The organism is Clostridium sp. MCC353, assembly GCF_018785315.1.
Lineage (GTDB): Bacteria > Bacillota > Clostridia > Lachnospirales > Lachnospiraceae > CHH4-2.
Genome location: NZ_WQPN01000164.1, coordinates 300 through 57970 on the forward strand (window position 1 = coordinate 300; position 57671 = coordinate 57970).

45 protein-coding genes (1 of these 45 only partly in view) are annotated in these 57671 nt (G+C 47.5%); 40 read left to right on the forward strand and 5 right to left on the reverse strand.

Annotated features, from left to right (window positions below; genetic code table 11):
• Positions 1-147: 147 nt before the first annotated feature.
• Positions 148-348, reverse strand: a complete 201-nt coding sequence (locus GPL15_RS24725) for a hypothetical protein (RefSeq protein ID WP_215701345.1) — start codon at positions 346-348, stop codon at positions 148-150.
• Between the two features lie 153 nt (positions 349-501).
• Here GPL15_RS24725 and GPL15_RS24730 point away from each other — a divergent pair, with 153 nt between their 5' ends.
• From GPL15_RS24730 to GPL15_RS24770, 9 genes are all read left to right on the forward strand, one after another.
• Complete coding sequence (locus GPL15_RS24730) at positions 502-1761, forward strand: hypothetical protein (RefSeq protein ID WP_215701346.1); 1260 nt, start codon at positions 502-504, stop codon at positions 1759-1761.
• A gap of 82 nt (positions 1762-1843) precedes the next feature.
• Complete coding sequence (locus GPL15_RS24735; protein WP_215701347.1) at positions 1844-4825, forward strand: hypothetical protein; 2982 nt, start codon at positions 1844-1846, stop codon at positions 4823-4825.
• The gene (locus tag GPL15_RS24740; RefSeq protein WP_215701348.1) at positions 4822-6099 is read left to right on the forward strand and encodes a hypothetical protein; all 1278 of its coding nucleotides are present in this window, start codon (positions 4822-4824) and stop codon (positions 6097-6099) included. The genes GPL15_RS24735 and GPL15_RS24740 overlap by 4 nt, the downstream gene beginning before the upstream one ends.
• 249 nt (positions 6100-6348) lie before the next feature.
• The gene (locus tag GPL15_RS24745) at positions 6349-11526 is read left to right on the forward strand and encodes an InlB B-repeat-containing protein (RefSeq protein WP_215701349.1); all 5178 of its coding nucleotides are present in this window, start codon (positions 6349-6351) and stop codon (positions 11524-11526) included.
• A 323-nt stretch (positions 11527-11849) separates the two neighbouring features.
• Positions 11850-13913: a TRAP transporter fused permease subunit gene (locus GPL15_RS24750; RefSeq protein ID WP_215701350.1), complete on the forward strand. Its 2064-nt coding sequence runs from the start codon at positions 11850-11852 to the stop codon at positions 13911-13913.
• Positions 13914-13930: 17 nt separating this feature from the next.
• Positions 13931-14890: a TAXI family TRAP transporter solute-binding subunit gene (locus tag GPL15_RS24755; protein WP_215701351.1), complete on the forward strand. Its 960-nt coding sequence runs from the start codon at positions 13931-13933 to the stop codon at positions 14888-14890.
• Positions 14891-14917: 27 nt separating this feature from the next.
• Positions 14918-16108 carry a DUF362 domain-containing protein gene (locus GPL15_RS24760; protein ID WP_215701352.1) on the forward strand — a complete coding sequence of 397 codons (1191 nt, stop codon included), beginning with the start codon at positions 14918-14920 and terminating at the stop codon, positions 16106-16108.
• A 71-nt stretch (positions 16109-16179) separates the two neighbouring features.
• Positions 16180-16920, forward strand: coding sequence for an IclR family transcriptional regulator (locus GPL15_RS24765; RefSeq protein ID WP_215701353.1), 741 nt, complete (start codon positions 16180-16182; stop codon positions 16918-16920).
• Positions 16921-17167: 247 nt separating this feature from the next.
• A complete protein-coding gene (locus GPL15_RS24770) occupies positions 17168-18151 on the forward strand; it encodes a Gfo/Idh/MocA family oxidoreductase (protein ID WP_215701354.1) in 984 nt (327 codons plus the stop codon).
• Between the two features lie 261 nt (positions 18152-18412).
• On the opposite strand, the gene GPL15_RS24775 is transcribed toward GPL15_RS24770, so the two are convergent.
• Positions 18413-20374: a sigma-54-dependent transcriptional regulator gene (locus GPL15_RS24775; RefSeq protein WP_215701355.1), complete on the reverse strand. Its 1962-nt coding sequence runs from the start codon at positions 20372-20374 to the stop codon at positions 18413-18415.
• 140 nt (positions 20375-20514) lie between these two features.
• Between GPL15_RS24775 and GPL15_RS24780 the strand changes: the two genes are divergently transcribed.
• Both GPL15_RS24780 and GPL15_RS24785 read left to right on the forward strand, forming a co-directional pair.
• Entirely contained in the window at positions 20515-21687 is a 1173-nt protein-coding gene (locus GPL15_RS24780; protein WP_215701356.1) for an enolase C-terminal domain-like protein, read from the forward strand.
• Between the two features lie 115 nt (positions 21688-21802).
• Positions 21803-23275 carry a GntR family transcriptional regulator gene (locus GPL15_RS24785; RefSeq protein ID WP_215701357.1) on the forward strand — a complete coding sequence of 491 codons (1473 nt, stop codon included), beginning with the start codon at positions 21803-21805 and terminating at the stop codon, positions 23273-23275.
• An 82-nt stretch (positions 23276-23357) separates the two neighbouring features.
• On the opposite strand, the gene GPL15_RS24790 is transcribed toward GPL15_RS24785, so the two are convergent.
• Positions 23358-24380 carry a LacI family DNA-binding transcriptional regulator gene (locus GPL15_RS24790; RefSeq protein ID WP_215701358.1) on the reverse strand — a complete coding sequence of 341 codons (1023 nt, stop codon included), beginning with the start codon at positions 24378-24380 and terminating at the stop codon, positions 23358-23360.
• Between the two features lie 247 nt (positions 24381-24627).
• On the opposite strand from GPL15_RS24790, the gene GPL15_RS24795 reads away from it, so the two are divergent.
• The 7 genes from GPL15_RS24795 to GPL15_RS24825 are packed head-to-tail and all read left to right on the forward strand — an operon-like array spanning position 24628 to position 30839.
• Positions 24628-25812 (forward strand): ABC transporter substrate-binding protein, encoded by a 1185-nt coding sequence (locus GPL15_RS24795; RefSeq protein ID WP_215701359.1) that lies wholly within the window; start codon positions 24628-24630, stop codon positions 25810-25812.
• A gap of 36 nt (positions 25813-25848) precedes the next feature.
• Positions 25849-26655 carry an ABC transporter permease gene (locus GPL15_RS24800; protein WP_215701392.1) on the forward strand — a complete coding sequence of 269 codons (807 nt, stop codon included), beginning with the start codon at positions 25849-25851 and terminating at the stop codon, positions 26653-26655.
• Positions 26648-27433 carry an ABC transporter permease gene (locus GPL15_RS24805; RefSeq protein WP_215701360.1) on the forward strand — a complete coding sequence of 262 codons (786 nt, stop codon included), beginning with the start codon at positions 26648-26650 and terminating at the stop codon, positions 27431-27433. The genes GPL15_RS24800 and GPL15_RS24805 overlap by 8 nt, the downstream gene beginning before the upstream one ends.
• Positions 27415-28176 (forward strand): ABC transporter ATP-binding protein, encoded by a 762-nt coding sequence (locus tag GPL15_RS24810; protein WP_215701361.1) that lies wholly within the window; start codon positions 27415-27417, stop codon positions 28174-28176. Before GPL15_RS24805 ends, GPL15_RS24810 begins: the two co-directional genes overlap by 19 nt.
• 22 nt (positions 28177-28198) lie before the next feature.
• Positions 28199-28954, forward strand: coding sequence for an ABC transporter ATP-binding protein (locus tag GPL15_RS24815; RefSeq protein ID WP_252198615.1), 756 nt, complete (start codon positions 28199-28201; stop codon positions 28952-28954).
• Positions 28955-28981: 27 nt separating this feature from the next.
• Positions 28982-29662, forward strand: a complete 681-nt coding sequence (gene deoC, locus GPL15_RS24820) for a deoxyribose-phosphate aldolase (protein ID WP_215701362.1) — start codon at positions 28982-28984, stop codon at positions 29660-29662.
• A 1-nt stretch (position 29663) separates the two neighbouring features.
• Positions 29664-30839, forward strand: a complete 1176-nt coding sequence (locus GPL15_RS24825; protein WP_215701363.1) for an iron-containing alcohol dehydrogenase — start codon at positions 29664-29666, stop codon at positions 30837-30839.
• A gap of 50 nt (positions 30840-30889) precedes the next feature.
• Here the strand turns inward: GPL15_RS24825 and GPL15_RS24830 are convergent, their stop codons facing one another.
• The gene (locus GPL15_RS24830; RefSeq protein WP_215701364.1) at positions 30890-32386 is read right to left on the reverse strand and encodes a helix-turn-helix domain-containing protein; all 1497 of its coding nucleotides are present in this window, start codon (positions 32384-32386) and stop codon (positions 30890-30892) included.
• On the reverse strand, positions 32364-34139 hold the full coding sequence (locus tag GPL15_RS24835) for a histidine kinase (RefSeq protein ID WP_215701365.1): 1776 nt from the start codon (positions 34137-34139) through the stop codon (positions 32364-32366). Before GPL15_RS24835 ends, GPL15_RS24830 begins: the two co-directional genes overlap by 23 nt.
• A gap of 364 nt (positions 34140-34503) precedes the next feature.
• On the opposite strand from GPL15_RS24835, the gene GPL15_RS24840 reads away from it, so the two are divergent.
• The 22 genes from GPL15_RS24840 to GPL15_RS24945 form a co-directional block, all read left to right on the forward strand.
• Positions 34504-35652 carry an ABC transporter substrate-binding protein gene (locus GPL15_RS24840; RefSeq protein WP_215701366.1) on the forward strand — a complete coding sequence of 383 codons (1149 nt, stop codon included), beginning with the start codon at positions 34504-34506 and terminating at the stop codon, positions 35650-35652.
• 25 nt (positions 35653-35677) lie between these two features.
• Positions 35678-36469, forward strand: a complete 792-nt coding sequence (locus GPL15_RS24845; RefSeq protein ID WP_215701367.1) for an ABC transporter permease — start codon at positions 35678-35680, stop codon at positions 36467-36469.
• Entirely contained in the window at positions 36470-37255 is a 786-nt protein-coding gene (locus GPL15_RS24850) for an ABC transporter permease (RefSeq protein ID WP_215701368.1), read from the forward strand.
• Complete coding sequence (locus tag GPL15_RS24855) at positions 37234-38007, forward strand: ABC transporter ATP-binding protein (protein ID WP_215701369.1); 774 nt, start codon at positions 37234-37236, stop codon at positions 38005-38007. Before GPL15_RS24850 ends, GPL15_RS24855 begins: the two co-directional genes overlap by 22 nt.
• Before the next feature lie 19 nt (positions 38008-38026).
• The gene (locus GPL15_RS24860) at positions 38027-38770 is read left to right on the forward strand and encodes an ABC transporter ATP-binding protein (RefSeq protein ID WP_215701370.1); all 744 of its coding nucleotides are present in this window, start codon (positions 38027-38029) and stop codon (positions 38768-38770) included.
• Between the two features lie 36 nt (positions 38771-38806).
• A complete protein-coding gene (locus GPL15_RS24865) occupies positions 38807-40333 on the forward strand; it encodes a sulfatase-like hydrolase/transferase (protein ID WP_215701371.1) in 1527 nt (508 codons plus the stop codon).
• A 262-nt stretch (positions 40334-40595) separates the two neighbouring features.
• Positions 40596-41024: a hypothetical protein gene (locus GPL15_RS24870; protein ID WP_215701372.1), complete on the forward strand. Its 429-nt coding sequence runs from the start codon at positions 40596-40598 to the stop codon at positions 41022-41024.
• Positions 41021-41968 (forward strand): ABC transporter permease, encoded by a 948-nt coding sequence (locus GPL15_RS24875; RefSeq protein WP_215701373.1) that lies wholly within the window; start codon positions 41021-41023, stop codon positions 41966-41968. Before GPL15_RS24870 ends, GPL15_RS24875 begins: the two co-directional genes overlap by 4 nt.
• A 41-nt stretch (positions 41969-42009) precedes the next feature.
• Positions 42010-42882 (forward strand): diadenylate cyclase CdaA, encoded by an 873-nt coding sequence (cdaA, locus tag GPL15_RS24880; protein ID WP_215701374.1) that lies wholly within the window; start codon positions 42010-42012, stop codon positions 42880-42882.
• Entirely contained in the window at positions 42860-44179 is a 1320-nt protein-coding gene (locus GPL15_RS24885; RefSeq protein ID WP_215701375.1) for a CdaR family protein, read from the forward strand. The genes cdaA and GPL15_RS24885 overlap by 23 nt, the downstream gene beginning before the upstream one ends.
• Positions 44180-44216: 37 nt before the next feature.
• Entirely contained in the window at positions 44217-44480 is a 264-nt protein-coding gene (locus GPL15_RS24890) for an HPr family phosphocarrier protein (protein ID WP_215701376.1), read from the forward strand.
• Positions 44481-44517: 37 nt separating this feature from the next.
• On the forward strand, positions 44518-46230 hold the full coding sequence (ptsP, locus tag GPL15_RS24895; RefSeq protein WP_215701377.1) for a phosphoenolpyruvate--protein phosphotransferase: 1713 nt from the start codon (positions 44518-44520) through the stop codon (positions 46228-46230).
• Between the two features lie 19 nt (positions 46231-46249).
• Positions 46250-47533, forward strand: a complete 1284-nt coding sequence (locus tag GPL15_RS24900; protein ID WP_215701378.1) for an O-antigen polymerase — start codon at positions 46250-46252, stop codon at positions 47531-47533.
• An 80-nt stretch (positions 47534-47613) separates the two neighbouring features.
• A complete protein-coding gene (locus GPL15_RS24905) occupies positions 47614-48801 on the forward strand; it encodes a pyridoxal phosphate-dependent aminotransferase (protein WP_215701379.1) in 1188 nt (395 codons plus the stop codon).
• Positions 48802-48816: 15 nt separating this feature from the next.
• Positions 48817-49878, forward strand: a complete 1062-nt coding sequence (gene hisC, locus GPL15_RS24910; protein ID WP_215701380.1) for a histidinol-phosphate transaminase — start codon at positions 48817-48819, stop codon at positions 49876-49878.
• A gap of 260 nt (positions 49879-50138) precedes the next feature.
• The gene (gene ytvI, locus GPL15_RS24915) at positions 50139-51260 is read left to right on the forward strand and encodes a sporulation integral membrane protein YtvI (protein WP_215701381.1); all 1122 of its coding nucleotides are present in this window, start codon (positions 50139-50141) and stop codon (positions 51258-51260) included.
• Positions 51261-51346: 86 nt separating this feature from the next.
• The gene (locus tag GPL15_RS24920) at positions 51347-52714 is read left to right on the forward strand and encodes an MATE family efflux transporter (RefSeq protein ID WP_215701382.1); all 1368 of its coding nucleotides are present in this window, start codon (positions 51347-51349) and stop codon (positions 52712-52714) included.
• 306 nt (positions 52715-53020) lie between these two features.
• Entirely contained in the window at positions 53021-53401 is a 381-nt protein-coding gene (locus tag GPL15_RS24925) for a metalloregulator ArsR/SmtB family transcription factor (protein WP_215701383.1), read from the forward strand.
• A gap of 45 nt (positions 53402-53446) precedes the next feature.
• Complete coding sequence (locus GPL15_RS24930; RefSeq protein ID WP_215701384.1) at positions 53447-53671, forward strand: cation transporter; 225 nt, start codon at positions 53447-53449, stop codon at positions 53669-53671.
• A gap of 17 nt (positions 53672-53688) precedes the next feature.
• Positions 53689-55563 (forward strand): heavy metal translocating P-type ATPase, encoded by a 1875-nt coding sequence (locus tag GPL15_RS24935; protein WP_215701385.1) that lies wholly within the window; start codon positions 53689-53691, stop codon positions 55561-55563.
• A 234-nt stretch (positions 55564-55797) separates the two neighbouring features.
• Positions 55798-57135 carry a type I glutamate--ammonia ligase gene (gene glnA, locus GPL15_RS24940; RefSeq protein WP_215701386.1) on the forward strand — a complete coding sequence of 446 codons (1338 nt, stop codon included), beginning with the start codon at positions 55798-55800 and terminating at the stop codon, positions 57133-57135.
• Between the two features lie 43 nt (positions 57136-57178).
• Positions 57179-57671, forward strand: partial view of an ANTAR domain-containing protein gene (locus GPL15_RS24945; protein ID WP_215701387.1) — the 5' portion only. 56 nt of this gene lie beyond the right edge of the window; only the first 493 of its 549 coding nucleotides appear in the window; the start codon lies at positions 57179-57181; its stop codon lies beyond the right edge, outside the window.

Genomic DNA, 57671 nt, shown 5'->3' on the forward strand with positions numbered 1-57671 from the left:
CCCTTTATGTTAAATTTGCTTTTAATTACTTTAGCCAGAGAACACCAGCAGGAAAGCGGGAGGAGGGGACGGACTGGCTGTTTGGATGGGGGCGGGCCCAGGGGAATCCTTCGGGGATGAAAGCCATCTGGAAACCGTTAGTGAAACTTAGGTTCCAGGGATAGAAATAGACGGGCAGAAACTGAAAACCGAATCAGTTTCTGAGATGCCCACTGAACGGTAAAGTCCCATAAAGAGTTTACCGTGAATGGGCATCGGACCGTCTTTTTCTGTCCCTGGAGCCTTAGTTTCACTTACGGTTGGAAGCTGGTTTTCATCCCCGAAGGATTCCCCTGGGCCCGCCCCCATCCAAACAGCCAGTCCGTCCCCTCCTCCCGCTTTCCTGCGTAACTTTCTCCCATAAATCCCAATTTGATGATTTATGGTGAATATTTCGTGAATATCTGTTAAAATAGCAGAAGATGGATATCGGGACTATATTTAACGGATGAGGTGGCAGGTATGCAGTTGGAGAAAACATCAATATCAAAAAGCTTTTATGATAACGCGGCCGCCAGCCTTTTGACCATCCGGGACGCTGTGGAATATCTTGAGAAGGAAGTTAAAACCCGCACCCTGAGAGAAAAACTGGAGAAATTCGGAGGCGGGCGGGATCTGCAGAAAGTGCTGGTGGAGGGCCTGCTGGAGAATGATCCGGCCCGGAAAAAGGATTCTGTGGAGAGACGGGTGAGAGGCTGGCTGAGTAACGGCAACGACCGTTCTATCGATAAGCAGGCAGCGATAGAGGTATGTTTTATCCTGAAGCTTTCCATAGGAGAGGCAGACCAATTGGTGACCATGGTTTCAGAAGAAGCCCTGCATTATCGCAATCCCGATGAGATTGTGTACATATTTGCCCTTCAGCACGGCATAACATACCCGGAAGCGGTGAGGTTGAATGATCAGATGAAGGAAATCCTGTCAAAGATCAAAGACAGCAGCGAACTTTCTGAAAATAGTTTTACACCAATTATCCGCTCGGAAGTTTCCGCCCTTCAGACAAAAGAAGAACTGGCGGACTACCTGGAACATTCCGTGGGACGCCTTGGGCGGTATCACAATAACGCATACCAGGAGTTCATGAGCCGGTTGGAGATGTTAGAGAGCCCCCGGATGGATGAGGCTGAATTGAGGGGAGGCGGGTTTGATGATGAACATTTAACCATGCGTGACATCCTCAGAGAATATCTTTTCGAAAAAAATGTTATTTATGCCATGGAGCGGGCAGGCAAACGGACGGAAAAGAGAAAAAGCCGGGGCCGGGATCAGGTTCAGGAGCTATCGGAAGAAAAACTTGTATTTACAAAAGTCCAGGAAAATATCAGCAAGAGCTGGCCGGATGAAAGCACCCTTTCCAAGATGAAATCCAGGAAAATTGATGTAACCCGGAGGGTTCTGATCCTGTTGTTTATCGCAACCGACCAGGGGAAAGACTGGGGGAGGGAATCGGAGGAACTGGAAAAGGCATATAAAGACGAGGTGGGCCATGATTATTATGTCTATGATGACTGGGACGACGAGCTGACTGAGGATGAGGTGTTTGAGGATATTTATACCCGTCTCAATGACATGCTGTCCCTTTGCGGTTTTGCCATGCTGGACCCCCGGTCTCCATTTGACTGGCTGATTTTATACTGTATCTGTGTGGATGATATCTTTGATATCGACATACGGATGCGGGGAATTTTCAAAGAAATGTTCGGAGAGAGGCTGGAAGAATAAGGAAAATAATTTCAAGTCCATTTTCATGGATATGGTACAGTAAAACTGCGAATTGAGAAACCATGATTAAATGGAGAGAGATATGGACAGAAGAAGTGTATTAAAAAAAGGAACAATCCTGCCTTTTCCCGGAATGTTATGCACAATTGAGTCGCTGGCCGGAAAGGGATCAAATGCAGTCGTCTATCTCGGTTCTTACCCGGATCACCAGCAGCCGGACCTGCGCCACCGTGTACTGATTAAAGAACTGTTTCCCCATCATCCGAGAGGGGCGATTTACAGGAATGAAGAGAATGAGATTTGTTTTGACGTGGGTGCGGCGGAAACCATGCGGCTTCAACGGGCCGGATTTGTCAGGGCCAATGAAATACATATCCGGCTGCTTAGAGATCATCCGGGAGATATCGATTTTAATATCAATACATTTTCCCTCCATAATACGCTGTATTCTGTTTTGGGATTTTCCGGCGGCAGAAGCTTGGATAAGGAGTTAAATGCGCCCGGAGCGGAACGGATTTTGCTGTCTGTCCACATCAGAAGGATGCTTGGGGCGCTGGATGTTTTGGAAGTATTCCATGAATCCGGCTATCTGCATCTGGACATCAGCCCGGAAAATATACTGCTGATCGGAGAAGGGAAAAAGGAACGGGTCAGCCTGATTGATTATAACAGTGTCCATACATTGGAAGAAATCCGGAATGGGGATTCCGCCTGCAACAGCGCCAGGGAAGGTTATACGGCCCCGGAGATCCGCATGAAACGGGTTGATTCCATCGGTTATACTTCAGATCTCTATGCGCTGACCGCCGTATTTTACCGCTGCATTTCCGGGAGGGAGCTGTCGGCCATGCAGGTGGTTCGGGCAGTTGTCCCCGATCTGTCGGGAGCAAAATGTTTAGATGGGATGCCGGATACGGTTCTTAGCATGGTGAGACAGGTATTGAGGCAGGGATTGTCATCGGTCAGGAGCCGGAGATATAATACTGCGGCAGACATGCGGCAGGATCTGGAAGAGCTTCTGGACCGGATCAATGGAAAGGGGATTACCCATTGGGCCCTTTGGGAAACCGGGCGGATTAATGTGCTGCACACCATTAAAGCCAATCCGGCCCTGGAATATGTAAGGGAAGATGAAAAAATCTATCCTCTGGCCGGTGTGCGGGCGGACGGTACTGCGGTTACGCTCACGGAACTGTTTAGGCAGCTGGCCGCGTCAGGGGGACAATCCGTCATGATGCTGGGTGGGGCAGGCATGGGAAAAACCACCGCCCTGTTAAGAAATGCATACCGGCAGAGAACTGTGTATTCAGCCTGTGAACCGGCTTTCGCTTATATTTCCCTGTACGGATGGAACAACGGCGGCAGCGAGTTCATCAAGAATAAACTGCTGGAAAATCTCAGGTTTAAGCCGGAAACAGACTGCATTGAAACCGCCAGGCACGATTTGATCCGCCTGCTGTCTTCTCCGCTGTATACGAAATGGGGAGAACGCCCCAAACTTCTGATCCTTTTAGACGGGTTAAATGAAGCGTCAGGTGATCTCACCCTGCTCATGAAGGAAATCACAGAACTGTCAGCTATGGCAGGGGTGCGGATTCTATTGACCAGCCGCAGTGAGATCGCGGCCCTGCCTTTTCCTAAAATAACGCTGAGGCAGTTAGAAGAGGAGGAAGTGACCGCTGTTCTTTCAGAAAACGGCATTCTGCCTCCTGATAACCATGAACTGTTTCAGCTGCTCCGCACCCCGATGATGCTGTCCATTTTTGTTAAGACCGCATTAGAAGGGAAAAAACAGCTGTTTATAGATACCCAGGAACAGCTTCTTACCAGTTACCTTTCCTCCCTTCTGGATAAGGAGATGAAAAAATATCCGGAAGATTCCTCTGAGCGCTGGCGGGTGGACGCGGCATTGCACTATGTTCTTCCGGAGATGGCCAGCTTTCTGCATGCCAGGGAAGCGGCGGCTTCCAACCGGGAACTTCTTCCGGTAATTGAAAAATGTTTCCGGAGACTGTCAACTCAGGATATGACAGCCGTATTTCCCCAATGGATCGGGCATTTGTCAGACATTCAGGGAGAGACCCGGAATGCAGAAGCATGGTACGGACAGATGGTTCACAACATCCTTTGGAGACGGCTGGGGCTGATCATCAGGGATGAAGAAGGAAATTACAGGATTGTCCACCGGTTGATTGAAGAGTACCTGATCGGCATAAGGCAGGACTTCAATCATAAATTTTTACGGCGCAGAAGAATACGCGGCGGCATCGGAGCAGCCCTGTTTCTGGTTTTGATGACCGCTTTCTGCCAGGGCGTTTATTTACGGGACCGATCAATTTTGGTTACCGCAGATGTAAAGGCGTATTATGATATGGACCTTTCACAAAATGTATTCGATACGGCATTTGCCGCATATGTGGATGCCGCCGCCCAATATGATAATGTAGTGAATCTTTTGGACTGCCTTGAGCAGGAGCGTGTTGATGATATTGACTACAATACAAAGCTGCGCCGCTGCAAAAAGGATTTGAGAGAGGAACCGGCAGATCAGAAGGCGTTTGCGGCTTCGCTTTTAGATAAACTGCTGGTCAGCGGCCGGATTATGCCTTGGTCTGAACTGTCCTTGAATACGGAAATCTATAAGTCTCTGACCTCCCTCCCTGCGGACCGGGCGGATGATTATCTGAAATACGTTGAAATTCTGGAACGGCTGAAGCAGGATCAGGATTTATGGGATGAGTTTGGAGAAGACTATGTGGCCGATTTTAGAAAAGCTGTAGAGTGTGATGCCTATATAGCCGGAAAATACTATTGGTTACTGCTGGAACCGGAATTATCCGCTATGAAAAACAGTCCATCAGAAGCGGAAGCTGATAATTATCATTTTTATATGAAGAATATCGCCCTGTATCCGAGGCAGAATGAAATTACGGCTGCGTCGGAAGCTGATGATATTGAAAACAACTTAGAAGTTTACAGAGCAAACCAGTCGGCGGCGTGGCGTTTATTCCTGAAAAACGCCGCTGTCAATTTAGCCGGAAGTACAGGAGAAAACGGAATATGAAGAAAACTTTTACGGCAAAAATAATGCCGGCTTTATTGGCGTCGGTTTTGGTTTTGGGACTGAACGGATGTGTATCCGGAAACAGGACGGCTGAAAGCCTGAAACAGACGGAATCCATGGAAACCGCTCAAACAGCCCGAACTGCGGAAACTGAGACAACAGAGACGGAGATTCTCACCATTGATTCACCGGAAAAAAACGCGGCGGTTAAACATCTTCTGGACATGTGGTCAGACTACCTTCAGTTGCTTGATAAGATATATGCCAGCCAGTTATGGGCTTTTGATTACGTGGAACATTATGTGAACAGCGGGGACTGGAACGACCTTGCAAAAGCCAGAACCGCTTGTATCGCATCGGCACATTATCTTTCGGAACTGGCCATGACAGAAGAAGATTTAACGGAGGAAGAGTACCTTATATTGGCGGATGCCGGCATTGATATCGCTTATCAAACGGATAAAGCCAAGTCAATTCAGGAAAGCCAGGAAGAAGCTCACAGGCTGATTCGTGAATTCATACTGGAATATCTGGAAACGCATATATTCTATTCCAGGCGGGTGGATCTTCTGAACAAGCAGATTTCTATAAATAGAGAATATATACAGTGCATGAGTGAATATGAATGCGCAACGGTCAATTATATGCTTCTCTCATTGGAGGATGAAAGGCTGGCGCAGGATTACTGGACCGCCATGCCGGAGAAATATCCGGCGCTCTGCAGAGGGTATAGAGACTGGATCGGCAATGAGAAGGACCTGATGGATGCCGGAGATGCGTATTTAGACGGCCTTGACGCTGTCATTTTAAAGCAGTCCGATCTGACCTCCGGCTTAGAGGCGGAGTTGTATACCATGAATCAGATTATTGAGAATAAGGATGCGGAAAAACTGTTGTCCTCCGCATTTATTATGAAAAATACGCCTGAGCTTCTGCCGATGCCTGAATGGTATGATCCCCAGACTGCCGGATATTTGAGCTTTGTTTTAAACCCTGACGGCAGCATCCGGTATCCGGAATCGGGAGATGTTCTGGAGGACGAAGCCTATGGGATGTATATTCAGATAACAGAGCTTGCGGAAGAGGATATCGACTGGTATATCGGGGTGGTAAAGGATTTGGGACAGGATGCATGGAGGCTTGAAGGGGAAAATAAATGGTATATCAGAATGCCGGATTACAATGTTCAGATCAGCCTGGAAAACGGGACGGCCGCGCTGATTTTTAACGGGCAGGACGTGACATTCGCCCCGCCATGGTATTTGAAATTATAAAATATGAAGTGAGTGATAGAAGATGGCGCTGAACCTCAGAGTTTATGGTTTGGCTCCATTTTTTGTGTTTTAATGATATATTATGGATGGCTGAGAGGGAGGGGAGTGGGTCCGGTTACACCGGAAACGAGTTTCAAAAAAATTCCAGATCATTTGATATTCTATGCTTGTCGAGAGAAATAAACAGATCATTTTCATTGGCGTAAGGCATGAATACGCCAAATGGATTGATGGGACAGGAGGATCGGAATGCGAAGATTGAAACTTGTAAAGGGGACTACCAAAAAAGCGATTGCCATGGCATCCGCTTTCATGATGACGTTTGGTACAGCAGCAGGAAATGTGTCTGTAATATCCGCATATGCTGAAACAACAGAGATCAGGGATTTTACAGACAATTACGAGGGCGCTGAAGGTGCGGCGGCGGAAAACACAGAAGAGAATGGTGAATCCAAAGAAAACAGCGAAGCCGGAGAATCGGGGGAAAGCGGGAAAACCGATGAAACCGGAGGAAGCGGTGAAACTGATGAAAGCGGAGAAACCGGAGGAAGCGGTGAAACTGGAGGAAACGGTGAAAGCGGCGGAAACAGCGATGAAAGCGGAGAAACCGGAGGAAGCGGTGAAACTGGAGGAAACGGCGAAACTGGAGGAAGCGGTGAAACTGGAGGAAGCGGTGAAACTGGAGGAAGCGGAGAAACCGGAGGAAGCGGTGAAACTGGAGGAAGCGGTGAAACTGGAGGAAACGAGGAAACTGGAGGAAGCGGTGAAACTGGAGGAAGCGGCCAAACGGGAGAAACCGATGAAGCTGGCGAAAACGGGGGAACTGGTGAAACGGGAGAAACCGGTGGAACTGGCGAAAGCGAAGAAACCGGCGAAAGTGTAGAAGATGGAAAATCAGAAGAAACCGACGAATCAAAAGGGGATGGAGAAACCGATGGAAACGGTTCTGCTGATGATGCAGAAAAGTCTGATGAGAATAAGGCAAATGATAAGGACGTTTCTAATGCTGAAAAACAGCCGGAGATCATTGATGATAAACAGCAGAACGCAATCCAGCCGACTGAGCCTCAGCAGAGGGCGGCAACATTAGCGGAAATAATCGACAACGGTTATTGGTATATTTTATTTGGGGATATTATACAGGATGGTGGTTATTATTATCTGAAAAATGAATCAGGTGAAAAGGGAGAGAAAATCACCAATCAGTATATAGAGACACAGCAGGTTGAAAAAGGATCCATTATCCGCTATTTAGATGCAGATGGCAAGGTAGTGGCAAAGCAGTGGCTGGAAGAGGGAGATTCTTTCCGATATGCCAACGGTGACGGAGAAATACTTTTTAATGAAAAGAATGCTGTAACCGGCGGTTTTTTGGGAGATTTTGATGAATATGGTTACTGGGCACCTGCCGATCCCGGTTTTCATGAAACAAAGCTTACAAAAGGTGTTTTCATAATACAGTATGTGGGAAAAGGCGGAAGAATTGAAGGAATTGGCGGAGCAGATGGCAAAAGGCATACTCAGCAATACTGCTTTAAGGAAGAAGGGGGAGTAAAGACCTGTTATCTGCTTGATAAAGACAGAAAGACGGTTTTAGATGATAAACCCATAGCCAATACATGGATTGAAGACCTTCGCACAGATGATCTTGGACATGTGATAACCGGTTCAAATGAAGAGAAGATAGAGATTGAGGGCAAATACTACACTTTTAATGAAGTAGGCAATAGCACATTGATTACTAATACCTTTATCGGCGAGGGAGAAAATAAAATCTATGTAGGTGAAGACGGAGCTCAGGTTAAGGGTGAGTTTGTATCTTATGAGGGAGATACCATTTATATCGATACAGACGGTAAACAGGCATTCCGCAAATGGATAGAGATTAACGGTAAGTTCCGCTATGTAAATGGTAAGGGCCATATGGTCATCGATGAAGATAAAGAAGCAGGCGGATTTTATGGTCATTTTGATAAAGAGGGTTACTGGACAGCGATCGAACATGTATTCTTTGAAAGCACTGTAGGGGGAACCACGGTTAAAAAGTACAGCGGCGCTGAGGGAAGAGTATGCGGAACTGGCGGAGAAGGCACTAAGAGACATACTTCCTTATACTGTTTTACGCTTGAAAACTGGGATTGTTATTTAGTTCCGGGTGAAGCGGATAGTTTAAGCGATGAGCAGAAGGTAAGCAGTAGATGGATCGAAGATTTATATGTTAACGAAAAGGGTACTCTGACGATCAACAAAGATTGCCAGGAAATTGATGACAAATACTATGATTTTGATGCCAACGGTCACAGCAGTCTGATCGTCGATGAATTCGTTACCGGCTCTGACGGGAAAGAATACTATGTCGGATCTGATGGTGCAAAGGTATTCAATGAAATGATCATTTATCAAAGTAACAGATATTATATCGGTGAAAGCGGACAAAAGGTTACTGAAAAATTACTTCCGGTAAATGGACAGTACTACTATTTTGGCACAGACGGAATAATGGCAGCCAACCAGTTTGTTACATTTGAGGGCAGCCTATATTATGTCGACGCAGGGGGTAAAATGGTAACCAGTCAATTTGCAACAGTTGGAGGAGACACGTTCTACTTTGGCGCTGATGGGAAGCAAGTGGTGAACAGCCTTGTAACCGATGAAACCGGAACCTATTATGTAGGAACAGAAGGGAAAAAGCTGACCAGCCAGATCGTAACGGTTACTGGTGACGAAAATAAAAATGGCGACTATTATGTGGATGAGACCGGCAAAGTGGTGACCAGCCAGTTTGTCACTTCCGAAGCAGGTACATTTTACTTTGGAGCGGACGGAAAGAAGGCGCTGAATCAGTTTGTAACCGATGAAACCGGAACCTACTATGTGGGAGCGGATGGAACAAAACTGACCGGCCAGTTCATAACAGTTGGGACAGATACCTATTATGTTGATGCGGACGGCAGACAAGTGACCAGCCGGTTTGCCACCTATGACGGAAAGACTTACTATTTCGGCGACGATGGAAAGAAAGTGGTAAGCAGCTTTGTGACTGATGAAACCGGAACCTATTATGTAGGAACCGACGGTCTGAAGGTAATGAACCAGTTCGCGAAAGATGAAACCGGATCTTACTATATGGGAACAGACGGAAAGATGTTATACAGCCAGTTCATCACTGTCGGAACAGACACTTACTGCGTAGGAGACGACGGCAGGATGGCCACTAACCAGTTTGCCACTTATGAAGGAAAAACTTATTATTTTGGCGCTGAAGGAAAGAAAGTGCTGAATCAGTTTGTAACGGATTCCACGGGAACCTACTATGTAGGCGAAGACGGGGAAATCTTAGCGGATGAGCTGATTACGGTTGGAACCGATACCTACTATGTTGATGCGGACGGCAAAAAGGTGACCAGCCAGTTCGTAGAGGTTGGAGACGATACCTTCTATTTTGGCGCGGACGGAAAGCAGGCGTTCAACAGGCTTGTAACGGATTCCACCGGAACCTATTATATGGGTGCAGACGGAAGAAAGGTAACCAGCCAGTTTGTGACAGATGGAACGGATACCTACTGCGTGGATGAAGAAGGCCGGATCGTAACCAGCCAGTTTGCCACTTATGGAGAAGACACATTCTATTTTGGATCAGACGGAAAGAAAGCGGTCAGCCGTTTTGTAACCGAGGGTTCGGATACCTATTATGTGGGCGCGGACGGTAAAAAGGTGACAAAACAGTTCGCCACATACGGAAATGATACCTTCTATTTTGGGGATGACGGAAAGAAAGTAACGAATCAGTTTGTAGCAGATGAAACTGGAACTTACTATGTAGGAGCAGACGGCAGAAAACTGACCAGCCAATTTGTTTCAGATGGTGTCCACACCTTTTATATGGCAGAAGACGGTAAGATGGCAATCCGCCGTTGGATTAATGATGCCAGGGGCTTCCGGTATGTGAACGGAAAAGGCTACATGCAGGTCAATACTACAAAAGTGACAGGCGGATTTTACGGCCGGTTTGACGCAGAAGGTTACTGGACAGATATTTCAAATACATTCTTTAAGGATGAGCTGGTAGACGGCACGATTGTGACAAAATATTCCGGAGCAGACGGCAAGGTTGCGGGAATCGGTGAAAAAGTCGAAGGCAGGAAATATTTCTGCTTCGAGGAGCGGGCCAATGGAACCTACTGCTATCTGATCGGCAGTGATGAAACCCCGGATGACGCAGTTCAGGCCGCAAACGTCTGGATCAGCGATATGTGGGTAAATGCGGACGGTTATCTGGTTAAGAACAGTGATTTCCCGGTAGACGGAGTTTACTATCGTTTTGATAAAGATGGACATGGAGCATTGATTAACTACCGGATTTCTTATGTGCTGGGCGGAGGGACCAACAGCGGAAATCCGGCTGCCTACAACGGCGCTATGGACACCATCATTTTAGCTGATTCCTCAAGGCCCGGTTACCGGTTTAGCGGATGGTATACGGATGAAAACTTTACAAACAGAATTACCCAGATTCCGGCCAAGAGTTATGGAGACATCACCCTGTATGCCAAATGGGAAGCCCTGTATAGCGAAAGTGACAGCGACAGCGATGACGGCGACGATTACTACAGCGGATCTGGCAGCAGTACCGGCAACAGCAGCAGTACCGGAAGCAGTATCGGCGCTAATACGGGAGTGAACGCCGGCCCTGCCGCGAATGCAGATACCAATGCAGGAACTGCCGGAAACACGTCTCCTGTATCCATATCGGTAGGCGCGGATCAAAGCGTAACCGTACAACATGGCGAAGTCACCGTAGCGGCGGATTTGACCCTGACCGGCGCGGGAAGCTTAAACAACAATACCATTGTTTCCGTAAAAGAAACTGCGGCAGTTACCATGGCGGAAGGACAGAAAGCTGAAATCGCCACGATTGCGGTGGGCGCAGACGGCTCCACCAGATCACTTCTGGCATCCCAGGTGCAGGGAGCTACCGTACAGCAGACCACCATTACGGTGCAGGGAGTTACAGTAACGCAGAATGCCGTTGTATACGCGGATGGAACCAAGGTGGCGCAGAAATCAGGCGCTGTGGAACTGGAAGGATTTGCAGCCACTGTTATTTCAACAGAACAGGCAATCCAAAGCGGAGCCCAGACGATTGCCGCAGCATATAACGATAAGGTGGAGATAGATTTAAACCAGTACCAGCAGATTGGCGCGGCAGTGGCTTACGAAGTGACGCCGGGCGTGAACGGCACAGTTCCCCAGACACAGGTGGAACAGACCAGTTTTACACCAGGCCAGGAAGTGAAAGCGCTGATCACCGATGCGGCAGGAAATGTATCAGCAGTCACCGTTGTTGTGGGGGAAAATGGAGTCGTCCAGTACCCGATTCCGGGCGTCAACTGTATTGTCAGATTTATGGTGCCTAAAACAGCATAGGACTTTAGTTCATACAAAAGAGAGGTCCAGAGAATTTTTTTGGTTTGAAATATTAAAATTAATTTGATAAAGAGAAAGCAGACCGGGAGTTCGGCAAATATAAATGCAGAACTCCCGGTCTGTTCTTGTATTAAGATATAAAAGTAAAAATGCACAAATAAATACATAAAATATTGAGCTGATAAACAAAAATAAACAAAAATGTTGACACGCTATTACGTCTATGTTATAAAGAGAATATAGAAGTCCGAATTACGTAATTAAAGTCCGTATAGCGGACTTAAAAGGCACCCATCGTATCCATGAAGGAAAGGAGCAAGGCTGTGTTAAAAGAAAACAAAAGAGGGAACCCGGTTACACTGGATAACACTGGATCTGCGGCAGGGGAAAGAAACAGGGCAGAGAGTGTTGAGGATCTGGCAGCACAGGAGGAGGCGAGAGCTAAAACCCAGCAAATTATGGAGGAGGTTGACAATGAAAGCCGTTTATGTTCCTATCAGGGCATTGTAAAGGTCTTGATAACAGGCCTGTCCCTTATATGGGTGGTATTTCAGTTGTATTACAATACGATCGGAACCATGGAGGCCATAACTTTCCGGGCATGGCATGCTTTATTCCTTTTGACATTCTGTTTTCTGTTGTATCCGGGATATAAATCCCAGAACAGAAAACGGACGATGCCAACCATATTGGATCTTATACTGCTGGCGGCATCAGCATGTACCTTTTTATACTTCATATTTAATTATTCCAGGATTTCATTAAATGGTGGATTTGTAACAAAGACAGAAACAATCATCGGCCTCATAGCCATAATTCTGGTTTTTTTGGCAGCCAAGAGAGCTGCCGGAGGGCTTATGTGGCTGGCAATTATATTTCTGGCCTATACAATAGTGGGTAAATATATTGGCGGCAGCCTGGGGCATGCAGGATTTTCTTTAAAACGTCTTGTAGGCCATTTGTTCTGGGGAAGCCAGGGGCTTTTCGGAACCGGCATTGGCGTATCTGCAACATATATATTTGTATTTGTTTTATTTGGCGCATTTTTAAGCCAGAGCGGTTTTACCAACTTCATCAATAACATTTCCATGGCCTTAGTTGGGCGTTCTGTGGGTGGAGCGGCTAAGGTTGCCATTATTGGAAATGCTTTGATGGGGATGATTAATGGTTCCGCAACTGCTATAGTAGCGACAACTGGGAGTATCGCTATCCCCATGATGAAAAAAGCGGGATATACAAAGGAGTATTCAGGAGCGGTTGTGGCTGCGGCGGCAACAGGCGGGCAGTTTTGTCCCCCTGTTATGGGAGCGGTTGCGTTCCTCATGGCGGAATTTCTTGGTGTTTCTTATTCCGTTGTTTTGCTGGCAGCCATTATACCCGCAGCCCTGTATTACTTTGGAATGCTGATGGCAGTTCATTTTCAGGCCAAACGTTCCGGTCTTTCCGGTATTTCAAAAGATAATTTACCGGCGGCCATGGAGGTGCTGAAAAAAGACGGACATTTGGCGGCTCCTCTCATTTCTCTTTTGGGATTTATGATTGCAGGCTATACTCCGTTATTTGCCTGTGTGGTATCTATCTTTGTAACGATTGCTTTTTCCTGGCTGCGCAAAGAAACTAGAATGGGATGGTCAAAAATTGTGGCAGCTTGTGAGGAGGGCGTTCGGGGAGCGATCAGCGTTGGAGTTTGCTGCCTTATCATTGGAATCGTTGTGGGCGTGACCTCCTTAACGGGCCTGGGCCTGAAGTTTGGCTTCTTAATGCTAAAGGTGGTGGGGCCTGGCGAATTATTGAAGTGCGCGGTTATGGTTGCTATTATGAGCACCATTTTAGGTATGGGAGTTCCCGGCATCGCAGCTTATGTTATTGTAACCGCAGTAGCAGTTCCTGTTATGGTAAAAGTTGGCTGCCCGCTGCTTCCGGCTCATTTATTCTGTTTGTTTTATGCATCCCTCTCCAATATTACGCCTCCTGTTGCAATTTCTGCATATGTGGCATCAGGTATTGCGGGTTCTGATCAGAATAAGACCGGCTGGTTGGCCGTGCGTGTGGGTTTATCCGGTTTCCTTCTGCCATTTTTCTTCCTGATCAATCCGGTTCTGTTAATCGGGTGTGCGCCTAAAGGCACAGGAACATTGGCGGTGATAAGCGCAATTGGCGGCGCTGCCATTGGAATTCTGCTCTTGTCAGCCGGTACGGAAGGATGGCTGATCGGAAAGAGCCGCGGCATAGAAAGAGCCATGTGCATAGGTGCGGCGTTATGTCTCATCGACACACGCATTATCACGGATGTGGCAGGAATAGGACTGGCTGTTTTTGTAATAGCGGTTCAGATTATCCGCAGACGTAAGGGATCAGGAGATACGCCCGCAGTTTCGGGCAGTTGACCGGGGAGGGAAAAAATATGAAGAAGATAACAGCATTATTAATCGGCTGCATAATGATAATAAGTCTTTTCGGATGCAGTTCCAATAAAAATAAGTATTATGTCAACTTTCCGACTGCCGGAACTTCAGGTTCAGTGTATTCACTGGGGGCAACTCTTGCCAACCTCTGGAATGAAAACATTGATGGGATCCAGGTTTCGGCAGAAGCCTCCAACGGCGGCGTCCATAACCTGGTGCTGATGTCAGAAGGCGATGCAAAGATGGGAGTCGCCGTTACCAGTATTATTACCCAGCAGAAAGAGGGGACGGATGTATTTGAGGGCCATCAGTATGACGGCGCCAGGATCATCTGCTCCCTGTACAGCAATTATAACCAGGTAGTGGCTACGGAAAAATCGGGAATTAATACATTGGAGGATATCAAAGGCAAACGGTTTGCGCCGGGAGCGGCGGGCAGCACTCCTGAGGTGGAAACCAGAATCCATCTGGAAGCTCTGGGATTTGATTATCCGGCAGATATTTCAGGCCAGTATGTTGGATTTACGGAAGCTGTAGACCTGATGCGCAACCAACAGCTTGACGGAGCATGGATCCAGTCTGCGCTTCCTGTGTCGGCAGTCAGTGAGATGTGTTCCACAGCAGGAGGCCACCTTGTACCGATGACGGAGGAACTGGTTGAACAGTTGAGCCAGGAATATCCATGGTACAACAAATCCTATATCCCAGCAGGAACTTATGATGGACAGGATCAGGATATCCTTACAACCAGCCTTCCGATTACGCTGATTGTGGATGAAAGTGTGCCGGAGGAGATTGTATACCAGATGACAAAGCTGATGTGGGAAAATATAGACACCCTGAAAAAATCAATGGGTTCCTTGAAAAATGCCACTCTTGAAAAAGCAACGGAAGGCATCGGAGATATTCCTCTTCATCCGGGAGCTGAGAGATATTACAGGGAGATGGGTGTTTTGTAAAACTTGTCAGCAAGATAGGAGTATGATATGATAGAAAAAAAGTTGGTTTCGGTCAAACATGGATATGAGCCGTGGGAAATGGCCTACGATGCTTTAAAACGTGTTTTTGTCGATGACGTAAAAGGAAAGCGTGTGCTTTTAAAACCGAATGCAGGCCGAAAAGGCCCCGGTTTTACAGCCCTCTGCACCAGCCCTGAGGTAGTGCGTGGTGTAATCCGTTTCTTCAAGGAACAAAAAGCCGGTGAGATCCTCTGTGGTGATGGGGCGTTATGGGGGGTAAATGTCTGGGAGGCTATGGAAGAGGCAGGCATTTCAAAGGTGTGCGAAGAAGAGCAGGTAACTTGTGTCAATCTGGACGAAGCGCCTCCTGTCATTAAGGAGATACCAGGAGGGCTGATGGTAGACCGGCTGAAGTTCAGCTCACTGCCGTTTGAAGTGGATCTGGTAGTTTCCATACCAGTGATAAAAACCCATATGTACACAGGGGCTACACTCAGCATCAAGAACATGAAGGGTTGTCTGTATAAGATGGAAAAGACCATTTTACACAGGGTGAATAAACCCAGCCCGGACCCTGAGAAAGGGCGCTGCCTGGATTATGGCATTGCAGATATGACGGAAGTCCTGCTTCCTGATTATGCCGTTTTGGACGGCACGATCTGCATGGAAGGCTTCGGTCCCAGCGTGGGAACACCCATTAACCTGGATCTGGTTGCAGCCAGTAAGGATCCGACTGCGGCAGATTATGTGGGCGTTACCCTGATGGGTATGGAGTACGATGCCATTGCACATGTGAACCTGGTACATGAGCGCTGTGGTACGGCAGGCTTTGAAGACATTGAAGTGGAACCAACGGATTATATGAAATATGCGAAGAAATTCCTCACCGCAGATATGTCAACATTAGGTGATTATTATCCTAATATAGAAGTGATAGAAAAAGGAACCTGCAGCGCCTGCAGCGCATCCCTCATGAAGTTTGTACGGGACCATGGGCCTGGCCTGGAATCAGACAGAACATTTATTCTTGAGACAGGAAAGGATCTGACAGAAGAAGATATAAACCGGGAATGTGCGGTTTTGATCGGCAACTGTGCAGGACAATGTGCCAAAGGTTCCGGTAAAAGCTATTGTGCCGGATGTCCTCCGGTTGGATCCAGTATATTGGCTTTTATTCGCGGGGAGGAGACTAGGGAGGAAACGGAACGGACCTTCTGATGTCTGACGCGGAAAAGAGGTAAATGGGGTCCATGAACAATGAAAGCCAACACCAGGATGTAATAAACTCAGTGATTAAAACATTTAAGGTCCTGGAGATTATCAGTAAAGAAGGTAAGATCAGTGTGACGGAGCTGGTTAAAAAAAGCGGTATGACCAAAACCACGGTTCTGCGGATTCTGGCTACTTTAAAGCAGTGCAGGGCGGTGAAACAGGAAACGGATACCAAGCTTTACTGCCTGGATATCTTTCTTTACAGCCTGGGGATGAAGGTTCTCAATGTGTTCAGCCCGATTGATCAGATAAAGGTAATTGTTGAAGAGTTTACAAAAGAAGAAAGCCGGGACGGGCTTTTGGTACAGGTAGACGGTGACCATCTTGTTTATCTGGAAAGATTTAAACACAATGACCTGTATCGGGTGGTATCCACGCCCGGTACAAGGGCGCCCCTTATGTCGACTTCATCCGGAATGGCAATTTTGGCCTTTCTGCCGGATGAAAGGATACGGAGAGTATACGAAAGCAACCGGCTATTAATTGATAATGACACATATTTTGAAAATTTTGAGGAACTGGAAGCAGAAGTTGAAAAGATCAGGAGGAATGGTTATTATCTGGACTGGGAACGTCATAGAAAAGGGATCTGTTCTGTCTCCATACCGGTATACCACCCTAATGGGAGTGTATTTTATTCTCTTTCATTTCCCCAGCTGGTGTCCCAGACAGACCGGCATGAACTGATGATATTTGCCCAAAGGGCGAAAAAGCTTTCCGATATGCTTCGTGAACCGTTTGAGACGAGGGAAAATTAAAAATGTTTATGAATCAGCATACAAAGAGATGTGATTTCTCTTTGTATGCTTTTTTGTTCTTTAAAAGAATCCTGAACCGTCCGGTTTTGACAACGGATTGGCCAGAAAAATCATTTTATTTTATAAAAATAAACCGCAATATTTTTAAATACTAACGCCAGATAAATAAAAGGTTAACCGGTGACCTTTCCGTCAATTTGTGATATGATCGGAGTATAAACCAAGAATCAGCGATGGAGGAACAATTATGATACGTTTTGCAACAATCGGAACGAATTTTATTACAAAATGGTTTGTAGAAGCGGCAAAAGGATGCAGCGCCATGAAATATGCGGCTGCCTATTCCAGAACCGAAGACAGGGCAAAGTCATTTGCCGAAGAATTCGGGGCAGAAACGTATTATACGGATTTAGAGAAGCTGGCCCGTTCAGACGATATTGCCGGAGTTTATATCGCCAGCCCTAACAGCCTGCACTGTGAACAGGCAATGCTTATGATGGAGCATGGCAAACACGTTCTGTGCGAAAAAACGATTGCCAGCAACAGCAGGGAGTTAAAGGCCATGCTGGACTTGGCGGAGAAAAAGCAGGTTGTGCTCTTAGAAGCCATGAGATCCGTATTTGATCCGGGTTTTCTTGCCGTGTCCAGGAATCTGGGAAAGCTGGGGACAATCAGGCGGGCCAGTTTTCAATACTGCCAATATTCCTCCCGGTATGATAAGTTTAAGAGCGGAGTGATTGAAAATGCATTTAAACCGGAACTTTCTAACGGTGCGCTGATGGATATCGGAGTTTACTGTGTTCATCCCATGGTAAAATTATTCGGCCGCCCGGAATCTGTTTATGGGGAAGCCGTGCTGCTGGAAAACGGAATAGACGGTTTGGGAACCATTTTGGCCAGGTACGAAGGGATGCTGGCGGAACTGGCCTATTCTAAAATATCAAACAGCCAGATTCCCAGCCGGATTGAGGGAGAAGCCGGATGTATAGTCATAGATGCAATACAGAACCCATGCAATAGTTACATCGTTTATAATGATGGAGAAAAAGAAGAGATCAAGGTAGATAAAAATGAAAAAAATATGATATATGAAATAGAAGAATGGGCAAGGCTGATCGAAAATGGCTTAACAGCCGGAGAACATAACCGGTATTCGGTGATGGCGCTTGAAATCATGGATCAGGTGAGGGAACAGACGGGCCTGGTATTTCCGGCCGATCGGCCGTGTTAGAGGAGATGGATTTACTGAACAAACATTTAAAAAGCAGGCAGAAGGCGGATTCTCTGCCTGCTTTTTAATGCCTTTTTATGCTTTATCCGGAGTAATACGTCTGAAACGTAAAAATCTAAAACAAAAGAAACGTAAATAAAACGATTTTAATACAAAATAGACGATATAAATACATATAAGAGGTTTAAAAAAGAAAAAATTGACGGAATTAAAGCTCTTCCCTATAATAAAAATCAGCAATACAAAGGAGATGATAAATCCTCATCCAGCGCCGTTTTCAGCTGGAGTTTCAGGGATAGGCCTAATTTCGCTTTCATTTTCAGCCGGATTCTTGTGCAGTTCCATTTCTTTAAAATACCGCCATAACGTGGAGCGGCTGACATTCAGTTTTTGAGCGATCAGAGACTTCCGGCCATGGTAGTAACGATCCATCGCTTTCAGTTCATCAAAGGTGATTTTCCGCCCATGAACAATGAAGCCGGGTTCCGGAGGATCCGTGAGCGGTTTCAAAGTCTTTTGGAGGCCAGGAGTTCCCGGTAAATGGGAAAAATAAGGGGTGTCAGACAACTGCATCTGAAGCTGGGAACGGCTCAGCGTATCTCCATCGTTTATCAGAAGAACCAGCCTCCTGCATAAACTGTCCATTTGATCCAGATTTCCAGGCCAGGAGTATTCTTCTATAACTGCTGTGCAATCGGAATCATAAGCACATTCTTTTTGAAATAATGAGCAGTATTTTTTCCAAAAACGGTCAAACAGCACTGGCAGATCTTCGGGCCTGTCCGAAAGGCATAAAACAGGAACCAGGAATGCGTTGAAACTGTAGTACAAAGCGGAAGAAAAGTCCCCCTGCGCGGCCAGCCGGCATAAATCCGTGGATGTCCCGGCCAGGATGCGGATGCAAAGCGACTGACGCAGGCGGCTGCTTCTGGTAAAACTTCCATATTGAATAATATTGCACAGAATCTGCTGGTTTCCAGGGCTGAGGAATTCCGGGTTTCTTATGTAGAGGCTTCCTCCGTGAGCGGATAACATATCCTCTTCCGTCAGCAATGCCGCATCCCGGGCGATCCATAATCCTTCTTTGTAAGGGCTGTTATCATGCATGAAACGGGCCAAGGTTTCCCGGCCAGTTCCCTGTTCTCCGATAAAAAGTACCGGATAAGAGAGTGGGGCATATTTTTTTACCAGAGAAAGGCATGAGTGATAAGCGGGAGACCGGCTGGAAAGAAGGTGCAGTTCCCGGTCTTTACAGGAAGCGGAGGGGGCTGGATCGGAAGTATCAGGAACCTGCAGAGACATGGCTGTGCTGCTGGTATCAGGCCTGATTGTTAAGATCACTCCCTCAGTTTTTTTGCTTGCTGTAATTGGATGGATATCCAGATGATAGGCGCCCTGTCCAATGGAAAATTCATGTCCGGCAGCCGTTTCTCCGGAAACCAGAATTCTGTGGATCAGTTCCAGTTCTGTCTGGGAAAACAGAAAACTGCATTTCCGGCCGAGAACCGCCTGGTTTGAGACGGAGAAAAATTGTCTGGCCGCCTGATTAATCATGGTGATTTTTTCCGTTTCATTAATGCTTATAATGCCGTCGGAAATGGAATCCATGATAGTGATGCGTTCCTGGATTTTTTTCTTCTGCTGGCGGATATTTTTCTGGACCACCTTCGCCTGATTATATGCGGTCTGGATGGAAGAAAGGGAGCATTCCAGCAGTACACAGTTGATTCCGTGTTCCTGCGCTGCCTTTTGTGTGCAGACGCCTCCAATGAGGACATGGATGTTTTCTGCTTTGGCCCGGAGTACCTGGGCTTCAATATCCTGATTGTTTTTGACGGGATAAAGATGAACCTTCCAATGGAGCAGGTCGAGAAAACCGCGAAAGGCATGAATTAAATCTTCCATACCGATATAGGCGATATCAGTTTCATTTTCTCCGAACAGGCTTTTTACCTTTTCAATGGTTTGAGCCAGTTCCATGCCGGTGATGGGAACGGTGACTACCGGAACCGGAAGCCGTGAAGAACTGAGAAGTTTAGCGGTGTTTCCGCGGGCCATAATTACATCGGTGTCATCATCCAAATGATTTTTGACGTATGTTAATGCTTCGTCCATATATAAGTTGATAATTTTAAGGTTATTGGGGACGGGCAGCTCTTTTTGGAAGAGACAGCCGTATTGGTACATCACATCGCCGGACGCGATGAATAGAATATGTGACATAGCAACCTCCTGTTGGTGCCAATTCATGGGAAAGAATTGGAGCTTATGTTTCATATTAACATTAATAAAACAATTATACAACAAGATTGGAACAACAACATGTGCAGTAATCTGCCAAAAAATTAAAAGGAGATGAAGAGATGTTTGATTTTGATAAAAACACTAAAATAGCATTTTCAAAAGCAGTTTATTATAATTTCAACCCGATTCCGGTAAAAAAGCCATGGAGAGACGCCACAGGAGGTTTTGGCAGCTTTGCTCCCCTGCAGGCATGGATTCAGATCTATGATACGGAAGGGTACTGTGGTGAAACATTTTGCTCAAAAGGGATCGTAGAGAATATCCTTCCTCTGATTTTGACCGGGGAGGAAAAGACCTACCAGGAGTGGTATGACTTCATTTACTGGAAACTTCGTAATTTTGGGTTCCAAAGCGGGCAGATTGTGGATTTAGGGCAGTTGGACATGATCATGCTTGAGATTATGGCCAGACGCCAGGGGCTGCCGCTGCACCGTTTTCTGGGAGCCGGAAAGGATTGGGCGGCAGCTTATAAAGGGGGAGGTTCCCTTTTGGAATCAGATGAAGAACTGGTGGAGGACATGCTGCGGTATGTGGACGAAGGTTACCGGACCATTAAATTCAAAGTCGGAAGCGACTGGGGCCATAATATGAAGCGGGATCTGATCCGGCTGGAGAAGGTGCGCAGAGCCGTGGGAGATGATATTGAAATTGCGGTGGATGCCAACCAGGTGTGGGGCGTCAATGAAGCTCTGGAATTTGCGGGTCTGATCCGCCCGTACAATCCGGCCTGGTTTGAGGAGCCGGTTCACTCCCATGATATGAATGCAATTAAAGCCTTAAAGGACAGAGGCATTGAGATGAAAACAGGTTACGGGGAATCCATGCGCAATTATTACGCATTTGAAACCTATGCTGAAAAAGGTGTAGATCATCTGATGCCTTTGGTGGGAAGAATGAGCAGAATGCATGACCTGATTAAAATACGGCAGTTGGCCCGGGAACGCGGCCTGCGGTTTTCATCAGGCGGTACCGTATGGCTGAATGCCGCTTACGGCGCCTTATATGAGGAAGATGAGCTGTTGGAAAACCATGAGCCAATGACGGAACCTATTGGAGACTGTCTTCTCATAAAACCGGAGGAAAAGGGTGGAAAGCTGTACCTGCCCGACATACCGGGAACGCCCATTCGTCTGGACTTTGAGAAGATAGAGAAAAACGGTACGTTGGAAAGCAAGACCTGTTTCTATGCGGGTAATGCCAAGACTGCTTTTGCGGTGAGAGCCGCATATTAGAGCCGCGTATTAAAGAAAGCTGGTTGATTTTCCTGTGCGCCTGCGCTATGATTATCTGTAAACGTATGGGATATCCTTTTTGGATACCACAGAAACAGAGGACGCAAAGATAGTAATGAAGAGTGATTTGACTTTATATGAGAGAGTTTACTGGAATTTAAAGAATAAGATCGAGAGTGGGCTGCTTCCTGACGGCGCGAAGCTCCCATCCCGTGCCGAACTGTGCCGCGAATTTGGGGTGTCGGAAAAGACCGTGCGCTGTGCGCTGGACCTGCTTGCTGAAAATGGTCTGATTAAGACGAGGCAGCGGATGAGACCGGTTGTGGTATCCAGCCGCGGAGACGGGGATAAAAATATAGAGCATATGCTGCAAAAAGCGAATCAGGATTCGGTCAATGATATTGTCCAGACCGGAATTCTGCTGTGCTATCCGTTTAATGCCAGAGGTCTGCTGCTCTGTCATGGCAGGGAATGGGAGATTCCGGAATCCATTTTGTCTCAGATGAACCCGGATGAACCTGAGAAATTTTGGAAGCTCTCCAACCGTTTTTGGCGTTTCTTTCTCGCTAGAAATGGAAATGAACTGATTCTGCGGGTGGCGGAAAGTATGGGCTTTGAGCTGATTAATATGAATTCCGGGACCTTGGCGCTCAGGGAGAGCTACCATGCTTCTCTGTGGAAATTAGTTGAAACAATGAAAGCCGGAGGCGATTTCAACACAGTCCGGTTTGATGATCTGTACCCGCTTTATGGGTTGGAACAGAAAGAACATGGCAGGACCGCCTGCGGTGTTGTCCCCGCCTCCTCACTGCCGGCTGATGCCGGCGGTTTAGAGCAGAGGCTGTATAGAAATCAGGAACGTTATTCAAGCGTCTGTCTGGATTTACTGGGCCTTATTGCCATTGGCCGGTACCAGCCCGGCGACAGGCTGCCCACACACGAACAGCTTCAGAAAATCTATGGTGTGAGCATTGATACCACCACAAAAGCAGTCGGCATGTTGCAGGAATGGGGAGTGCTGTCCACAAAACGGGGACAGGGTATTTTTGTTGAGATGTGCCTTGAACAGTTGAAAACGATAAAAATTGAACCAGAGGTGATCAGCAGCCATGTCCGGCGCTTTTTGGACAGCATGGAGCTGGTATCTTTAACTGTAGAAGGAGTGGCGGCCCATGCGGCTGCCTATGTCGGGGCGGAAGAGGCCAGAGAACTCAGACAAGAACTGAAACGACTTTGGAGCGGGCGATATGTCCATCAGATGTTCCCCCGTGTTTTCCTGGATTTTTTGACCGCGCATATCCAATATGCGGCTCTGAAATCGATTTATAATGTGATTCGTAAAAATTACAGTGTTGGAAGAAGCATTCCCAAACTGGTTAATCTGGAAAAGACCGCAGAAAGCCGCCAGATTTACCGCCGGTGTATGGCGGCGGTAGATGCGTTGGAAGCCGGAAGCATACAGGAATTTGCCAGGATTACAGGAGCGATGTTTCAATTCACCCATCAGTTGGCTTTGGCTGAATGCAAACGCCTGGGGTATTGGGAAAACGCCATGAACGTATATGACGGAGATGCGCTGTGGAAGTGACTTTGGTTAATACACCGCCGGTTGGATCAGCCGGCGGTGTTTTTTCGTTCTGATGTACATTTGAGTTTGAATGCGGGGAGGGTCATTCTTTTGGACGTGCAGCAGAGCTTTCTCTTATTATGAGTTCACAGGGAAATTCCACCCGGATGGGGTGGGTATGCCTTCCGGCGATCCGGTCATCCAATATTTTAACTGCAAATTCGCCCAGTTCTCTTTTAACAACCCGGACAGTGGTCAGGCGGGGGGAGATGAACTGGGCGATATCGATATCGGCCAATCCAATGATTGAGATATCCTGGGGAATCTTATAACCATAGTCGTGCAGTGCGCTGATTGCTCCTATGGCGGGATAATCATCGGCACAGATAATTCCTTCCGGCAGTTTTTTACAGGAAATCAAATCCTTGACAGCCTCATAGGCATGGTCCGCAGTCAGCATGATATTCCGGCAGCAGGCCATATCCAGCGGAAAGGAATGGGAGGACAGGGTATCACAGAACGCCTTAAAACGGTGCTCATTGATCACATCAGTTTCTTGGGAAGGGATCGTTCCGATAAAACCGATGGTCTTAAAGCCGCAGTTAATAAAGTATTCTGTGGCGGAAGCGGTGGCAGTATAAGCATCACAGATGATTTCGTCGATATCAGCCTGAGGGGAATTGAGACCGGCATATATGATGTTTCCTGTGATCTGTTTGAATCGGTCCATGATGTCCCGGGTAAGTCTGCCCAGGAGAATGATGCCGTCGAAATCCTGATTATTTAAACTGTTGAGAATCGGATAAATATCCGCGGTGGAAGTAGAGATCGTCTGTTTCAATTCATATCCAAGTCTTTTTGATTCTTCCTGAATTCCCATTAAAATCTGTGAGAAAAAATAATTATTAAAACTGTCTGAGGGGGATACCAGAATGCATACCAGCGATTTAGTCTGGTTTTTTGAAACTCCGGCATCGTTAATGTAACCGAGTTCCCTCGCTATCTGTAATACTTTTTCAGCGGTTGCAGGGCTTGCCGGTTTTTGCTTGTCATTATTAAGGACCCGGGAAACCGTGGAAATCGAGACGCCTGCTGTCTGCGCGATTTCATAAAGTGTAGGACGCATGGATGGACTCCTTTTGGTTATTATTGGAAATAATTGTTAAATATACGAATAGTATAATTGATCTGTTAAGGATTGTCAATTAAATCACGGATTAAAATCCAAATAATTTGGATAAAAAAGGATTGATAATTTGGATTATGGATGATAATATGAAAATATAGCAAGAAAATCTTGCAAAAATCGCCAAAATGAACGAAAAACTGTAAAAAATAATATCCAAAATTTGGAGCAAAAAAGGAGAGGTAAAATGAAAAGAAGAGCATTGGTATTGGGGATGGCCATGACAGTCTTATTAACAGGGTGCGGAAGCCCGGTTAAAGGAAATGACAAAGAGCCTTTAAAAGTGACGGAACAGTCAAAACAGAGCGGCGGGGAAGGGGACACGGAATTTGGAATCAGCCCCATGCCGGAAAGAACGACACTGCGCGTGGGATATTTTGTAGGGGTACAGCATGCGCTGCCGATCTATGTGGCGGATCAAAAGGGATGGTTTGATGAATTGAATATTGATCTGGAATATGTAACGTTTTCTAACGGACCCGCCATGATGGAAGCTAACAGCAGCTGGGATTTTTCTTCTACAGGCGGCCCGGGCACGATTGTAGGAGCCCTGGCTTATGGGGTGAAATGTATCGGAACAGCCACTTATGATGCCGGCTTAAATCTCTATGTAAGAGAAGATTCCCCGATTTACCAGTCAGGGAAAGGGCATGTTGAGGGGTATGAAGAGATTTATGGAACGCCTGAAGACTGGAAAGGGACTACGTGGCTTCTTCCCGTTGGGACGACCTTACATAAGATCTTGTTTTCTACTTTAGAAAAGGTGGGTGTGGACAACGATCAGGTTACGATTGTAAATATGGACGTCAGTTCAGCGCTTGCAGGTTTTAAGGCCGGTGAAGGAGACGGATGCGGTGAGTGGTCTACCCTGGCTCTGGCTGCGGAACATGAAGGCTATAAAAAGGTCGGCGGCCTGGATGCAAACGGGGATATTATTGTCTGCAACATCTGTGCGACCTCCGATGCGGTTGATAATAAAAAAGAATTGATTACAAAGGCGTATGAATTATATTACCGTTCAGCGGAATGGTGTCTGGCCAATCCGGAAGAAGCCGCAGATTATTATATGGAAGTCTGCAGTGACGAGGGAGTGCTTTGTACAAAGGAAGACGCGGCCTATGCGGTCTCAATTTTATTCGTTCCGACTTTGGAAGAAAGCATTGCCATGTTTAAAAATGAGATGGATGATCCGAAAGGAACCTATACAAAAAGAAAATTAAACCAGGTAGAAACCGATTTATTTGAGACATTTGACTTTTTTGTGGATCAGGATAAATACACCCAGGAGGACCGCAATTTCCTTCTGGATAACCGGATGGTCGACAGTTCCATTGCGGAAGCGGTGGAACAGGAAATAAAAAGCCGCAAATAGATTTACGCGGCATGAGTGGAAGGCAGGTATGCTATGATGAATGACACTGTTCGTAAACAGAAAAGGGATGCTGTCAAATATACGGTTTTGACAATTACCGGTATCTTGGGGTTCTTTTTGATTTGGCAGCTCCTTTTGGATTTCGGGATCATAAGTTCCAATATTTTATCGAAACCGACAGAAGTGATCCGCTTGTTTTTTATCAAACTCCATGATAAGAGCCCGGATGGTTCGCTGCTGCAGACGAATATCCTGACAAGCCTGAAGCTGTCTTTAACCGGTCTTGTCCTTGCTGTTATCATTGGGATCCCTTTGGGATGGTTTATGGCATGGTATGAGAATATCGACTTGTTTGTCCGGCCGATTTTCGAGATCATACGCCCGATTCCCCCTATTTCCTGGATCCCTCTGACAATTTTGTGGCTGGGGATTGGTTTGAAGGCAAAGGCGTTTATTATTTTCTTTTCAGCATTTATACCGTGTGTGATCAATTCCTATACGGGAGTAAAACAAGCCAGCCCGGTTTTAATCAATGTTGCCAAAACCTGCGGCGCGTCCAAATTTACTATTTTCTACAGAGTGGGAATACCGGCGTCCCTGCCCATGGTATTTGCGGGCATCAGGATTGCGCTGGGAAATTCCTGGTCAACCCTGGTCGCCGCTGAAATGCTTTCAGCCAGCTCGGGTCTGGGATATATGATATTAACCGGAAGGTCTTTCGGAAGACCGGATATTATAATTCTGGGCATGCTGGTGATCGGAGCGGTGGGCGCTTTATTTAACGGATTTTTAACCGCTGCCGAAAATAAAGTCTTGGCGTGGAGGAAATCTGATCATGGATAAAAAACTGAATATAAAAAAATCGAATGTGAAAAAAATGGTTGTTACAATGTTTTCTCTGATGTTTTTAGCCGGAATCTGGCTGTTCGTCTCAACTAACTATCCGGCGATGATACCCAGTCCGGGTGAAACATGGGAACGGTTTCTGCTGACATTTTCAAAACCGATTAAAAAACTGAATCTGCTGCAGCATGTTTTAGCAAGCCTCAGAAGAGTTGGAACGGCATTGGCCATAGCCTGGGTTACGGGTGTGGCGTTTGGTGTAATTATAGGGTGGAATAAAACCTGCAATGCCCTGTTCGGTTCCGTATTCACCATGCTGCGTCCGATCCCGCCCCTTGCCTGGATCCCTCTCATTACAATCTGTTTTGGGATCAGTGAAATGCCCAAAATTTTAATTGTGTTCATCGGCGCATTTATTCCCGTGGTAGTCAACACCCAGGCGGGAATGCGGAATGTGGAGCGGCTGTATCTGGATGTTGCAAAATCATTCAATGCCAATGAAAGACAGTTGTTGTGGGAAGTGGCGATGCCGTCCATAACGCCCGCTATTTTTGCCGGTATGAGGACATCCACCAGTTCCGCATGGATGGTGGTAGTTGCGGCGGAAATGCTGGGCGCCAGTTCCGGCGTTGGTTTTTTAATCAACAGAGGAATGGACAGCGCGGACACTCCGCTGGTTTTGGTTGCAATGATAGCCATAGGCATCGTGGGGGCAATGCTCGCAGTATTATTTGAAGTGATCGAAAGGATGGCTTGTCCATGGATGATAAAAAGATAAGGCTGAGTTTGAGAAATATCAATAAAGTGTTTTATACGGGAAAAGAAGAGTTTGAAGCGGTAAAAGACGTGTCTTTAGACGTATACGACAACGAGTTCCTGGTATTGCTGGGACCGGGGCATTGTGGAAAGTCGGTGCTTCTCAATATCATGGATGGGCTGGAAAGCCCGACGAAGGGAACCATTCTTTTGGACGGAAATGAACACAGCAGGCCTGATCCAAAGATCGGAATGGTATTTCAGAAAACAGGGCTGATGCCCTGGAAAACGGTGATGCAGAATACCGAACTTGGGCTGAAATTCGCAGGAGTTAAAAAGGCGGAACGGCGTAAAAGAGCACAAAAATATATTGAACTGGTTGGACTAAAAGGATTTGAAAACCATTATCCCTCACAGTTGTCCGGAGGAATGAAGCAGCGGGTGGGAATCGCCAGAGCCTATACCAGCGGCCCCCAGATTTTATTGATGGATGAGCCGTTTGGGGCCCTGGACGCGCAGACCCGGTACTCGATGGAGGAAGAAATCAATAAGCTGTGGGAACTGGACAAGAGAACGGTGGTATTCGTCACAAATAACATTGAAGAGGCCGTTTATCTGGGAGACCGGATCATGTTGTTAAGCGGGTGCCCCGCTACCGTGAAAAAAATATATGAAGTTAATCTGCCGAGACCCAGGGATTTTGTGGATCCGTATTTTATGGAACTGCGTCAGGAAATAGCGGCAAATACGGATTTGGCATTATAAGAGGTTGAAGGAGCGGCAAATGATGGAAGAGATGGATAAGAGAGAGATAAAAGTTGAGGTTAAAAACCTGACTAAGAAATTTGACGACTTACTGGTTCTTGATGATATTTCCTTTACGATTAAAAAAGGAGAATTTGTATGTGTGGTAGGGCCAACGGGCTGCGGAAAGACCACATTTTTAAACCTTTTGACAAAACTGTATGAACCTACATCGGGTCAGCTTTTAATCGATGGGATTCCGGCGGACCCGAAAAAGCACAATTTGGCCTTTGTATTTCAGGAACCGTCCGCTTATCCCTGGCTCACAGTGGAAGAGAACCTCGCTTTCGGCCTGGAAATAAAGAAGCTGGACAAGGAGGTCATAAAGGAGCGGGTTAACCATATTCTCCGCTTGATGGGACTGGAACCGTTCAGGAAACATTATCCCCACCAGTTGTCCGTCAGTTCCGAGCAGAGAATTATTATCGGCAGGGCGTTCGCCATGAATCCGGACCTGCTGCTGATGGATGAACCCTATGCACAGATGGACATAAAACTCCGGTATTATCTGGAGGACGAAGTGATAAGGCTGTGGAAGGAAACCGGCAGTACGGTAGTTTTTATCACTCACAATATTGAAGAGGCGGTATACCTGGCGGAACGGGTGCTGATTTTGACAAATAAGCCTGCAAAAATCAAGGAGGAGGTGAAGATAGATCTGCCCAGACCCAGGAATTTTGCTGAAAAAGAGTTTATATCATTGAGAACCTATATCACCGATCAGATAAAATGGTGGTAAATATTAGAAATTAAAGGAGAAGAGAAGATGAGGATTGGCCGTTATTTGGATCATGCGGTGTTAAAACCGGAATTTACACAGGAAGAGGCAAAGGCAGGGATACAGATGGGAATTGATTATCATGCGAAAACGGTTTGTGTCCGTCCCTGTGACATTGAACTGGCAAAACAGATGTGTGAAGGCACGGAAACCCAGGTAAGCTGTGTGCTGGATTTCCCCCATGGAGCCGCCGGTTTGGAGGCCAAAGCCGCTCTGGCTGAAATTTATGCGAAAACTGGTGTTGTTGAAATCGATATGGTAATGAACTTCGGCCTTGCAAAATCGGGGGAATGGGGCCGGGTTGCACAGGAGATAAAGGCGGTCACAGACAGCGCCCATAAATATGGGGTCGGGGTAAAAGTGATCTTCGAGACCAGCCAGTTAACCCGGGATGAGATCAGGAAAGGGACCGAGGTGTGCGTTGAATGCGGAGCTGATTTCGTGAAAACTTCTACGGGATTTTTAGGATGTGGAGCCACTGAGGAAAGCGTTAAAACCATGATCGAGACTGCTGCTGGACGGATTAAGGTGAAGCCCTCGGGCGGAATGAGCGATTACGAAACAGCGAAAGCATTTGTGGATATGGGAGCGGACCGGCTGGGAGTGGGGGTAGCATTTACACCTGCGATTTGTGAAGGAGAAAAGCGCGCACTGGGAGGAGAAGGCTGATATGAATGAATTTGAGCTCCATTTTACGACAAAAATCATTTTTGGTAAAGGCGCGGAAACATCAATCGGCCGGAAATTAAAAAAAGAAGGCGTTTCCAGCGTTTTGATTCACTATGACAGCGCCGCAGAAAAACTGGGACTGCTGGAGCGTGTACAGGGATATCTGGCAGATGAAGGAATACAGGTCTTTTTCCATGGAGGGGTTGTGCCCAATACAAGTCTCTCTGTTATTAGGGAAGGAATTGAAATATGCATCCGGCAGAGAATCGATTGTGTAACCGCAATCGGGGGAGGCAGCGCCATCGATTCGTCGAAGGCGATCTGTGTGGGCGCGGCCAATCCGGATGTGGATATCTGGGACTGCTATGAAGGAAAATTCAAACCGGAAAAAGCCTTGAAAATGGCCGTGGTTTTGACAACGGCGGCCACCGGCAGTGAGACAAATCCCTCCTCCGTTGTGATGAAGGAGGAAGGTAAGTTAAAGCGGAGCCTGTATTGCGAAGCCAGCCGGGCTGATTATGCGTTTATGAACCCGGAAATTCTGTATACTCTGCCTGAATTTCAAAAGGCGTGTACCATATCGGATATTCTATCCCATGTGTTTGAGCGGTATTTCACCCAGCATGAAGAAAACCGGATATCAGACCAGTGTTCGGAAGGGATGATGCGCGTTCTTTACCAGCTCAGTGACCGGTTCCTGAACAATACGGATTACGATTCCGCATCGGAAATCATGTGGGCAGGCACCTCCGCGTATCTGTACTGCGGGCTGGGCGGGCCGTTTGACTGGGGAACCCACAATATGGGCCATGAACTTTCAGGAATGTTTGAGAAGACACATGCGGCAACCATAACCGCTATGTGGGGGACCTGGGCAAGATATGTTTATAAGCGCAATTTGGGCCGGTTTGCCAGGTACTCGGAAGCAGTGCTGGGAATTACGGAGGGCGGTGAAGAAGAAAAGGCTCTGGCCGGGATCGAAAGGACGGAACAGTATTTTAAAGAGTGGGGAATGCCCGTCAGCATTCCTCAGCTTATGGGGAGACCGCTTGAGAAAGAGGAGATCCAAATGCTGACAGATAAGTGCATGTTTTTTGGAGGGAGAAAAACAGTCGGCAATTACTTGAAGCTGGGATATGAAGACGTTTATTCCATCTATACCAACGCTAATATGTGAACAACAGTGAATATAATTTTTATCCGGCCGTTTATATAAACGGCCGGACTTTAATTTTCCCCGGATTTTGCCGCCTTCCACTGCTGCGGCGACAACCCGAACGCCGCCTTAAAACATTTGGAAAAATAGGCCGGGCTCTGAAATCCCGTTCTCATGGCAATCTCAGCCACCCGGTAATCCGTCTGCTTTAACAGTTCCAGGGCATGCTGCAGCCGGACGTTGTTTAAATACGTGCTGAAATTGATCCCCACCTGCTGTTTGAAGGTGCGTGACAAGTATTCAGGATTGATATGCAGATCCTTAGCAACGCTGACCAAAGAGATATCATCCATATAATGGGCCTCCACAAATGAAACAGCGTGAGCGATCCGGGAGGACAATACGGATTGATTCTGCTCCTTTTGAGAATACAGGGAGCTGAGGCTTTTGATCAGGATTTCATAAAGATGCCGGATGCTTTCAGAGGAAAACACGCTTGCGGATAACCGGCTGAAATAGTTATGATATTCCATCAAATCGATACTGCAGCTGTTTAAATAGGCGGATTCGCACAGTTTGATGCAGAGGAGCTTTAAGTTGTCCACATCGGGATACCGGACATTTTCTGCAAAATTAAGAAGTTCCTCTGCTTTTGACAGGACTTCTTCCTGTTTATGAGAGCGCAGCAGCTCAATCATTTCAAGATACCGTTCATTCAGGCGCAGTTCCATACCATTTTCGAATAATTCAGGCCTGCAGAACTGCACCCCATAGAAATCCAGCTCCCGGGAAGCATAGAGATTTTTCATGGCATCAGGCAGAAGACGGACGTCATGCTGGATATCGCTGTACAAAAGGAGCGAAAGCCGGTTGTAGCTGTTAAGCTTCTTTAAATACATGCTCTGCGTCTGCATCAGCGTCAGGAGGCTGGGCTGGGTCAGCAGTTCCACACATCCCATAAATATGTTTTCGTCCACAGGCAGGCAGAAGCGCAGCACTGTTTTTTCCGTTAAGGTCAGGCTGGGCTTAAAAGGGCTGCCCTCCGCCCGGGCTTTGACGAGAAAACAGAAATAAGCGCCCTGGGGTTCCAGGTTTCCGTACTTTTTGAGCTCCTTAAAAAAATCCTGGCCGGAACCGTCTGATTCCTGCAGCATGCCACGCAGTTTTGATACCAGATGATTTAAGTTTCTGGCCGCGGTTTTCTGGGAACAGTAATGGTCGATGGCGGCCAGCAGCCTTTCGTCGTTAATCTCAGTTTTCAGGAGATAGTCAACCGCCTGATGTTTAAACGCATCCCGGACATAATTATAATCGTCGTAACTGCTCAGCATTATCGCTCCGGCGCCCGGACATTCCTTTGACAGGGCCTGCAGCACCTCCAGACCGTCCATGTGGGGCATGCGTATGTCCATAATCAGAAGATCGAAGGGGATTTCCTTACACTTTTTCAGCGCGTCAAGTCCATTTACCGCACTGTCAACAAGAAACTCCGGACGGTTCGAACGGATGATGTGTACCAGCCATTCCCGGATCGGATGTTCATCGTCAACTACCAGTATTCGAATCAATGCTGTCGCCCCCTTTCTGCCTCGGCATCCTGAGCACCATAATTGTGTGATAATGCTGGTCATGAACTGCGCACAGACCAAAGTCAGCGCCATAGAGAAGCTGGATCCGGTCCTGAATATTTTTTAAACCGATATGGAACGAAGCGCCAGAAGCCTGTTCAAAGACCCGTTCCATGTCTTCCTGTCCGAATCCGATTCCCGTATCACAGACCTCTATGGTGATGATTTTATCATCACCCCGGAAACGGATCATCAGTTCAATGGCCTCTCCGGTCAGGGGGATGGCGTGGAGAAATACATTTTCAACCAGGGGCTGGATCAAAAATCTGGGGATTGTTAAATCCATCAGCTCTTTCGGCAGATCCATCCGGAAATGGACTTTGTTGTCATATCTGAGGTTCTGCAGGCGGACATACTGACCGATGATGATCGTTTCCTCCAGCAGCGTGTTGTCGCTTTTATTGGAGCTGACAGAATTTTGCAGAATGGAAATCAGCAGTGTCAGCATCTCACATGCGTGTTCCGGTTCATTCATCGCGATGGTGCATTTGACGGAAAACAATGTGTTATACAGAAAATGGGGGTTAATCTGCGCCTTTAAGAAGTTGAACTTGGCGTCATTCACCCGTTTTTCCGCATCCCGCACATCACACAAAAGTTTGCTGATCTCATCGCACAGATGGTTGTAGGAAATCCCGATACTCCTGATCTCCGAAATCTTTGTCCGGATCTGTAAATGGGCGAACTGCCTGCTGATGGATGATTCCATTTCTCCGCAGATGATCCGGATCGGCCTGGATATGGATTCTGAGACGATGGAAATTACGAATACGGACAGCAGATAGAGCACGGCCGCGATCGCGGCAATCATGAAACAGGCTTTTTGAATCGGGGCCATCACATCGTTTAATGGAATCTGTTCAAACATGGTCCATCCGGTAACCGGTGAAGTATATTTGGCGCAGAAACATTCCATGCCGGCGTCATTGGTATAGGTAACGTAAGAATCCTTTCCACGGACAAACAGATAGTCCCGGATCGCCTCGGGGGACGTGCCTGTCTGGCTGGCGTCGCTGGAGGAAATCACAGTGGAATATTCATTGAGCAGATAAAACGTGGAGTTTTCCTGCATCAGGTTTTCATAAACCGATTTAAAAACGTCCTCTTTCACAAAAACGATGATGGAACCCGCGTAATTCCCTCTCACCTGATAGATATTGCGCACAATGGCATAGCAGTATGTCTTTTCCCCATCCTTAGGAAACGGCACGAAATTCGTAACGGAGTAATCGACCGCCCCCATGGCTCTTTGCTTTGTAAACCATGAATAAGAACTGAGCTGCTTAAATTCGCTGTCGGAATAACCGCAGCTGGAATACTGGAATCCGTTATTGCCGAAACATACCACATCAAAAGTTAAATCAAACTGCTGGAAGGCGCTGTAATATTTGGTACAGAGAAGGTCAATATTGGCCGATACAGCGGCCGTATTCTGCGGGGTGATGGTGTTGCTCAGAATTGTCCCGAGAATATTTTCATCCTGATACAGCAGCCGGGCCACGGCCTCGGAACCGGTCACCAGGGCGTCCGCCTTCTGGGAGACGAGCTGCAGCCGTTCCGTATTGGCTCTCCCCAGTGTTTCAAATGTAGATTTCACATAAAACTGGGTGACCATATAAGTCAGCATGGCCGTCAGCAGCGCCAGAACGAGGGCAAGCGTTATGTTCAGTACTTTCTTAATACTTATCTGCATGTTTCACATCCCTTTCTGCCGGAGCGTGTTTGCGCCGGAAGGACATTTCCTGTAAGTACATTTCTGTATAACAATACTCTTTAAGTAATAATATACAAATAATTTGCAAAAGTTTCAATGATTTTATATACTATTTACAAAAATTTCCAAATAAATCAAGGAAATGCAAATTTTCTCATGTTAAATCCCCATTCCTTCCGTTCTTAGTCAAAATATATAAAATAAGAGTCAAATAAATGATTGTTGCAAAGGCGGGAACTCTATATGATTGAAATGTAACGTTACACGGCAGTAAAAATGCTTCTTTCAATCGGTTATCTGTTTATGGACACCGGAATGAATCCGGGAAGAAATGGAGGTTACAATGAAAAAAATTTTAGCATCTCTACTTATCACCACAATGTTTATCTGTTCAATAGCCGGCTGTGCAAAAAAAACTCAGCCTGACCCAGCAAGCAGCGGTACGAAAGCCAGCGAAACGGTTGCAGGGACAACGGACAAAAATGAAAAGGAGACTGGCGCGAAAGCCGAAGCTTCCGGCGAACTGGTCACACTGCGCGTATCCACCCTTGCCCAGCAGCTTTCTATTCCAATGTATTACATCCAGAAGATGGGCTGGGATGTTGAAAACGGTTTTAAACTGGATATTTCCACCTTTATGCAGGGCAGCGGCATCAATGAAGCCCTGGGTTCCGGCCTGGTCGATGTGTTTACCATCGGAGCGGCCGGCATCTCCTCCTGCAGCGTCTATGACGCGGTTTATTTGTTCTCCCATACAGATTCCGGAGCCGGACAGCAGTTTATGATCCGGGCGGACAGCGATATGGCGGCTGTGAAAGGTTTTAATCCGGAATATCCGGATATCTACGGCACGCCTGAGACGGTAAAAGACAAATCCTTCCTTCTCCCCATGGGCACGGCCGCCCAGATATTGGTGGACATGTATTTAAATGTCCTGGGCCTGACGGAAGACGACGTCACCCTGGTAAATATGGATGACACCGCCGCTTACCAGGCTTTTGTATCCGGCCAGTCGGATTTTGCGAAGACCAGTTATCCCACCGCCGACAGCTATGACCCGGAACAGTATCTGGTGGCATGCAGTATGAATAATCTGAACTGTCCGTACTACGACAACATCCTCTGTTCCCGTGAAGTTTTTGAAGATGAGAGCAAACATGACGCTCTGGTTGCCCTCTGCGTACAACTGCTCCGCGCCGCCGACGCATTCCAGGACGACAAGGTCTTAATGGACACCATGATGGAGTGGTATGAGATTAACGGACAGACGGCGGACGCCGATACCATTGAACATCAGGTTCTTGAACGTCCATTCTTCACATACGACGATCTGACTTCCATTGATTATACCTCATCCTTTAAACTGCTGGCCGAATTCTATGCCACAGTAGGCAACATCTCTGAAGAAGATATGGAAAAGGTTTATGCCAACATGGATAATACCATCATTTCTGAGGCGATGGAAGCCTACGCGGCTGAATACAAAAAATGATTTCTGATTGGAGATGTGACTGATTATGACAGCAACGCAGAAACGAAATTTTTCATTCCGCCTGAAGATGATATCTGTTTGTTCCCTTCTGGCATTTTTCCTGATCTGGTATCTCATCACTGAAGTGTGGGAGCTGGCCCCTTCCACACTTCTGCCTTCGCCCCTCAAGGCGCTGGAAACAGGGATTCAGAAATGGACGGTTAAGCGGCCCGACGGTTCCACACTGCCCACGCATATCATTGCCAGCCTGAAGGTATCTTTACTCGGCTTTTGCTTCGGAGCAGTCATCGGCGTTCCATTAGGCATCATCATGGCCTGGTGGGAACCAATGGATATGGCCCTTAAACCGGTATTTGATTTTATCCGCAATATCCCTCCCATCGCCTGGATTCCGATCATGATCATTGTGCTGGGAATCGGAGTGGTCGCCAAGGCGGCAATTGTATTCTTATCGGCGTTTATCCCCTGTGTCGTCAACTCCTATACCGGGATCAAGGCGACAAAAAAGGTACATATCTGGGTGGGCCGGACCTTTGGCGCATCAAAACTGCGCCTGTTGTTTAAAGTTGCGCTCCCATCCGGCCTGCCGTATATCTTCACCGGCTTAAAGGTTTCTTTAAATTCCTCCTGGGGTTCTCTGGTGGCGGCGGAAATGCTGGGATCCGACAGCGGCCTCGGCTACATGATTCAGTTGGGCCGCCTGCTCTGCAGGGCCGATTTAATCATCGTCGGCATGGTTGTCATTGGAATTATCGGCACCATACTGTCCGCTTTGCTGGATTTCGTGGAAAGCAGGCTCGTGAAAGGAGACGTATAAATGCAGAAGTCTAAAATAAAGCTGAAGTCAGCCGCCTATGGCGCGGCAGCATTCCTCATTCTGCTGTGCCTCTGGCAGGCGGCGGTCCATTTCAGCGACTCACAGATACCATTTCCCACGCCAACGGCTGTAGTTATGAATTTCTGCTATATGCTGTTTCATAAGGTGGGGAATTATTACACAATAACCGGCCATGTCCTCTGGAGTTTAAGCCGTGTGATGGCCGGGTTCTGCCTGGCCTGCGCGGCAGGAGTGGTCATCGGGCTGACAATGGGCTGGTTTCCTTATGTCCGCGCCGTGGTCATGCCGATTTTTAATCTTCTCCGCCCCATCGCCCCGCTGGCCTGGATTCCCCTTGCGATCCTCTGGTTCGGCATTGGTGAGAAATACAAATATTTTCTTATTTTCATAGCGGCGTTCGTACCCTTTACCCTGAACGCTTACGCGGGGGCGGTTCATGTGGACAAACAACTGATCGGAGCCGCGAAAATGCTGGGCGCAGGCAGTTCGCAGGTATTTTTTGAAATCGTGGTCCCCTCTGCGGTTCCATCTATTTTTTCCGGCGCCCAGGTGGCCCTTTCCAATTCCTGGATGACCATGCTGGCCGCGGAAATGGTCTGCGCCACAGAAGGGGTGGGCTGGATTATTATTGCCGGCCAGGGCGTCAATGATATGACGCAGATGATTGCCGGCATGCTGGCAATTGGAATTGTCGGCTTCCTTCTGGCCAGCGGCATGAGATATTTAGAAGGGAGGTGCCTGAGATGGAACAATCAGGGAGGCTGAAAATGTCCTGTAAAAATGTTTCTAAAACCTTCCGGTCGCCTAAAGGTGAGTTTGAAGTTTTAAAGAACCTGACCTTCGATGTGCGTGAGAATGAATTCCTTGTAATTTTCGGCCCGGGCCAATGCGGCAAGACAACCCTTCTCTATATGCTGGCCGGTCTGGAGCCGTGCACAGAAGGTTCCATTGAACACAACGGCAGGCCCGTTGATTCCCCGGCCCCTTCCCGCGCGGTGGTCTATCAGACCATGGCCCTGTTTCCCTGGATGACTGTCAAAGGAAATGTGGGATTCAGCCAGAAGGTCAGAAATGTGGACAAAAAGGAGCGGGAGGCCATCGTTCAGAAATTCATCGATCTGGTGGGATTAACCGGTTTTGAGAACAGCTATCCGGTACAGTTGTCCGGGGGAATGAAACAGCGGGTCGGAATTGCCCGGGCCTATTGCTGCGATCCGGATGTCCTCTTAATGGACGAACCCTTTGGCCATCTGGATGCGCAGACCAGATATATGATGCAGGAATCCCTGGAACATATCTGGGAAAATGAAAGACGAACCGTAGTATTTGTCACCAACAACATTGAAGAGGCCCTTTACCTGGCAGACAGGATCATCCTTCTCACCGACTGTCCCGGACAGGTGGCAGAAGAGTATCAAATCACCCTGCCCAGGCCAAGGAATCTGATCGATCCGGAATTCCTCCGGCTGCGCAAAGAAATAACCGAATACATGAACAAAGACAGCCATGAAACGTAATGGCTGGGACAGGAGGAGTATGGTGGAAAAAAATATAAAGGTTAAGGTAACCCACCTGACAAAAAGCTTCGGTGATCTTCTGGTTTTAAATGACGTGTCCTTCGATGTATATGACGGCGAATTCCTCTGTATCGTAGGGCCTACGGGCTGCGGTAAAACCACATTCCTCAACAGCCTGACCCATTTGTATGAGCCTACGGCCGGTGAAATCCTGTTTAAAGGCGAGCAGATCGATCTGCGCAGGCACAACATTGCATACATATTCCAGGAATACTCGGCCATGGAATGGCTCACAGTCCGGCAGAATGTGCGGTTCGGCCTGGAACTCAAAAAAGAATATCACGATATTGAAAAAAAGGTGGACGACGCCCTGGAACTGGTGGGCCTGACCAGGTTCGCCGATTATTACCCCAAACAGCTTTCGGCCAGCATGCTCCAGCGTGTGGTCATTGCCCGGGCCTTTGCGACCCAGCCGGAACTGCTTTTGATGGATGAACCTTACGGACAATTGGACATCAATCTGCGCTTCAAGCTGGAAGATGAGGTGGTGCGCCTCTGTAAACAGACGAAGACTACCGTAATTTTTATTACCCATAACATTGAAGAGGCCGTCTATTTAGGCGACCGGATTCTTGTGCTCACCAATAAACCGACTTCTATTAAAGAGGTTGTCCCGGACACCCTGCCCCATCCCCGTGACATCGCGGCCCCTGAGTTTGTGGAAATGCGGGACCGGATCACCGGCCTGATAAAATGGTGGTAATCCGAATCAAAAAATGAGCAGGACAAGGAGGAACTTATGAATAAATACAGCAATACACGGCCTAACGTGCTGCTGGTGGTAACGGACCAGCAGAGATTCGACACTTTGGGCTGTTACGGAAATCCATATATTGATACACCGAATCTGGACAAATTTGCGGCAGAAGGCGTGCTGTTTGAAAAGGGCTACTGCCAGTCGCCGGTCTGCACTCCCAGCCGCGCATCCTTCCTGACCGGACGCTATCCCAGAACCACCAGGTGCCGCGCCAACGGCCAGTCCATGCCCCCTTATGAGAGGCTGGTTTCCCGCGTCCTCGCGGATCATGGCTATTATTGTTCCCTGGCGGGCAAGCTTCACCTGGCTCCCTGCGGCCCAAAGGCCTGTCCGGTCCATGAGAAACGGATTGACGACGGGTTTACGGAATTCCACTGGGCCCATAACCCTTCCGGCATCGGCAACTGCGGCCTGCCGGAATCCGGGGGAACTTATTGGAGCGGGAATGAATACAGCCATTGGCTGTTTAAACGGGGGAAAAAATACCAGTACCCTGATTTCGACCGGATGGGGTATGTAAAAACCGGGATGGATGAAGAGGATCATTTTACGAAATGGTGCATCGACCAGGCCATTGATTCCATCCGCTACTTTGCTGAGGAAAAGCGCCAGATGCCGGAATTTAACAGTCCGCCCTGGTTTTACAACATTAATATTTTCGACCCGCATCATGCATTCGATCCGCCGAAACGCCTTCTGGAAAAATATCTTGCCCGGGCGGACAAACTGCCGCTGCCCAGGTATTTACAGGGCGAATTGGATAAAAAAACAATTTTCCAGAAACAGGACCATGCCAGCGCGTACAACAACACATCCACCCCTCACCATTTCAGCTTTGACGAGATGAACGACGAGGACCACCGGATGATAAAAGCCGCGTATTACGCCATGGTGGAACTGATCGATATCCAGTTCGGACGGCTGATGCAGGTTTTAGAGGAGACGGGGGAGATCGACAATACCATAGTCATTTTCACCTCAGACCATGGGGAAATGCTGGGAGATCACGGAATTTATTTGAAAGGGCCCTATTTCTATGAAGCAATGGTGCATGTTCCGCTGATTATGTCCTGGAAAGGCCATTTCATGAAAGGCGCGCGGCTGAACACCCTGGCAGAACTGACCGACCTGGTTCCCACAATCGAAGAATTCTGTATCGGCCGGATCGAGGCGGGAGTGCAGGGCCGCTCCCTGGCGGACGTTCTCACCGGCGACGCGCCTCCGTTAGCCCACCGTGACAGCGTATACAGCGAATATTACGAAGCCATGCCCTGGCATACCGCTCCTGAGGCTTACGGAACCATGGTATACGACGGCCGTTACAAGCTTTCCCGCTTCCATACGTCGAAGGAGGGCGAACTGTATGACCTGGAAAATGATCCCGATGAATTCCAAAATCTGTGGAATGAGGCGGCCTATTCCGGTATCAAGATGAGAATGCTGGAACTTTTAGCGGACCGCATGGCGGATACCGTTGACCCTCTGCCGCTGGCAGAAGACAAGTGGTAAAACATGTGAATATCTTCATTCCCGGCGGCGGATGAAGGGGCGGGAGATGCCGGAGCCGGAGAGTGGAACTGTTGGATTGAGACCATAATATCTATATATTGTGGTCTCTTTTTGCGCTGCTTCGGCGGCTTGTTTTCTTGACCGAAAAGGCCGTTAAGACCATTTAATTACAAAATTATAAAAATTTATTCAGAGTCTCGCCAAGCAGGAAATTATATGCTATACTAAAGTGATATGTTATGGGATAACGAGGAGTAAACCTATGCTGAATGAAGACAAGATCAAATTAATGACGGGCATCGCCATGTTTGAAAAGCGGGAAGGCAAAAAGATTGCGCCTGCGAACCTGTATTTTAAAAGCGATTATGTAGGACGGCATATGATCCGTTCATTTTTCGGTTATACGTTTTGCAGTATGCTGATTCTGGTTGTCTGGGTGCTCTATAATCTGGAGCAGTTACTGAATTCCTTAAACCTGGATGAACTGGTGGAAACCGGGAAGAATCTTCTGTTTTTGTATGCAGGCGGCCTTGTCCTCTACCTTTTTATCACATTTGTCGTGTATTCTAAAAAATACAGCTATGCGGTGCGCGGTCAAAAGGTCTATGTGGCAAAACTGAAACGCCTGAATAAGCGGTACGAATTTCAGAGTAAGAGCAAGGAACTGGCAAAGGAGGGCGGACGGTTATGATGGGTCTACTCGTAATGAAAGAACGGCTGAAAGCTTTTTATGCAAAATATGATATCTATTTTTATCCGGTGATAAAGTTTGTTCTGGCTTTCGTCACGTTTTATGTGATGAATCAGAATATCGGATTTATGGCTAAACTGAAAACGCCGATGATACCGTTCCTATTGGGCCTTGTGTGCGCATTCCTGCCCTATGGGGCGATTTCACTTTTAGCGGCCCTGTTTATGCTGGCGCATGTGTACAGCGTGTCCATGGAGATCGCGCTGATCATAATGGTGTTTTTTGTGGTCATCGGCATTTTATATTATGGGTTTCAGCCGGGGGACAGCTATCTGCTGATTCTCACCCCTCTGATGTTTTTATTCAAGATTCCTTACGTCATTCCGCTTTTGGTGGGGCTGTCGGGGAGCCTGATTTCCATCATACCCATAAGCTGCGGCGTTTTTATCTATTACGTATTTTTGTATGTGAAGCAGAATGCCGGTGTTTTGACCAATGATGCGTCCATGGATATCACCCAGAAGTACATCCAGATCATAAAGAGCCTGGTTTCCAACCAGCTCATGGTAGTGATGATCTGCGCGTGCGCGGTGGGCGTCCTGGTAGTATACCTGATTAAAAACCTTTCCATGGATTATGCATGGATGATAGCGATCATAGCCGGAACAGTTGCCCAGCTTGCCGCTATCTTTGTGGGGGATTTTCTGTTTAATGTATCCGTTCCCATGGGACAGCTTCTGACAGGGGTTGTGATTTCCGTAATTATTGCGGGGATTTATGACTTCTTTGTATTTGCCGTGGATTACAGCAGGACGGAATATATACAGTTTGAAGATGATGATTATTACTATTATGTAAAGGCTGTGCCTAAGATCGCGGTCAGCGCGCCGGACGTTAAGGTACAGAAGATAAATACCAGAAAGAATATGAAAGGCGGCAGATAGCCGGATTGCCGTGATAAAGCAGTTTAATGGGAGGTGAAAACATGGCGGATCTTGTAAGCGTCTTGTATTCCTGGCTGTCGTTTCTGCCAAGGATTACCAAGACGAATTTTCTGGAGATTGCAATTATAGCATTTCTGGTTTACGAAGTGCTTTTTTGGATAAAAAATACAAGAGCGTGGACACTGTTAAAGGGTCTGGTTGTTATAATGGCGTTTACCTTGTTTGCTGCCGTGTTGAGACTGGATACGATTTTGTGGATACTGGAAAAGACAGCGACAATAGCGACAACTGCTCTGATTATTATATTTCAGCCGGAACTCCGTAAGGCATTGGAACAGCTTGGGAGCAAGAATCTGATCACCGGCATTTTGTCCTTTGACGACGGAAAGGCTGATTTGGGCTTTACGGAAAAAACGGTGAATGAGCTTGTAAAGGCCACGTTTGAACTGGCAAAAGTGAAAACGGGCGCTCTGATGGTGATTGAACGGGGTGTTTCTTTAAAGGAGATCGAACGTACGGGAATCGAGATCAACGGACTGATTACCAGCCAGCTTCTGATCAATATTTTTGAGCACAACACGCCCCTTCATGACGGAGCCGTGGTGATCCGGGGCAACAGGATCGTGGCTGCTACCTGTTACCTGCCTTTATCGGACAACACCAGCATCAGCAAAGCGCTGGGCACCAGGCACAGGGCTGCCGTTGGCGTCAGTGAAGTGACGGACAGCTTAACCATCGTCGTGTCGGAAGAGACAGGAAGGGTGAGCCTGGCCGAAGGCGGGGAGCTGAGGCGGATTAACGATGCCGAAGTGCTGAGAAAGGCATTGGCCGGAATCGAACAGCAGGAAGAGAGCAGCAGTAGATTTAAGATTTGGAAGGGAAGGCTGAAGAATGAAAGAAAGGCTGACAAATAATCTGGGCTTAAAAGTTCTCTCCATATTTCTGGCCTTCTTCGTATGGCTGATCGTGGTAAATGTTTCCAACCCTGTGGTTCAGAGAAGCAAGGAAGTCACAGTGGATGTAATCAATGAAGAGGTGCTTTCCGCGAAACAGCTCACTTACGAGATCGTGGGAAAAAGCAAAGTAACGGTTTCCTATGAAGTGAGGACGAGGGACGCATATAAGATATCCACATCGGATTTTCACGTTTATGCCGATCTGGCCGAACTCTATGATGTGACAGGGTCTATACCGCTGAAAATAGAAGTGACCAACGAGGGCGCCAGATCGTTGCTGGAAGGGACGCCCACAACCAACCCCATGGTTATCAGGGTTGAAACAGAGGGAATCCAGAGAAAGAGATTTGATTTAGAGCCCAATGTGACAGGAACCCAGGAAGACGGATACGCGGTCGGATCGGCCGTTTTGAATCCGGATTATGTATACGTCAGAGGGCCGGAATCCCTGATCGGACAGATCAGTTCCGTAGGTATTCCGATCGAAATTGACAACGCCAATGCAGACGTGGAAGGAACTGCCGCGCCGGTTCTCTATGATGCCAACGGCAAAGAACTGGAGTTGGGAGAGAAAGTTACACTGAACCAGAATGCGATATCCTACCAGGTGCCCATCTTAAAGGTGAAAAACCTGAATCTGGATTTTGAAATCCAGGGCGAAGTGGCGGAAGGATATAAATATACAGGAGTGGAGTGCTCGCTGAACAGCGTGTCGGTAGTGGGCCTGAAATCCGCACTGGCATCCTACAGCACATTGATAATTCCAAAGGAAGAGCTGGATATTACAGGGCTTACGTCGGACAAGACGGTTGAGGTGGATCTGACTAAGTATCTGCCGGAAGGAATTACCATGATTGGAGATAACAAGACGGTCACCATTACGCTTAAAGTGGAAGCGCTGCAGAGCCGGAACATCAGGCTCGACCTTGCGGAGGTGGAGAAGACCGGTGAATCGGAAGATAAGATTTATGTGTACAGCAGAACGTATTTGGATGTTGCCGTCCGGGGGCTGTCGGAAGATTTGGACAGCCTGACGGCGGCTGACCTTCATGCGTCGCTGAATCTGGAGAATTTAGTGGACGGAACGAATGAGGGAATTTTATCCTTCCAGGTGGGAACTGCCTATGAGGTGATGTCCTACAGTGAATTTGAAATCACTGTCTCTTCCAAAAATGACGAGGAACCGTCAGAAGGGGAGACATCGGAAGGAAGCTCTGAAACTGAGACCACAGAATCTCAAAGCGAAGGGCAGTAACATATTAGAATCAGATAGAGGATTGGGGGAAAAACCTATGGTAAGTGCAAAAGTGACAATTAAAAATCCTACAGGGCTTCATTTAAGACCGGCAGGCATCCTGTGCAAGGAGGCCATGCAGTTTAAAAGTTCCGTTAACTTTAAATTCAGAAACAGCACCAGCAACGCGAAAAGCGTTCTGAGCGTCCTTGGAGCATGTGTGAAGAATGGCGATGAAATCGAATTCGTATGCGACGGCGAGGACGAAGAGGAGGCATTGGCGGCTATGATTAAGGCAGTAGAAGACGGCCTTGGAGAGTAGCTTTCAATAAATATATAATTAATAAGGAGGACGCATTATGTATAAGGGAACTAATGCATCAGAAGGTATTGGCATCGGTAAAGCTGCCATTATCAAAGAACAGGAACTGGTAATCACACCGGATAAAGTGGCGGACACCGCCGCGGAGGTTTTGCGTTTTAAGGGGGCGCTTGACCAGACCATGAAGGAAACAAGCGAGCTGGCGGCTGATCTGGCTACCAGGGTAGGGGAGCAGGAAGCGGAGATCATGAACGGACATCTGATGCTTCTTTCCGATCCGATGCTGACCGGTGAAATTGAGAATGCGATCACAGGGGAGAGTGTTTGCAGCGAATTTGCCATCGAAACGGTATGCAATATGTATGCGGATATGTTCGCGTCCATGGACGATGAGCTGATGCAGCAGAGAGCCACCGATATGAGAGATATTAAGACCAGGATGCAGATGGTTTTAAAAGGGATTAAAGCGGTTGATATTTCAGCCCTGCCCGCAGGAAGCATTTTGGTTGCCAGGGATTTGACCCCTTCTATGACGGCGGGAATCAATCCGGATCATGTAACAGGTATTGTAACAGAGCTGGGCGGAAAGACTTCACACAGCGCAATTTTGGCCCGGGCCCTGGAAATTCCTGCTGTTGTGGCGGTAAACGGCATCATGGAGCAGATTAAGGATGGGGATCAGATCGTGCTGGACGGATCAGAAGGATGCGTATACGTGAATCCGGAAGAATCCGTAGTCGCAGAATATGCTGCAAAAGGCGAGATATTCAAAAAAGAGAAGAAGGAACTGGAATGCTACATCGGGAAACCTACGGTAACAAAGGACGGCGTCACTGTTGAAGTGGTGGCCAATATCGGACGTCCGGAGGATGTGGATAAGGTGCTCCAGTATGATGCGGAAGGCGTGGGCCTGTTCCGTACCGAGTTCCTCTTTATGGACAGGAACGCCATGCCTACGGAGGAAGAGCAGTTTGACGCATATAAGAAGGTGGCGGCAGCCCTTCAGGGAAAACCGGTTATCATCCGCACCCTGGATATCGGCGGTGACAAAGAGATTCCGTATATGGGGCTTGAAAAGGATGAAAACCCATTCCTGGGATACCGCGCGATCCGTTTCTGCCTGGACAGGAAAGAGGATATTTATAAACCCCAGCTGCGCGCCCTTCTGCGTGCAAGCGCATTTGGAAATATTAAGATCATGATTCCTATGGTCACCTGTATCGATGAATACAGAGAGGCCAAGGGCCTGATCGAAGAACTGAAAGCGGAACTGGACAGCCAGAATATTGCTTATAATAAAGAAATCCAGGTGGGCATTATGGTGGAAACTGCCGCAGCCTCTCTCATGGCGGATGTATTTGCCAAAGAAGTGGATTTCTTCAGCATAGGAACCAATGATCTGACCCAGTATACCATGTCGGTTGACCGTGGAAATGATAAAGTATCCTACCTCTATTCCACCTTTAACCCGGCAGTACTTAGAAGCATTAAACATGTGATCAGCTGCGCCAGAGAAGCCGGTATCATGGTGGGCATGTGCGGTGAAGCGGCCGGAGATCCGATGATGATCCCGCTGCTGCTGGCATTTGGCCTGAATGAGTTCAGCATGAGCGCGTCTTCTGTGCTGAGAGCCAGAAAGCTGATCAGCAATTACAGCATGGAAGAATTAAAGGCTGTTGCGGACAAAGCCATGAGCTTTGCAACCGCAAAAGAAGTAGAAGAATTTATGACAGAATTTGTCAGCAAATAATATAAAGGATAAAGGCAGTATGATAGTATATCTGATTTGTTACGTTGCAAGCTTTATTTTGTCAAGGAGCGGACATTACTATATGTCAGGGGCAGCGCTGATGGCAGCAGCGCTGTTCCTCTATGCCTTGGATTACAGGCGGACGGGCAATCTGATACATCTGAGGGCTTTGTTTTCCCTGTTCTGGGTTGGCGGACAGGGGATTTCCTGTTTAAAGCTCAGTTCGTTGCAGACGGACTGGGCTTTTGAAACGTGGGCCTGCTTTTTAGCGGCCTTTGCAGGATTTTGGATTACTTATGAGATTTTAGACAAGAAAAGACGGAGATACAGAGAACGGATTACCTACAGAAACCGTACTATGAGAGCGAGGGCTGCCACCTTTGACTGTATGGTTGTGATTACGGTGCTGTCTTCGGCGGCATTTCTGTTTGAAGCTGTGGTGCTGGGATACATCCCGTTTTTTCTCAGGGGGGTTCCCCATGCTTATTCTGAATTCCATATAACCGGGGTGCATTACTTTACCGTGTCCTGCGTGCTGGTTCCCGCTTTAACGGTCATCTATTTTATGGGAGAGCGGGGCAGGGCGGAGCGGAAAAAATGCATCGCGATCTGGACCATGACGGTGATTTCCCTGTTGATTCCCATCTTATGCGTGTCCAGATTCCAGTTGATTTTAGCGGTTGCGCTGGCTGTTTTCACATATATATCCATCCAGGGCAGGTTCCGTCTGATCCATGGAGTGGTTCTGGTGGTTTTGATGGTGCCTCTCTATGTGCTTCTGACCATAGCCAGAAGCCATGATGTGGCATATTTAAACGGGATTTTTGAGATGAAAAACAGCAGCATGCCTATTTTTGTCACACAGCCCTATATGTACATCGCCAATAATTATGAGAATTTTAACTGCCTGGTGGAACTTCTGCCGGAGCATACCTGGGGGCTTAAAATGCTGTTTCCGGTATGGGCATTGACCGGCCTGAAATTCCTTGTCCCGTCCCTGGTGAATTTTCCGATTTATGTGGATAAAGCGGAGCTGACTACGGTGACCCTGTTCTACGATTCCTATTATGACTTTGGAATCCTGGGGGTCCTGCTGTTTTCCTGTCTTTTGGGCCTGGCCGCGTATCTGCTGATGAAGGCCATACCCAGGATGAAGAATCCGGCTGGCTATCTGCTGTATTCCCAGATGGCGGCTTATATGATGCTGTCTTTCTTTACCACATGGTTCAGCAATCCGGCAACCTGGTTCTATCTGGCGATGACGGCGGCCATTGGGCTGTACTGTTCCTGGAAAGGCCATTAAACGTGAAAAAGGCTGGACGGCCGGTAAACTGAGTGGTATGATAGGGAACAATAAAGAATTTAAGAGGAGGAAGATAGATCATGATTTCAGAAAAGATGAAACCACTGGTGCAGAACAATTCTGCTATCCGGGCGATGTTTGAAGAAGGAAAGCGTCTGGCCGGCATCTATGGTGCGGAGAACGTTTACGATTTCAGTCTGGGCAATCCCAACGTTCCGGCCCCGGAATGCGTAAAACAGGCGATTATTGATATTTTAAATGAGGAAGATTCTACATTTGTCCATGGCTACATGAGCAATGCCGGATTTGAAGACGTGAGGACGGCCATTGCGGATTCCTTAAACCGCAGGTTCGGGACTGCGTTTCATTTGAATAATATTATCATGACGGTAGGAGCGGCCAGCGGCCTCAATATCATTTTAAAGACGGTTTTGAATCCCGGGGACCAGGTGATCGCATTCGCTCCTTATTTTGTGGAATATGGCAGCTATACGAGAAATTATGATGGGGAGCTGGTTGTTGTTTCTCCTGATACGGAGACATTTCAGCCCAATCTGGCCGAATTTGAAGAGAAAATTAATGAAAAGACCAAAGCAGTCATCATCAATACGCCCAATAATCCCACCGGCGTGGTATATTCCGCCGCAACATTAACGAAGATCGGTGAGATTCTGGACCGTAAGGAAAAGGAGACCGGACATCCGATATTCCTGATTTCAGACGAGCCTTACAGAGAGCTGGCCTATGACGGAGTGGAAGTTCCCTATGTGACCAAGTACTATCACAATACGGTGATCTGTTATTCATACAGCAAGTCCCTTTCCCTGCCGGGAGAGAGAATCGGATATCTGGTGATTCCGGATGAACTGACGGACAGCGGGGAAGTGTTTGCCGCTGCTACCATCGCAAACCGGGTGCTGGGTTCTGTCAACGCGCCTTCCCTGATGCAGAGGGTGATCATGCGCTGTGTGGACGCGGAGGTGGATTTGGCCGCTTATGATAGAAACCGCAATTTGCTGTACAATGGATTAAAGGACTGCGGTTTTGAATGCATCAAACCGGAAGGGGCGTTCTATCTGTTTGTAAAATCCCCGGTACCGGATGAAAAAGAGTTCTGTGAAGTGTGTAAGAAGCACAATGTATTAGTGGTTCCCGGCAGTTCTTTTGCGTGTCCGGGTTATGTGAGAATTGCCTATTGCGTATCTTATGACCGGATTGAACGTTCCCTGCCTGCATTCAGGAAGGTAGCGGAAGAATACGGATTATAGGTTAGGAGGCGGCCGATGAGTGCCTGGGAAGCTAATATCCGAAGGGTGGTTCCATATGTGCCGGGAGACCAGCCCAAAGGAGATAAACTGATAAAATTAAATACCAATGAAAACCCATATCCGCCGGCTCCCGGGGTTTTAAAAGCCCTGAAAGAGATGGATTATGACCGTTTCCGCAAATATCCGGATCCGGCCTGTTCCGTTCTGGTGGAAGCGCTGGCCGGTTATTATCATGTAAACCCGGACCAGGTTTTTACAGGGGTGGGTTCCGATGATGTGCTGGCTATGGCTTTTCTTACGTTTTTTAATTCGAAAAAGCCGGTGCTGTTTCCTGATATCACCTACTCTTTCTATGATGTGTGGGCGGATTTGTTCCGTATCCCTTATGAAACCATACCTTTGGACGAAGAGTTTTGCATTGTAAAGGAAGACTATTACAGGGAAAATGGAGGGATTGTATTTCCGAATCCCAATGCGCCCACGGGAGTTCTAATGCCTCTTGATGAAGTGCGGGATATCATTTCCCATAATCAGGATGTCATCGTGATCGTGGATGAAGCATATATTGATTTTGGAGGACAATCCGCCCTGGAGCTTTTGGATGAGTTCAAAAACCTGCTGGTGGTTCAGACCTTCAGCAAATCCAGATCCATGGCGGGAATGAGGATTGGATTTGCCATCGGACATCCGGATTTGATTAAGGCGTTGAATGATGTGAAGTATTCCTATAATTCCTACACCATGAATATGCCGTCGCTGGTTTTAGGGACGGAAGCGGTGAAGGACGATGTCTATTTCCGCCAAACGCTTCAAAAGGTGACGGATACCAGGGAACGGGCTAAAATCCGTTTAAAAGAGCTGGGATTTGCTTTCCCGGATTCTTATTCCAATTTTATATTTGCAGCCCATGAAACGTGCCCGGCCGGGGAATTGTTTGAGGCTTTGAAGAAGGAGCAGATCTATGTCCGCTATTTTAACAAGCCCAGGCTGGATAATTATCTGAGGATCAGCATTGGAACGGATGAGGAGATGGAACAGCTGTATCAGTTCCTGGAAGAATATTTAAAAAACAGATAAGGGAACAAACTGAAAGATAAGGGGGCCGGGAAGGCCGGCACTTTACGGAGCCGGGCCTGCCGGGCCCTTTTTCTCCACAGGAAATTATGGATTCAGGCATAAAGCGGCCTGAACTTCTGAGTATAGGTGCTCTTTTGCAAAATGCAAAAATATTTATATAAATTTGTAACGCTTTCTTCATTGAAAAGAGGGTCAGGTGTTGTATAATGGAGATAAAGAAGTTGTCACAAGAATAATATCAATAGGAACAGGATGATGAGATGGAGACTGTTAAACATTACGCCAGAGTACTGCTGAACATTATAATTCCAATGATAACGATCTATCTGGTCTGCTTCTGGGGCCCTAAACTGCTTAAATTTTTTATGCCTTTCGTGATTGGATGGATTATAGCCATGATCGCCAACCCGCTGGTCCGTTTTCTGGAAAACAGGGTGAGGATTGTAAGGAAACTGAGTTCTGCCCTTATCGTGGTATCGGTGCTGGCCCTGGTGATCGGCGCCATTTATCTGGTCATATCCAAGCTGATTGTAGAGGGGGCGAGTTTTATAAAGGATCTTCCCGCTCTGTATGATACGGCCAGCCAGGAACTGCATCAGGCTTTTTTGCGGATGGATCATCTGTTTATCCGCCTTCCAAACGGCATACAGGATACTTTAAACCAGTTCAGTGAGAACATAGGAGAGTATTTGAATCTGGCGGTACAGAAGATCGCATCGCCCACCGTGACCATGGCCGGAAACGTGGCAAAGGGCATACCGGGAGCTTTGGTGAATTCCATTATCACCATTTTATCTTCCTATATGTTCATTGCAGAGCGGGACAGGATCGTGGAATTCTGGAAGAAATACGCCCCTAAATGGAGTTCGAAATATGTTTCACTGCTGAGAAATGATATCAAGCGCCTGATCGGGGGATATTTTGCCGCCCAGGCTAAGATCATGCTGGTGGTCGCTTTTATTCTATTCGCCGGATTCTTTGTATTGGGCGTGAATTATGCGTTTTTACTGGCTCTTTTGATTGCATTTTTGGATTTTCTGCCTCTGTTTGGGACAGGGACGGCGCTGATTCCCTGGGCTGTGGTCAAACTGCTTTCAGGAGAATATGCGTTTGCGGCCGGGCTTGCCCTTCTCTATGTGCTCACCCAGGTGGTGCGCCAGGTGATACAGCCTAAAATCGTAGGGGATACCATGGGCGTCCCTCCGCTGTGGACATTGTTCTTTTTGTATATTGGATTTAAATTCAGCGGAATTTCCGGCATGATTCTGGCGGTTCCGGTGGGAATGTTATTTTTGAACCTGTATGAACACGGGGCTTTTGATTCTATGATTGACAATATCAGGATTTTAGTCCATGATATAGATGAATTCCGAAGAGGATAATAGCAGCCGTTCGGGCGGATAAGGGGGACGAGTGCAATCGCCCTGCATGGACGGAGAAGTCTCTGCAGGCTGCACGGCAGACAAAGATGAAACTGGAGAATAACTTAGACACTGACAATATGCGTGAACTGGTATGGAGACTGGCGTTTCCATCCATGCTGGCTCAGTTTGTCAGTGTTTTTTACAGCATTGTAGACAGAATGTACATAGGCAATATTAAAGAAATAGGGGAAGTGGCTCTGGCCGGTGTGGGGATCTGCGGCCCAATTGTGACCCTGATCTCATCAGTGGCTTTTCTTGTGGGAATCGGAGGATCGCCGTTGATGAGCATCCGGCTGGGGGAGAAAAACGACAGGGCGGCCAGGCAGATTCTGGCCAACTGCTTTTTAACCCTTTCTGTGCTGGCAGTGGCCATTACCATTGGATCCATGATGATGAGACGCCATCTTCTCATGTGGTTCGGCGCCAGCGAGACCACCTTTGGCTATGCCAATGATTATCTGACCATTTATTTGCTGGGCACCGGGTTTGCCCTGCTGTCCACTGGTATGAACCAGTTTATTATCTGCCAGGGATTTGCCAAGGTGGGCATGAAATCCGTGGTGCTGGGCGCGGTCAGCAACATCATATTGGACCCGGTTTTTATATTCGCAATGAACATGGGAGTGCGGGGGGCCGCGGTCGCAACGGTGTTGTCCCAGATGGCGTCCTGCGCCTATGTCCTCCGGTTTTTGTTCAGTGACCGGATACCGATTAAAATCACCTTTGGAGGATATGATCTGCATATCATTAAACGGGTGCTGGTCATCGGCATGACGCCGTTTATCATCATCGCATTTGATAATATCCTGATTATATCGCTGAATACCGTAATCCAGCGGTATGGCGGCGTTGGGGAAGGGGACAGGCTTCTGACATGCGCTACCATCGTTCAGAGTTTCATGCTGATGGTCACCATGCCCCTTGGAGGGATAACCAGCGGGACACAGACCATATTGGGATATAATTACGGAGCCAGAAGGCCGGACCGGATAAAAAAAGCGGAGAAGCATATCTTTTTGCTGGGGGTTGTGTTTACGACGGTTATGTTCATCATTGCCCAGACGGTTCCTCAGTATTTTGTGCGGATTTTCACCAGGAACGAGGAGTATATTTCCCTGACGGTGTGGGCGATTAAAGTTTATACGCTGGGAATCATCCCTTTGGCCGCCCAATATACCATTGTGGACGGATTTACGGGAATGGGGATTTCCAAAGTTGCGATTACCCTGTCCACATTCCGAAAAATCGTGTTCTTTACCGGAGTATTTCTGATTCCGCCGTATTTGGGGATCACAAATGTGTTTTATACGGAACCGCTATCCGATTTTCTGGGCGCTGCGGTTTCAACCGTTATCTTTTTTATGGCATTTAAACGGATTGTGGAATCGCGGAAGGCCGTTGAGAGCAATTAGGATATTTCAGGGGTATTGCCTGTCCGGGGATTAAAATGGGGATTAAAAGGAAAAACAGCTTAAAAGCAGGAGACAGAAGACGGGAAACCGTATCTTCCAGTTTCCTGCTTTTTTTATGCTCTTTTTTATAGAAAATGTTGTTGACAAATTTTAAAAATGTGATAATATAAACATATGAACAGTTATTCATATGATGATTTGAAGCAACCATGTAATTGTTCAGAACGGCTCACCTTCTTGAATGGAAAAGCCGGTCAAGAAGCCGTCCTGAACGGCTGCGTATATATTATGAAAGCGAGGGAGTGTATGGCGGAGGATAGAAGAGATGATCTGGATTTTGAATCGGATTCCTGTGAATTTATGTATGTCCATGAAGAGATTGTGGACCGTGTGGTAAAGGTGATGCCGGATGAAGGCCAGCTTATGAACCTGGCGGAGTTTTTTAAGATATTCGGCGACTCCACCAGAATTAAGATTTTATATGTGCTGAGCCAGTCGGAGATGTGTGTGTGCGATATTGCGACCCTGCTTCAGATGGGGCAGTCAGCCATTTCCCATCAGTTGAGGGTGTTGAAGCAGATGCGCCTTGTGAAATTCAGGAGAGATGGGAAAACTGTATTTTACAGCCTGGCGGACGGCCATATCCAGACAATATTGGCCCAGGGTATGGAACATATTAACGAATAGAGAAAGAATAATAGAAGCCGCAGAGAGCGGGGAAAGAGGTTATTTATGAAAAAAGTGATTAAGTTAGAAGGATTATGCTGTGCAAACTGTGCGGCTAAGATTGAAGAAGGCGTTAAAAAGTTAAACGGAGTGAAGTCAGCCAGTTTAAGCTTTATGACACAGCGTCTGGTGATTGAAACGGAAGACGGAGAAGAGGAACGGATTGTGGACGCGGCCAGAGCGCTGGCTGGAAGGATTGAACCGGAAGCAGAATTTAAGGTAATACGGTAGACGGATTGGTGGACATTATGACGAAAAAACAGAAAAAGATGGTTGTGCGCCTGTTGGCCAGCGCGGTGCTTTTGATTATAGGATTTGTTATGGAGGACAGGAGTTCATTGGCCTGGATTCCATTTATTCTGTCCTATCTGTCGGCAGGCTATGACATCCCGCTTAAAGCAGCGCGCAATATTAAAAGCGGACAGATATTTGATGAAAACTTTTTGATGACAATCGCCACATTTGGCGCCATTGCAGTTGGGTCTTTGGAGGAAGCCGTAGCGGTTATGCTTTTCTACCAGGTGGGCGAATTGTTCAGCGACTACGCAGTCAATAAATCCAGAAAGTCCATTACGGATCTGATGGATATCAACCCGGAATATGCCAACCTTCTCAGAGACGGGAAGGAGGAACAAGTAGATCCCTATGAGGTGGAGATCGGAGACTTGATCGTTATAAAACCGGGAGAAAAAGTCCCGTTGGACGGAGTGATCACAAAGGGCAGTTCCAGCCTGGATACCAAGGCTTTAACAGGGGAATCCATGCCGGTTGAAGTTGGGGAAGGGGCCGATATTATCAGCGGTTCCATCAATTTAAACGGCGTGCTGGAAGTGAAAGTCACCAAGCTGTTTGATGATTCCACGGTTGCCAAGATTCTGGAACTGGTGGAGAACGCCAGCTCCAGAAAAGCGAAAGCAGAAGCGTTTATCACCAGGTTTGCAAGAGTTTATACGCCCATCGTGGTGGTTCTGGCCCTTGCGCTGGCGGTGATTCCGCCGCTTTTGCTGGGAGGGGAATGGTCGGTATGGGTTTACCGCGCCTGCAGTTTCCTGGTGGTTTCCTGTCCCTGTGCGCTGGTGATTTCAGTACCTTTAAGTTTCTTCGGCGGGTTGGGCGCAGCATCTAAAAATGGAATACTGATGAAGGGCAGCAACTATCTGGAGGCGGTTTCAACCCTGGATACGGTTGTGTTCGATAAGACGGGAACCCTGACCACAGGTAAATTTGAGGTGACAGGAGTGGAACCTGTGACCCTTACAAAAGAAGAGTTATTAAAGACAGCGGCCATGGGGGAATATTATTCCAATCATCCCATCGCCTTGTCGGTGAAAGAAGCCTATGGAGCGCCGGTTAATGGGGACGACATCGACAGCATAGAGGAGATTCCGGGCCGCGGAGTTCATGCTGTCCTGAAACTGGAAGGCAGGACAGAGGATATCTATATCGGCAACCAGACGATGATGAAGGAGCAGGGAGTGAATGCTTCGGTTCACCAAAACCTGATCGGCACGACCCTGTATCTGGCAAGGGGCAGCGAATATCTGGGAGCCATTATCATTTCCGATAAGATCCGGGAGGATGTGCCGGATGCGCTTGCAGGCCTTCGGCATCAGGGCGTGAAAAATCTGGTTATGCTGACCGGTGATAAGGAAGAAGTGGGGAAAGCAGTTGCGGATAAGCTGGGAATCAATCAAGTCTTCGGAAGCCTGCTTCCGGGAGATAAGGTTCATAAAGTGGAAGAACTGTTAAACCGTGAGCAGAGCGGCGGGACCCTTGCTTTTGTGGGAGACGGCATCAATGACGCACCTGTACTGGCCAGGGCCGATGTGGGAATCGCCATGGGCGGAATCGGTTCAGACGCTGCAGTGGAAGCTGCCGATGTGGTCATCATGAACGATGAACCGTCCAAAATCGTGGATGCTATACAGATTGCCAGAAAGACCATGGGAATCGTAAAGCAGAACATCATATTCGCCATCGGCGTGAAGATTCTGGTGCTGATTTTAGTGGCGTTCGGGTATGCTTCCATGTGGGCCGCGGTGTTCGGCGATGTGGGCGTTTCCGTACTGGCGATCCTAAACGCGATCCGCGCTTTGAATTATAAAAGGCAGCGTAGAGAATGAGGAGCTGCGTAACAGATCAGACTTGTCTGAGCTGTTACGCAGCCGCGCCGGAAGCTATCAATTTTTATGAGAAATTATTGACAAATGAAAAATCAACTGTTATATTTTACACATGGAGCGAGGGTGTTACATTTAAGGTCATTGTTTTATCAATGACCTTACTGAACACCCTTTTTTGATTTAAGGTTATTCTGCTGATTAAAATGCTGCTTGAGCGGCGGGATGGAGGAAAGAATGAGCAAATACAGTAAAGAGGATATTTTCCGCATGGTAGAGGAAGAGGATGTGGAGTTTATCCGGCTTCAGTTTACGGATATTTTCGGAATGCTTAAAAATGTGGCCATAACGGTCAGCCAGTTAAAAAAAGCCCTGGATAATAAATGTATGTTTGACGGATCGGCCATTGAAGGCTTTGTGAGGATCGAAGAATCCGACATGTACCTGTATCCTGATCTGGACACCTTTGAAGTATTCCCATGGAGGCCCCAGCAGGGAAAAGTCGCCCGGTTTATCTGTGATGTTTACCGGCCAAACCAGACCCCGTTTGAAGGCGATCCCCGGTATGTGCTGAAAAAAGTGATAAAGGAAGCCAAAGATATGGGCTTTACCTTTCATGTGGGGCCGGAATGCGAGTTCTTTTTATTCCACACGGATGAAGAGGGGCGGCCCACCACAAAAACCCATGAGATGGCCGGATATTTTGATGTGGGGCCCATCGATCTGGCGGAAAACGTGCGCAGGGATATTGTGCTGAACCTGGAAGATATGGGGTTTGAGATCGAGGCATCCCATCATGAGATTGCGCCCGCACAGCATGAGATCGATTTCCAGTATGCGGAATGCCTGGTGACTGCCGATAATATTATGACATTTAAGATGGCGGTAAAAACCATAGCGAAGCGCCACGGCCTTCATGCCACCTTTATGCCTAAGCCAAAAGCAGGTGTGAACGGTTCCGGCATGCATGTTAATATGTCTTTGGCGGATGAATTCGGCAATAATATATTTGAGGACAAGAATGACGCGTTGGGGCTGAGCAAAACGGCTTACCAGTTCCTGGCAGGCGTTCTGTATCATATGAAGGGAATGGCCATTTTAACCAATCCGCTGGTTAATTCCTATAAGAGGCTGATGCCGGGATATGACGCCCCGGTTTATATCGCCTGGTCGGCGAATTCCAACCGCAGCCCGTTGATCCGCATCCCCTGTTCCAGAGGTTCCAGCACCAGGCTGGAGTTAAGGAGCCCGGATTCCGCGGTAAATCCCTATCTGGCGCTGGCGGCGTGTCTGGCTGCCGGTCTGGACGGAATTAAAAAGGAGATGGTTCCTCCGGCCAGCGTCAATGAGAATATTTTTGACATGACGGAAGAAGAGCGGAGGGAGAGAGGGATTGAACAGCTCCCTGAAACCCTGGGAGAGGCTATTGACGCTTTCCGCGAAGATACGTTTTTCCAGGAGGTGCTGGGCAGACACATTTACACCAAGTATTTGGAAGCAAAAGAAGAGGAATGGCGTATTTTCCGCAGCCAGGTAACGGATTGGGAAATCGGGGAATACTTATATAAATTTTAAGCATGCCTGTTTCTTTTGATTTCGATTACTTGGAGGTGAGAATGTGACCAATGTGATAGTAGCATTTTCAAAGCCGGAAGATGCGAAAAGTATAAAAAATATACTGATGAGAAGTGGATTTCAAGTAATCGCTGTTTGTACATCCGGCGCGCAGGCGCTTAATTATGCAGATAGTCTGAATAGTGGGATCGTAGTCAGCGGATATCGGTTCGAAGATATGCAGTATCAGGAGCTGAAGGACTGCCTCCCGGGGGGATTTGAGATGTTGTTGGTTGCATCACCCAGCAGATGGGCCGGACATGAGCCGGAAGGGGTCGTCTGCCTTCCGATGCCGCTTAAAGTTCACGATCTTGTGAGCACGCTGGAAATGATGATTCAGGCCCAGACCAGGCGCAGGAAAAAGCAGAGACAGCAGCCGAAAGAGCGGAGTGAGGAAGAGGCGCGCCTGATCGCACAGGCCAAGGCGCTGTTAATGGAACGGAATAATATGACTGAAGCAGAAGCGCACAGATACATACAAAAGTGCAGCATGGACA

Coding starts and splice junctions, on each gene's coding strand:
- GPL15_RS24725 (WP_215701345.1), bottom strand. CDS start 348: ATGGGGGCGGGCCCAGGGGAATCCTTCGGGGATGAAAACCAGCTTCCA.
- GPL15_RS24730 (WP_215701346.1), top strand. CDS start 502: ATGCAGTTGGAGAAAACATCAATATCAAAAAGCTTTTATGATAACGCG.
- GPL15_RS24735 (WP_215701347.1), top strand. CDS start 1,844: ATGGACAGAAGAAGTGTATTAAAAAAAGGAACAATCCTGCCTTTTCCC.
- GPL15_RS24740 (WP_215701348.1), top strand. CDS start 4,822: ATGAAGAAAACTTTTACGGCAAAAATAATGCCGGCTTTATTGGCGTCG.
- GPL15_RS24745 (WP_215701349.1), top strand. CDS start 6,349: ATGCGAAGATTGAAACTTGTAAAGGGGACTACCAAAAAAGCGATTGCC.
- GPL15_RS24755 (WP_215701351.1), top strand. CDS start 13,931: ATGAAGAAGATAACAGCATTATTAATCGGCTGCATAATGATAATAAGT.
- GPL15_RS24760 (WP_215701352.1), top strand. CDS start 14,918: ATGATAGAAAAAAAGTTGGTTTCGGTCAAACATGGATATGAGCCGTGG.
- GPL15_RS24770 (WP_215701354.1), top strand. CDS start 17,168: ATGATACGTTTTGCAACAATCGGAACGAATTTTATTACAAAATGGTTT.
- GPL15_RS24775 (WP_215701355.1), bottom strand. CDS start 20,374: ATGTCACATATTCTATTCATCGCGTCCGGCGATGTGATGTACCAATAC.
- GPL15_RS24780 (WP_215701356.1), top strand. CDS start 20,515: ATGTTTGATTTTGATAAAAACACTAAAATAGCATTTTCAAAAGCAGTT.
- GPL15_RS24785 (WP_215701357.1), top strand. CDS start 21,803: ATGAAGAGTGATTTGACTTTATATGAGAGAGTTTACTGGAATTTAAAG.
- GPL15_RS24790 (WP_215701358.1), bottom strand. CDS start 24,380: ATGCGTCCTACACTTTATGAAATCGCGCAGACAGCAGGCGTCTCGATT.
- GPL15_RS24795 (WP_215701359.1), top strand. CDS start 24,628: ATGAAAAGAAGAGCATTGGTATTGGGGATGGCCATGACAGTCTTATTA.
- GPL15_RS24800 (WP_215701392.1), top strand. CDS start 25,849: ATGAATGACACTGTTCGTAAACAGAAAAGGGATGCTGTCAAATATACG.
- GPL15_RS24805 (WP_215701360.1), top strand. CDS start 26,648: ATGGATAAAAAACTGAATATAAAAAAATCGAATGTGAAAAAAATGGTT.
- GPL15_RS24810 (WP_215701361.1), top strand. CDS start 27,415: ATGGATGATAAAAAGATAAGGCTGAGTTTGAGAAATATCAATAAAGTG.
- GPL15_RS24815 (WP_252198615.1), top strand. CDS start 28,199: ATGGAAGAGATGGATAAGAGAGAGATAAAAGTTGAGGTTAAAAACCTG.
- deoC (WP_215701362.1), top strand. CDS start 28,982: ATGAGGATTGGCCGTTATTTGGATCATGCGGTGTTAAAACCGGAATTT.
- GPL15_RS24825 (WP_215701363.1), top strand. CDS start 29,664: ATGAATGAATTTGAGCTCCATTTTACGACAAAAATCATTTTTGGTAAA.
- GPL15_RS24835 (WP_215701365.1), bottom strand. CDS start 34,139: ATGCAGATAAGTATTAAGAAAGTACTGAACATAACGCTTGCCCTCGTT.
- GPL15_RS24840 (WP_215701366.1), top strand. CDS start 34,504: ATGAAAAAAATTTTAGCATCTCTACTTATCACCACAATGTTTATCTGT.
- GPL15_RS24845 (WP_215701367.1), top strand. CDS start 35,678: ATGACAGCAACGCAGAAACGAAATTTTTCATTCCGCCTGAAGATGATA.
- GPL15_RS24850 (WP_215701368.1), top strand. CDS start 36,470: ATGCAGAAGTCTAAAATAAAGCTGAAGTCAGCCGCCTATGGCGCGGCA.
- GPL15_RS24855 (WP_215701369.1), top strand. CDS start 37,234: ATGGAACAATCAGGGAGGCTGAAAATGTCCTGTAAAAATGTTTCTAAA.
- GPL15_RS24860 (WP_215701370.1), top strand. CDS start 38,027: ATGGTGGAAAAAAATATAAAGGTTAAGGTAACCCACCTGACAAAAAGC.
- GPL15_RS24865 (WP_215701371.1), top strand. CDS start 38,807: ATGAATAAATACAGCAATACACGGCCTAACGTGCTGCTGGTGGTAACG.
- GPL15_RS24870 (WP_215701372.1), top strand. CDS start 40,596: ATGCTGAATGAAGACAAGATCAAATTAATGACGGGCATCGCCATGTTT.
- GPL15_RS24875 (WP_215701373.1), top strand. CDS start 41,021: ATGATGGGTCTACTCGTAATGAAAGAACGGCTGAAAGCTTTTTATGCA.
- cdaA (WP_215701374.1), top strand. CDS start 42,010: ATGGCGGATCTTGTAAGCGTCTTGTATTCCTGGCTGTCGTTTCTGCCA.
- GPL15_RS24885 (WP_215701375.1), top strand. CDS start 42,860: ATGAAAGAAAGGCTGACAAATAATCTGGGCTTAAAAGTTCTCTCCATA.
- GPL15_RS24890 (WP_215701376.1), top strand. CDS start 44,217: ATGGTAAGTGCAAAAGTGACAATTAAAAATCCTACAGGGCTTCATTTA.
- ptsP (WP_215701377.1), top strand. CDS start 44,518: ATGTATAAGGGAACTAATGCATCAGAAGGTATTGGCATCGGTAAAGCT.
- GPL15_RS24900 (WP_215701378.1), top strand. CDS start 46,250: ATGATAGTATATCTGATTTGTTACGTTGCAAGCTTTATTTTGTCAAGG.
- GPL15_RS24905 (WP_215701379.1), top strand. CDS start 47,614: ATGATTTCAGAAAAGATGAAACCACTGGTGCAGAACAATTCTGCTATC.
- hisC (WP_215701380.1), top strand. CDS start 48,817: ATGAGTGCCTGGGAAGCTAATATCCGAAGGGTGGTTCCATATGTGCCG.
- ytvI (WP_215701381.1), top strand. CDS start 50,139: ATGGAGACTGTTAAACATTACGCCAGAGTACTGCTGAACATTATAATT.
- GPL15_RS24920 (WP_215701382.1), top strand. CDS start 51,347: ATGAAACTGGAGAATAACTTAGACACTGACAATATGCGTGAACTGGTA.
- GPL15_RS24925 (WP_215701383.1), top strand. CDS start 53,021: ATGGCGGAGGATAGAAGAGATGATCTGGATTTTGAATCGGATTCCTGT.
- GPL15_RS24930 (WP_215701384.1), top strand. CDS start 53,447: ATGAAAAAAGTGATTAAGTTAGAAGGATTATGCTGTGCAAACTGTGCG.
- GPL15_RS24935 (WP_215701385.1), top strand. CDS start 53,689: ATGACGAAAAAACAGAAAAAGATGGTTGTGCGCCTGTTGGCCAGCGCG.
- glnA (WP_215701386.1), top strand. CDS start 55,798: ATGAGCAAATACAGTAAAGAGGATATTTTCCGCATGGTAGAGGAAGAG.